General features: G+C 71.9%; 52 protein-coding genes and 2 pseudogenes (1 of these 54 only partly in view). 30 read left to right on the top strand and 24 right to left on the bottom strand.

Annotation, left to right across the window (positions count from 1 at the left end; translation table 11 throughout):
• The first annotated feature begins 72 nt into the window (after positions 1 to 72).
• From IPK37_19695 to IPK37_19640, 12 genes are all read left to right on the top strand, one after another.
• Positions 73 to 1119, top strand: coding sequence for an HAD-IIA family hydrolase (locus IPK37_19695; protein QQS00946.1), 1047 nt, complete (start codon positions 73 to 75; stop codon positions 1117 to 1119).
• Positions 1116 to 1271 (top strand): hypothetical protein, encoded by a 156-nt coding sequence (locus tag IPK37_19690; protein ID QQS00945.1) that lies wholly within the window; start codon positions 1116 to 1118, stop codon positions 1269 to 1271. Before IPK37_19695 ends, IPK37_19690 begins: the two co-directional genes overlap by 4 nt.
• Positions 1268 to 2086, top strand: a complete 819-nt coding sequence (locus IPK37_19685) for a TlyA family RNA methyltransferase (GenBank protein QQS00944.1) — start codon at positions 1268 to 1270, stop codon at positions 2084 to 2086. Before IPK37_19690 ends, IPK37_19685 begins: the two co-directional genes overlap by 4 nt.
• Positions 2086 to 3081: an NAD kinase gene (locus IPK37_19680; protein QQS00943.1), complete on the top strand. Its 996-nt coding sequence runs from the start codon at positions 2086 to 2088 to the stop codon at positions 3079 to 3081. Before IPK37_19685 ends, IPK37_19680 begins: the two co-directional genes overlap by 1 nt.
• 445 nt (positions 3082 to 3526) lie before the next feature.
• Positions 3527 to 5323, top strand: coding sequence for a DNA repair protein RecN (recN, locus tag IPK37_19675; GenBank protein ID QQS00942.1), 1797 nt, complete (start codon positions 3527 to 3529; stop codon positions 5321 to 5323).
• Positions 5324 to 5464: 141 nt separating this feature from the next.
• A complete protein-coding gene (locus IPK37_19670; protein QQS00941.1) occupies positions 5465 to 7237 on the top strand; it encodes a CTP synthase in 1773 nt (590 codons plus the stop codon).
• On the top strand, positions 7234 to 7917 hold the full coding sequence (locus tag IPK37_19665; protein QQS00940.1) for an NUDIX hydrolase: 684 nt from the start codon (positions 7234 to 7236) through the stop codon (positions 7915 to 7917). The genes IPK37_19670 and IPK37_19665 overlap by 4 nt, the downstream gene beginning before the upstream one ends.
• Before the next feature lie 26 nt (positions 7918 to 7943).
• Complete coding sequence (locus IPK37_19660) at positions 7944 to 8366, top strand: hypothetical protein (protein ID QQS03035.1); 423 nt, start codon at positions 7944 to 7946, stop codon at positions 8364 to 8366.
• Positions 8367 to 8497: 131 nt separating this feature from the next.
• Positions 8498 to 9097 (top strand): type IV toxin-antitoxin system AbiEi family antitoxin domain-containing protein, encoded by a 600-nt coding sequence (locus IPK37_19655; protein ID QQS00939.1) that lies wholly within the window; start codon positions 8498 to 8500, stop codon positions 9095 to 9097.
• Entirely contained in the window at positions 9094 to 9498 is a 405-nt protein-coding gene (locus IPK37_19650; protein ID QQS00938.1) for a nucleotidyl transferase AbiEii/AbiGii toxin family protein, read from the top strand. Before IPK37_19655 ends, IPK37_19650 begins: the two co-directional genes overlap by 4 nt.
• The gene (locus tag IPK37_19645; GenBank protein QQS00937.1) at positions 9417 to 9947 is read left to right on the top strand and encodes a nucleotidyl transferase AbiEii/AbiGii toxin family protein; all 531 of its coding nucleotides are present in this window, start codon (positions 9417 to 9419) and stop codon (positions 9945 to 9947) included. Before IPK37_19650 ends, IPK37_19645 begins: the two co-directional genes overlap by 82 nt.
• Before the next feature lie 136 nt (positions 9948 to 10083).
• On the top strand, positions 10084 to 10602 hold the full coding sequence (locus tag IPK37_19640; GenBank protein QQS00936.1) for a hypothetical protein: 519 nt from the start codon (positions 10084 to 10086) through the stop codon (positions 10600 to 10602).
• A gap of 12 nt (positions 10603 to 10614) precedes the next feature.
• Here the strand turns inward: IPK37_19640 and IPK37_19635 are convergent, their stop codons facing one another.
• Together IPK37_19635 and IPK37_19630 are read right to left on the bottom strand one after the other, a co-directional pair.
• The gene (locus IPK37_19635; GenBank protein QQS00935.1) at positions 10615 to 11004 is read right to left on the bottom strand and encodes a type II toxin-antitoxin system VapC family toxin; all 390 of its coding nucleotides are present in this window, start codon (positions 11002 to 11004) and stop codon (positions 10615 to 10617) included.
• Positions 11001 to 11270 (bottom strand): type II toxin-antitoxin system VapB family antitoxin, encoded by a 270-nt coding sequence (locus tag IPK37_19630; protein QQS00934.1) that lies wholly within the window; start codon positions 11268 to 11270, stop codon positions 11001 to 11003. The genes IPK37_19635 and IPK37_19630 overlap by 4 nt, the downstream gene beginning before the upstream one ends.
• Positions 11271 to 11402: 132 nt before the next feature.
• Between IPK37_19630 and IPK37_19625 the strand changes: the two genes are divergently transcribed.
• The 4 genes from IPK37_19625 (at position 11403) to IPK37_19610 (ending at position 14686) form a co-directional block, all read left to right on the top strand.
• Positions 11403 to 11639, top strand: a complete 237-nt coding sequence (locus tag IPK37_19625; GenBank protein ID QQS00933.1) for a hypothetical protein — start codon at positions 11403 to 11405, stop codon at positions 11637 to 11639.
• Positions 11632 to 12045 (top strand): PIN domain-containing protein, encoded by a 414-nt coding sequence (locus IPK37_19620; GenBank protein ID QQS00932.1) that lies wholly within the window; start codon positions 11632 to 11634, stop codon positions 12043 to 12045. The genes IPK37_19625 and IPK37_19620 overlap by 8 nt, the downstream gene beginning before the upstream one ends.
• A gap of 149 nt (positions 12046 to 12194) precedes the next feature.
• Complete coding sequence (aspS, locus tag IPK37_19615; protein ID QQS00931.1) at positions 12195 to 14051, top strand: aspartate--tRNA ligase; 1857 nt, start codon at positions 12195 to 12197, stop codon at positions 14049 to 14051.
• 203 nt (positions 14052 to 14254) lie between these two features.
• Positions 14255 to 14686, top strand: a complete 432-nt coding sequence (locus IPK37_19610) for an HAD-IA family hydrolase (protein QQS03034.1) — start codon at positions 14255 to 14257, stop codon at positions 14684 to 14686.
• Here the strand turns inward: IPK37_19610 and IPK37_19605 are convergent.
• Positions 14664 to 15383 carry a GNAT family N-acetyltransferase gene (locus tag IPK37_19605; protein QQS00930.1) on the bottom strand — a complete coding sequence of 240 codons (720 nt, stop codon included), beginning with the start codon at positions 15381 to 15383 and terminating at the stop codon, positions 14664 to 14666. The two genes, IPK37_19610 and IPK37_19605, sit on opposite strands and share 23 nt — an antisense overlap.
• A 50-nt stretch (positions 15384 to 15433) precedes the next feature.
• Between IPK37_19605 and IPK37_19600 the strand changes: the two genes are divergently transcribed.
• Positions 15434 to 16636: a DUF480 domain-containing protein gene (locus IPK37_19600; protein QQS00929.1), complete on the top strand. Its 1203-nt coding sequence runs from the start codon at positions 15434 to 15436 to the stop codon at positions 16634 to 16636.
• Positions 16637 to 16908: 272 nt separating this feature from the next.
• Here IPK37_19600 and IPK37_19595 read toward each other — a convergent pair whose 3' ends face one another.
• Entirely contained in the window at positions 16909 to 17808 is a 900-nt protein-coding gene (locus IPK37_19595; protein QQS00928.1) for a GNAT family N-acetyltransferase, read from the bottom strand.
• Position 17809: 1 nt separating this feature from the next.
• Positions 17810 to 20026, bottom strand: coding sequence for an MMPL family transporter (locus IPK37_19590; GenBank protein ID QQS00927.1), 2217 nt, complete (start codon positions 20024 to 20026; stop codon positions 17810 to 17812).
• 307 nt (positions 20027 to 20333) lie between these two features.
• Between IPK37_19590 and IPK37_19585 the strand changes: the two genes are divergently transcribed.
• Complete coding sequence (locus IPK37_19585; protein QQS03033.1) at positions 20334 to 21653, top strand: replication-associated recombination protein A; 1320 nt, start codon at positions 20334 to 20336, stop codon at positions 21651 to 21653.
• A gap of 260 nt (positions 21654 to 21913) precedes the next feature.
• Here the strand turns inward: IPK37_19585 and IPK37_19580 are convergent.
• The 5 genes and pseudogenes from IPK37_19580 to IPK37_19560 all read right to left on the bottom strand — a co-directional run bounded on the left by IPK37_19580 (position 21914) and on the right by IPK37_19560 (position 27881).
• Positions 21914 to 22939 (bottom strand): annotated as a pseudogene (locus tag IPK37_19580) (dipeptide ABC transporter ATP-binding protein).
• Positions 22932 to 23990 (bottom strand): ABC transporter ATP-binding protein, encoded by a 1059-nt coding sequence (locus IPK37_19575; protein ID QQS03032.1) that lies wholly within the window; start codon positions 23988 to 23990, stop codon positions 22932 to 22934. The pseudogene IPK37_19580 and the gene IPK37_19575 overlap by 8 nt, the downstream one beginning before the upstream one ends.
• 22 nt (positions 23991 to 24012) lie before the next feature.
• Positions 24013 to 24957 (bottom strand): ABC transporter permease, encoded by a 945-nt coding sequence (locus IPK37_19570; protein ID QQS00926.1) that lies wholly within the window; start codon positions 24955 to 24957, stop codon positions 24013 to 24015.
• Positions 24950 to 25876: an ABC transporter permease gene (locus IPK37_19565; protein QQS00925.1), complete on the bottom strand. Its 927-nt coding sequence runs from the start codon at positions 25874 to 25876 to the stop codon at positions 24950 to 24952. The genes IPK37_19570 and IPK37_19565 overlap by 8 nt, the downstream gene beginning before the upstream one ends.
• Before the next feature lie 364 nt (positions 25877 to 26240).
• Positions 26241 to 27881 carry an ABC transporter substrate-binding protein gene (locus IPK37_19560; protein ID QQS00924.1) on the bottom strand — a complete coding sequence of 547 codons (1641 nt, stop codon included), beginning with the start codon at positions 27879 to 27881 and terminating at the stop codon, positions 26241 to 26243.
• Positions 27882 to 28357: 476 nt separating this feature from the next.
• Between IPK37_19560 and alaS the strand changes: the two genes are divergently transcribed.
• The 7 genes from alaS (at position 28358) to IPK37_19525 (ending at position 36533) form a co-directional block, all read left to right on the top strand.
• Entirely contained in the window at positions 28358 to 31066 is a 2709-nt protein-coding gene (gene alaS / locus IPK37_19555) for an alanine--tRNA ligase (GenBank protein QQS00923.1), read from the top strand.
• A gap of 1 nt (position 31067) precedes the next feature.
• Positions 31068 to 31559, top strand: coding sequence for a Holliday junction resolvase RuvX (gene ruvX / locus IPK37_19550; GenBank protein QQS00922.1), 492 nt, complete (start codon positions 31068 to 31070; stop codon positions 31557 to 31559).
• A 10-nt stretch (positions 31560 to 31569) separates the two neighbouring features.
• Entirely contained in the window at positions 31570 to 32721 is a 1152-nt protein-coding gene (gene mltG, locus IPK37_19545; GenBank protein QQS00921.1) for an endolytic transglycosylase MltG, read from the top strand.
• A 65-nt stretch (positions 32722 to 32786) separates the two neighbouring features.
• The gene (locus IPK37_19540) at positions 32787 to 33635 is read left to right on the top strand and encodes a shikimate dehydrogenase (GenBank protein QQS00920.1); all 849 of its coding nucleotides are present in this window, start codon (positions 32787 to 32789) and stop codon (positions 33633 to 33635) included.
• 59 nt (positions 33636 to 33694) lie between these two features.
• The gene (gene aroC / locus IPK37_19535; GenBank protein ID QQS00919.1) at positions 33695 to 34927 is read left to right on the top strand and encodes a chorismate synthase; all 1233 of its coding nucleotides are present in this window, start codon (positions 33695 to 33697) and stop codon (positions 34925 to 34927) included.
• Between the two features lie 26 nt (positions 34928 to 34953).
• Positions 34954 to 35457 (top strand): ATP-binding protein, encoded by a 504-nt coding sequence (locus IPK37_19530; protein ID QQS03031.1) that lies wholly within the window; start codon positions 34954 to 34956, stop codon positions 35455 to 35457.
• 5 nt (positions 35458 to 35462) lie between these two features.
• Complete coding sequence (locus IPK37_19525) at positions 35463 to 36533, top strand: 3-dehydroquinate synthase (protein ID QQS03030.1); 1071 nt, start codon at positions 35463 to 35465, stop codon at positions 36531 to 36533.
• Positions 36534 to 36536: 3 nt separating this feature from the next.
• Here IPK37_19525 and IPK37_19520 read toward each other — a convergent pair whose 3' ends face one another.
• Entirely contained in the window at positions 36537 to 37097 is a 561-nt protein-coding gene (locus IPK37_19520; protein QQS00918.1) for a YceI family protein, read from the bottom strand.
• Positions 37098 to 37181: 84 nt separating this feature from the next.
• Between IPK37_19520 and IPK37_19515 the strand changes: the two genes are divergently transcribed.
• Positions 37182 to 37664 (top strand): MarR family transcriptional regulator, encoded by a 483-nt coding sequence (locus IPK37_19515; GenBank protein ID QQS00917.1) that lies wholly within the window; start codon positions 37182 to 37184, stop codon positions 37662 to 37664.
• A 10-nt stretch (positions 37665 to 37674) separates the two neighbouring features.
• Entirely contained in the window at positions 37675 to 39183 is a 1509-nt protein-coding gene (locus IPK37_19510; GenBank protein QQS00916.1) for a peptidase S10, read from the top strand.
• A 32-nt stretch (positions 39184 to 39215) separates the two neighbouring features.
• Here the strand turns inward: IPK37_19510 and IPK37_19505 are convergent, their stop codons facing one another.
• The 4 genes and pseudogenes from IPK37_19505 to IPK37_19490 all read right to left on the bottom strand — a co-directional run bounded on the left by IPK37_19505 (position 39216) and on the right by IPK37_19490 (position 42814).
• On the bottom strand, positions 39216 to 40460 hold the full coding sequence (locus IPK37_19505) for a sigma-70 family RNA polymerase sigma factor (protein QQS00915.1): 1245 nt from the start codon (positions 40458 to 40460) through the stop codon (positions 39216 to 39218).
• A 19-nt stretch (positions 40461 to 40479) separates the two neighbouring features.
• On the bottom strand, positions 40480 to 40842 hold the full coding sequence (locus IPK37_19500) for a hypothetical protein (protein QQS00914.1): 363 nt from the start codon (positions 40840 to 40842) through the stop codon (positions 40480 to 40482).
• Positions 40843 to 40951: 109 nt separating this feature from the next.
• Positions 40952 to 41610: pseudogene (locus IPK37_19495) on the bottom strand (response regulator transcription factor).
• Between the two features lie 70 nt (positions 41611 to 41680).
• Positions 41681 to 42814, bottom strand: coding sequence for a hypothetical protein (locus tag IPK37_19490; protein QQS00913.1), 1134 nt, complete (start codon positions 42812 to 42814; stop codon positions 41681 to 41683).
• Positions 42815 to 43025: 211 nt separating this feature from the next.
• On the opposite strand from IPK37_19490, the gene IPK37_19485 reads away from it, so the two are divergent.
• A complete protein-coding gene (locus IPK37_19485; GenBank protein ID QQS00912.1) occupies positions 43026 to 44450 on the top strand; it encodes an IS1380 family transposase in 1425 nt (474 codons plus the stop codon).
• Between the two features lie 166 nt (positions 44451 to 44616).
• On the opposite strand, the gene IPK37_19480 is transcribed toward IPK37_19485, so the two are convergent.
• Positions 44617 to 46500 (bottom strand): ABC transporter substrate-binding protein, encoded by a 1884-nt coding sequence (locus tag IPK37_19480; protein QQS00911.1) that lies wholly within the window; start codon positions 46498 to 46500, stop codon positions 44617 to 44619.
• 236 nt (positions 46501 to 46736) lie between these two features.
• On the opposite strand from IPK37_19480, the gene efp reads away from it, so the two are divergent.
• Together efp and nusB are read left to right on the top strand one after the other, a co-directional pair.
• A complete protein-coding gene (efp, locus tag IPK37_19475) occupies positions 46737 to 47297 on the top strand; it encodes an elongation factor P (protein ID QQS00910.1) in 561 nt (186 codons plus the stop codon).
• Positions 47297 to 47809, top strand: a complete 513-nt coding sequence (nusB, locus tag IPK37_19470; protein ID QQS00909.1) for a transcription antitermination factor NusB — start codon at positions 47297 to 47299, stop codon at positions 47807 to 47809. The genes efp and nusB overlap by 1 nt, the downstream gene beginning before the upstream one ends.
• Before the next feature lie 97 nt (positions 47810 to 47906).
• On the opposite strand, the gene IPK37_19465 is transcribed toward nusB, so the two are convergent.
• The 8 genes from IPK37_19465 to adhP all read right to left on the bottom strand — a co-directional run.
• Entirely contained in the window at positions 47907 to 48134 is a 228-nt protein-coding gene (locus IPK37_19465; protein ID QQS00908.1) for a sulfurtransferase TusA family protein, read from the bottom strand.
• A 92-nt stretch (positions 48135 to 48226) separates the two neighbouring features.
• Positions 48227 to 49348: a YeeE/YedE family protein gene (locus IPK37_19460; protein QQS00907.1), complete on the bottom strand. Its 1122-nt coding sequence runs from the start codon at positions 49346 to 49348 to the stop codon at positions 48227 to 48229.
• A gap of 218 nt (positions 49349 to 49566) precedes the next feature.
• Positions 49567 to 52398, bottom strand: coding sequence for a CHAT domain-containing protein (locus IPK37_19455; GenBank protein QQS00906.1), 2832 nt, complete (start codon positions 52396 to 52398; stop codon positions 49567 to 49569).
• A gap of 44 nt (positions 52399 to 52442) precedes the next feature.
• On the bottom strand, positions 52443 to 52931 hold the full coding sequence (locus tag IPK37_19450) for a hypothetical protein (protein QQS00905.1): 489 nt from the start codon (positions 52929 to 52931) through the stop codon (positions 52443 to 52445).
• Positions 52928 to 53530: a sigma-70 family RNA polymerase sigma factor gene (locus IPK37_19445; GenBank protein QQS00904.1), complete on the bottom strand. Its 603-nt coding sequence runs from the start codon at positions 53528 to 53530 to the stop codon at positions 52928 to 52930. Before IPK37_19445 ends, IPK37_19450 begins: the two co-directional genes overlap by 4 nt.
• Entirely contained in the window at positions 53530 to 53694 is a 165-nt protein-coding gene (locus IPK37_19440) for a hypothetical protein (protein QQS00903.1), read from the bottom strand. The genes IPK37_19445 and IPK37_19440 overlap by 1 nt, the downstream gene beginning before the upstream one ends.
• Positions 53695 to 53931: 237 nt before the next feature.
• Positions 53932 to 55638: a glucose-6-phosphate isomerase gene (gene pgi / locus IPK37_19435; protein QQS00902.1), complete on the bottom strand. Its 1707-nt coding sequence runs from the start codon at positions 55636 to 55638 to the stop codon at positions 53932 to 53934.
• 246 nt (positions 55639 to 55884) lie between these two features.
• On the bottom strand, positions 55885 to 56583 hold the 3' portion of the coding sequence (gene adhP / locus IPK37_19430) for an alcohol dehydrogenase AdhP (protein QQS00901.1). It continues 321 nt past the right edge of the window; the window shows 699 of its 1020 coding nt (coding positions 322–1020); the start codon falls outside the window, past its right edge; its stop codon occupies positions 55885 to 55887.

Below are 56583 nucleotides of genomic sequence, written 5' to 3'. Positions count from 1 at the left end.
ATCGGGTCCGGCGGCGCCGTACGATTCCGTGCCCGACCGTCCGGAGCCCGACCGCCCGGAGGGCGACACCCCGTGAGTTCCACCGAACCCGCACCGCTCCTGGCGGGCTTTCGCGGCCTCGTGTGCGACCTGGATGGGGTGGTGTACGCGGGACCAGCGGCCATCCCCCATGCCGTGCCGGCCCTGGAGCGGGCCCGGGAGACCGGTGCGGGGATCGTCTACGCCACCAACAACGGGTCTCGGCCGCCGCAGGACGTGGCCGACCACCTGACCGAACTTGGGCTCACCGTCACGCTGCAGTCGATCGTCATCAGCGCGCAGGCGGCCGCGGCACACCTGCGCGAGCGCCTGGGGGAGGGCGCCGCGGTGCTGGGGGTCGGCGGGCCCGGGGTGGCCGTCGCGCTCGCCGGGGCCGGCCTGCGCCTGGTCACGACCGCGGAGTCGGCCCAGGGCGAGCCCGTGGCCGGAGTGCTGCAGAGCTACGGCAGGGACGTGGCGTGGAGCGACCTGGCAGAGATCTCGTACGTCGTGAACGGCGGGGCCCTCTGGGTCGCCTCCAACGACGATCTGACGCTGCCCACCGCCCGCGGCGTCGCCCCGGGCAACGGTTCCCTCGTGCGGGTCGTGCGGGCCGCCGTCGCGGTCGACCCCGTGGTCGTGGGCAAGCCCCACACCCCGCTGTACGACCTGAGTGCAGCCGTGCTCGGCACGCCCAAGGACCAGACGCTGGCGATCGGCGACCGGTTGGACACCGATATCGAGGGGGCCAATCGTGCCGGCATCCCGGCCCTGCTGGTCCTCACCGGGGTCAACGACCTCGCCGACGTCGCGCTGGCGCCGGCCGTGCGACGCCCCGCCTTCCTCGCCCGAGACCTTCGGGCGTTGGCTGAGCCGTACGTCGCCGCGGAGGTCGCGCCCGCGGACCGGGGCCACGCCGCCCGCTGCGGCGGAGTCGAGGCACGGCTGACCGATGAGGGACCCGTGTTCTCGGGCGACGGCTCGGTCGACGAGCGGGCCCGCGCGCTCGTCGCCGCATGCTGGGCTGCCGTCGACGCCGGCTCGCCACCCAGTCCCGACGCCCTTCGTGCGGCGGACCCGACGAAGGACGGCAGCCCATGAGCGACACCGAGATCCCCGCCCCGGGAGACCCCGACATCGACGCGGCGCTGGCCGCCCTGGAGAGCGCTGACGCGGACCATCTGGACGGGCAGATCGACGCCGCCGACCGGCTGCACGCCCTGCTCACCGAGCGCCTGTCCGGGGAGGCATGAGCGACCAGCGGCTCGACGTGGCCCTGGTGGCTCGCGGCCTGGCCAGATCCCGCGGCGCCGCCGCTGACCTGGTCAAGAGGGGCGCGGTGCTCGTCAACGACGCGGCCGTGCGCCGACCCGCCCACCCGGTGCGTCCGGGCGACGAGTTGCGCGTCGAGAGCGCCGGGCCCGAATGGGTCGGGCGCGCCGCCCGCAAGCTCGTGGCGGCCTTCGACGCCTTCGGTGGCGTCGAGCCGGAGCCGTGGTCGGTCGGCGGGCAGCGGTGCGTGGATGTCGGCGCCTCCACCGGCGGGTTCACCCAGGTGCTCCTCGACCGCGGCGCGGCCAGTGTGGTCGCGCTCGACGTGGGACGCGACCAGCTGGCCGGCGCGCTCCGGTCGGATCCCCGCGTGATCGAGATGTCGGGACGGTCCGTGCGGGGCATCGTCCCCAGCGAGGTCGGGGGCCCGTTCGGAGTCCTCGTCGCCGACCTCAGCTTCATCTCCCTGCGCCTCGTCGCCACCGACCTGGCCGGACTCGTCGCGCCGGGCGGCCAGGGGGTGCTGCTGGTCAAACCCCAGTTCGAGGTGGGCCGGGCCCGCCTCGGCAAGAGCGGCGTCGTACGCCGTGCCGCGGAGCGCATCGACGCGGTCGCCGGGGTCCTGGAGGCCTATCGTGCCGCGGGCCTCTTCCCCCGGGCGGTGACGCCGACACGCGTGCCCGGGGGCAGCGGCAACCACGAGTACCTAGTGTGGGTCACAACACGGGCGGAGTTCGCCCTGCCCGACGACACGGCGGCCGCAGCGCACGCCGTACGAAGCTTTGAAGGACGATGATGACCCGGAGGATCCTGCTCGTCACCAACGTCACCCGACTTGGCCTGCGTCGGCACACGAGGGACTTGGCGGAGCTGTTCGGTCGAGCCGGGCTGCAGGCAGCCATGCTGCCGGAGGACATCGAGGCGCTGGGCGCGAGCGCCCTGGACGGCGTCGTGGCCGCAGACCCGGCGCGACCGGCCGACGGCGCGGAGCTCGTCTGCGTGCTCGGCGGGGACGGCACGATCCTGCGCGCGGCCGACATGGTGCGCGGGTCGGGGGTTCCCCTGCTCGGGATCAACTTCGGGCACGTGGGTTTCCTGGCGCAGGCCGAGAAGGACGCCCTGGCGGTGACCGCGCAACAGATCCTCGACGCGGACTACGCCGTGGAGGAGCGGGTGGCGCTCGACGTGGTCGCCCGCGACGCCGAGCGGGAGATCGCCCGACGGTGGGCACTCAACGAGGTCACGGTCGAGAAGGCGGCCCGCGAGCGCATGTTGGAGATCATCCTCGAGATCGACGATCGTCCGCTGTCCAGCTGGGGCGGCGACGGCGTCATCGTGGCGACGCCGACGGGGAGCACGGCGTACGCGTTCTCGGCCGGCGGCCCGGTCGTCTGGCCGGACGTCGAGGCGTTGCTGCTGGTGCCGATCTCGGCCCACGCGTTGTTCGCCCGGCCGGTGGTCGTCAGCCCGGACTCGCGGATCGCCGTCGAGATCGTGCCCGGCACGGACGGTCGGGGCGTCATGTGGTGCGACGGGCAGCGGCCCGTGGATCTGCCCGGCTCCGCGCGCATCGAGGTCACCCGCAGCCGCACGCCGGTGCTGCTCGCCCGCCTGGAGTCCGCGCCGTTCACGGATCGCCTGGTCAGCAAGTTCGCCCTGCCGGTGCACGGCTGGCGCGGTCGTCCCGGGGAGGCGAGCGAACTGCCCGACACCGGCGCGGACGCCGACGCGCACCGGCCCTTCGATCGGGGCTCCGCCGACCTCGATGGCCGCGTCGGCCACATGGGGTAGGGCCGCGTCGGCCCATGGGATGGGTCTGGCCACCCACAAATGTGGTAGATATCTCAAGCGATCAGGTCAGCCAACGGTCAAGCGTCGGTGAAACTGGAGTAAAGCGGTAACGACGCCGCGGGCACCGGAGCCGGTTCCCGCGGCTTTTCATGTCGTGGGGCGCGCCGGCTGGGCTGGTCGGCAAACGAGGGGTGTGGGGTGAGGACCGTGGGACGGGGTTGTCGGTACCGGACATCGGGGCGGGTGGTGCGACCCGGTGTCCCGGTCGTCGCCGGTGAGGCGGCCGCTGGGGGCGTCGGGCTGCGGCGCCGCCCCGGGCGTCCCTGCGAGGCCCCGCGCGTGTCCGGTCTCGGCCGCGCGACCTGGGTGATTCACCGGTTGGCGGCGGTGCCGACACCGCGCTGCGCGCACGAGCGTTGTCGGGGCGCCCGCCTACGCTGAGCTCATGCTCCGCCAGATCCGGATTCAGGGCTTGGGTGTCATCGACGACGCCGTCCTGGACCTCTCGGAGGGGTTGAACGTCCTCACGGGCGAGACCGGCGCTGGCAAGACGATGATCGTGTCCGGGCTCGGGTTGCTGCTCGGCGCGCGCGGGGACGCCGCCATGGTGCGGCACGGTGTGGGCCAGGCCGTCGTGGAAGGGGTGGTGGAGCTTCCCGCCGACCACGCGGCGCGGACGCGGGCGCAGGCTGCGGGCGCCGACGTGACCGAGGACCTGATCCTGGTGCGGACCGTCTCCGACCAGGGCCGCAGCCGGGCGCACGTGGGCGGCCGCCAGGCGCCGATCGGGGTCCTGAGCGAGCTGGGCGAATCGCTCGTGGCCGTGCACGGGCAGGCCGATCAATGGCGATTGCGCCGCCCCGATCAGCATCGGGTGGTGCTGGACGACTACGGGGGCGGGCCGGTCGCCGACGCGCTGGCGGCGTACGAGGCCGCCTATCGCGCACTGGGGCACACGCAGGCCGAACTGCGGCGGGTCACCGAGCTGGCCCGCGACCGGGCCGTGGAGATGGAGGTGCTCCGCAGCGGCCTCGAGGAACTGGAGCGGCTGGACCCGCGCCCCGGCGAGGACGATGCCCTGCGCGCGGAGGACGAACGGCTCTCGCACATCGACGCCCTGCGCGCCGCCTCCGGCGGCGCCTACGACGCGCTGATGGGCACGGACGAACCGGGGTCGCCCGGGGGCGCCGCGGCCCTCCTGACCGCCGCTCGGACGGTGCTGCTCGCGGAGGCCGGACACGACGGCGATCTCGCCGACCTGGCCCGGCGCGCGGGCGAACTGGCCTACCTCGCGGGGGACCTGGGTGCCGACCTCGCCGCCTATCTCGATGGGATCGACGCGGACCCGGCCCGGCTGGCCGTGGTGCAGGACCGGCGGGCGGCCCTGTCCCGGTTGACGAGGACCTACGGCGACACGATCGACGACGTGTTGCAGTGGGGGAGCCGCGCGGCGGCGCGGCTGGACGAGTTGGCCGGCGCGCACGACCGGGCCACCGCGCTGCGCGAGGACGCCGTGCGGCTGCAGGGCGTCCTCGTGGAGGCCGCGCTGGTGCTGAGCCGAGCCCGCGTCAAGGCCGCCACGGGGTTGTCGAAGGCCGTCACCGCCGAGTTGGCGCACCTCGCCATGGGTCGGGCCCGGGTGGAGGTGGCCGTGGAGCGCCAGGAGGACCCCGAGGGCCTGCCGCTGCCCGACGGCACGCGGGTGCGCTTCGGCCCGTGGGGGATCGACGCCGTCGAGATTCGGCTGGCCGCCAACCCGGGCACCCCGCCGCGCAGCGTCGCCAAGGCGGCCAGCGGCGGCGAACTGTCCCGGGTGATGCTCGCCCTGGAGGTGGTGACCGGCGGCGGCGATGTGCCGACGTTCGTCTTCGACGAGGTGGACTCGGGGGTCGGCGGCAAGGCCGCACTGGACGTCGGGGCGCGGCTCGCCCGTTTGGCCCGCCACGCCCAGGTTCTCGTCGTGACGCACCTGCCACAGGTGGCCGCCTACGCCGACCGGCACCTGGTCATCCACAAGAGCAGCTCGGGACAGGTGACGACGAGCGGGGTGAGCGTCCTCGAGGGCGACGACCGCCTGGCCGAGCTGGCGCGCATGATGGCGGGCGCCACCAGCGACGTGGCCATCGAACACGCCCGCGAGCTCCTGGCCCAGGCCAGCGCCCAAGCCCAAGCGCAGGCCGAGGCGCAGGCCCAAACGCCGGCCCAAACGCAGGCCCAGGCCCAGGCTCAACCGCGGCCGTAGCCGCCTTGGGCTGAATCGAGTGCTGACCCGGCTTGCCACGCCGTGCATCCCGGCGCGCCACGCCGTACGGTCCAGCGCGCCACGCCGTACCGTCCGGACCCTGGCCAGCGCCTCCGGAACCGTCACGTAGACTGGGGGTCCGTGGCGCAGACGAAGCACATTTTCGTGACCGGAGGCGTAGCCTCATCGCTCGGCAAGGGCCTGACGGCCTCCAGCCTCGGCTTCCTGCTCCGCCAGCGCGGACTGCGGGTGACGATGCAGAAGCTGGACCCGTATCTCAACGTGGACCCCGGCACCATGAACCCGTTCCAGCACGGCGAGGTCTTCGTGACCGACGACGGCGCCGAAACGGACCTCGACATCGGCCACTACGAGCGCTTCCTCGACGTGCCGCTGTCTCAGGCGGCAAACGTGACGACCGGCCAGGTCTACAGCCGGGTGATCGCCAAGGAGCGGCGCGGGGAGTACCTGGGCGACACGGTCCAGGTCATCCCGCACATCACCAACGAGATCAAGGAGCGGATGCGGGAGCAGGCCAACTCCAGCAAGCCCCCGCAGGTCATCATCACCGAGATCGGCGGCACGGTCGGCGACATCGAGTCGCTGCCGTTCCTCGAGGCGGCCCGGCAGGTGCGCCACGATCTCGGCCGCGACAACTGCTTCTTCCTGCACGTCAGCCTCGTGCCCTATCTCGCCCCCAGCGGCGAGCTCAAGACCAAGCCGACCCAGCACTCGGTCGCCGCGATGCGCCAGCTGGGCCTGCAGCCCGACGCGATCGTCCTGCGCGCCGACCGGGAGATCCCCTCGGGGCTCAAGCGCAAGATCGCGCTGGCCTGCGACGTCGACCAGGACGGCACGATCGCCTGCCAGGACGCGCCCTCGATCTACGACATCCCGAAGGTGTTGCACAGCGAGGGGCTGGACGCGTACGTCGTACGCCGGCTCGGCCTGCCGTTCCGGGACGTGGACTGGACCGACTGGGACCGGCTGCTGCGCCGCGTGCACGCCCCCGCCCACGAGGTCGAGGTGGCGCTGGTCGGCAAGTACATCGACCTGCCGGACGCGTACCTGTCCGTGACGGAGGCGCTGCGTGCCGGCGGCTTCCACCACGACGCCAAGGTCAAGATCCGATGGGTGACCTCGGACGACTGCGACACCCTGCGCGGCGCCCAGGAGGTGCTCGGCGGGGTCGACGCGGTGTTGGTGCCCGGCGGCTTCGGGGTGCGCGGCATCGAGGGCAAGGTCGGCGCGCTGCGCTGGGCCCGCGAGGCCGGGGTCCCGACGCTCGGGATCTGCCTGGGGCTGCAGTGCATGGTGATCGAGTACGCCCGCAACGTCGCCGGGATTGAGGGCGCCAGCAGCAGCGAGTTCGATCCCGCGTCGGCCGCCCCCGTGATCGCCACGATGGCCGAGCAGAAGGACTACGTGGAGGGCGCCGGCGGCGACATGGGCGGCACGATGCGCCTGGGCAGCTACCCGGCCCGGCTGGCGTCGGGCTCCGTCGTGGCTACGACGTACGGGACCACGAAGGCCGACGAGCGGCACCGGCACCGCTACGAGGTCAACAACGACTACCGCGGGGCGTTGGAGGACGCGGGGATGCTCTTCTCCGGGACCAGCCCCGACGGCCGCCTGGTGGAGTTCGTCGAGCTCCCGCCGCAGACCCACCCCTACTACGTGGCCACCCAGGCCCACCCCGAGTTCCTGTCGCGGCCGAACCGGGCCCACCCCCTGTTCGCGGGCCTGATCGGCGCCGCGCTGCGGCGGCAGCAGGAGGGCCGGCTGGTCGAGGTGCCGCTACGTGACGACGCCGCCGTGCCCCCGCGCGCGGACGAGCCTACGGCACCGCGCGAGGAGCGGGACGCCCACGCCGATCACGGCGAGGCCGGAGCGCCCGTCGGGACCCGACCGTGACGCTGTCCGCGCCCGTCGTCGGCCCCGAGGGGCTGGGCGACGACTACACCAGCAAGCAGGTGCTGTCCGCGGAGACCGTGTATCGCGGGATGGTCTGGGACCTGCGCAAGGACCGCGTCGACCTGGGCGCGGCGGGTCAGGTGAGCCGCGAGTACATCGAGCATCCCGGCGCCGTCAGCGTGGTGGCCCTGCGCCGCCACGAAGGTCGCGACGAGCTGGTGCTGATCAAGCAGTATCGGCATCCGGTCCAGGCCACCGAATGGGAGCTGCCCGCGGGGCTGCTCGACGTCCATGGCGAGCCGCCGCACGTCGCGGCCGCCCGGGAGTTGGCGGAGGAGACCGACCTGACGGCCGCCACCTGGCACGTGCTGACCGACCTGTTCCCCTCGCCGGGCGGCATCGGCGAGGCGATCCGGGTCTTCCTGGCGCGCGACCTGGGCGAGGTCGCGGCGGCCGAGCGGCACGATCGGTCCGGCGAAGAGCTCGGCATGCCCACCGTGTGGATCGCCCTCGAAGACGCGGTGACCGCCGTGCTGACCGGCCGCATCACCAATGGCGTCGCCCAGCTCGGCATCCTCGGGGCGTACGCCGCGCGCGAGCGCGGGTGGGAGACGCTGCGCGCTCCCGACATACCGTTTCCGGCGCACCCTGGCCTGCGCGGCGTGGCGGGATCCTCGTGACCCGCGGTACCGGTGACGCGTTCGGGATGGCGCGGGCCGCCACCGACGGCGCGTGCCCGTGCGGCGGTCATCCCGCGCCCGGCACGGCCTACGCCGCATGCTGTGGCCGCTTGCACGACGGCGGCCAGGTCGCGGAGACGGCGGAGGCGCTGATGCGATCGCGCTACTGCGCGTTCGCCGTGGGCGACGAGGACTACCTGCTGCGCACCTGGCACCCGAAGACCCGACCGGCGTCCCTGCAGCTCGACCCGCGGCACGCCTGGGTGGGCCTGGAGGTCTTGGGGGTGACGGGCGGCGGCGCTGCGGACACGGCGGGGCAGGTGGTCTACCGGGCCCGGTCGCGCGGTCGGGACGGCAGCGCCCACGTGCTGATCGAGGACAGCCGGTTCGAGCGGCGCGGCGGCCGCTGGGTGTACGTCGACGGCGCGGTGGACCCGGCCAGCAGCTGAACCAACCACCAGACGCGGGGTGCTTTCGGCGCGCGCTCATGTCAGATGCTCAACCATGTTTTGAGTTTGACGCGACTCGTCCGCGCGGAAATACACTTTTCTTTTAGTTGGAAAGTCCCTAGGCTGAAGTGGTGCCCGGGAACCGTCACGACCCTCGACGCGCACTGCACCGCGTGGCCTTCGCCCAGGCCGGCTACTTCACGGCAGCCCAGGCTCGGTCCGTGGGGTACAGCTATCAAGCGCAGAAGTACCACGTGGACCACGGCAATTGGGAGCGGGTCGATCGAGGGCTGTTCCGGCTGCCCGAATGGCCGGCCGCTCCGACCGACGATTATGTGCGCTGGACGCTGTGGAGCGGCGGCCGTGGGGTGGTCTCCCACGAGAGCGCCCTGGCCTTTCACGACCTTTCGGACGCCAATCCCGCCCGATTGCACCTCAGTGTCCCTGCGGGTTTCCGCGCGCGAGACGACCATGTGCACACCTATCCCGCAACCCTCGATTCCCACGACATCGAAGCTCACTTGGGATTCTCAGTGACGACCGTGGAGCGCACCCTGCTCGACGTCGCCGGTGTCGGGGCTGCGCAGGACTTGGTCGATGCCGCCGTCGCGGACGCCGTGTCGGGGGGGCGCAGCACCAAGCGTCGGCTTCGTCGCCGAGCCGCCAACGCGACGGACCGTGCGGCGCTGGGCATCGAGCGCGCCCTCAGCCGCCTCAGCGAGGATAGATGACCTCGGAGAGCGACCGCGCGCGATCACTCCATCACCGCCTCGCCAACACCGCTCGCGCCACCTCGATCGACCTCCAGCGGCTGCGCAGACAGCTCGCCTTCCATCGGCTCCTCGCACGCGTGGCAGACGCCGGCTGGGTACTCAAAGGCGGCTATTGCCTCGAGGCGCGCCTGTCGGGACAGGCGCGCGCAACCAAAGACATCGACTTCGTTCGACGCACAACCTCCTCCGGCGATGACCTACTCGATGAACTGGACACCCTCTTCGCCGAGTCACCGTCGATGACGGCTTCACGTTCGAAGCGCTGGCGGCCAAACTCATGCGCGGCCTGGACGACCCAGCGCCCGCGTGGCGGGTCAGCGTCGGCTGCTCAGTTGACGGCAGGCGCTTCGACCGGCTGAAGCTTGACGTCGTCGCGCAGTTCGCTGAGGTCGCCGAGGCGCTTGAGCCGTTGGTCATCGCCTCACCTGTGCCCTTCGCGGGCTTCGCGCCAGTGACCGTCGCGGCCGTCGACGTCTATCAGCACGCCGCGGAGAAGCTGCACGCCATGTCACGGGTCTATGCTCACGACCTTCCGTCCTCTCGGGTCAAGGATCTCGTCGACCTGGCGTTGCTGATTGAGGCAGGACTGCTCGTCAACGAGCGAGCATTGCGCCGACGGCTCATCGTGGTGCACGAGCACCGGGACGGCTCGCTGCCACCAGAAGATCTGCCCGACCCACCCGCGGCGTGGTCAGCCGGTTACGACCGGCTCGTCGAAGACCTCGACCTCAGTGTTCGCACCGCAGGCGACGCCTTCGCCCGCGTGCGCGCGCTGTACCTTTCCGCCCTCTCGGAGGGACGAGCCTGACAGCCCGGTCGCGGCTGAAGTCGGAGAACGCACCGCGCGAGGGTGGGCGACGGCCGTACCCTGGCCAGGGGCGGCGCGTCTTGGGGAGGGCGCGCGCGGGAGCCGGGGAGCAATGGGGGGAATCGTGGGGGAGAGCGTGGGAGCATGCCGTGGCGGCCTGCCGCCGGAGCGGGTCGGGCTGGGCCTGGCCGCCGCCGGAGTGGCCGTGGGTGCGGCCGTGGTCCTCGCGGCCGGCCTGTCCGGGATGGGATGGATCGCTGCCGCGGCGACGGTGCCGATGGCGGCCGTGGCGGCGCAGGCGTACGCCGTAGCCTCCGGCGGGCGGCTGCAGCGAGGGGTCGCGCCGCTGGTTATGCTGCTGGTGAGCGGGTCGTTGGCGTGCGTGATCCTGCTGGTGTTCATCGACGCCTGGCACGCGTACGACCTCTTCGGGCCGGACCTGCTGCGCGTGAGCCGACCGGACTTTCTGCGCTGGGCGCTCACCAGCCCCGCCGTACTGGCTGACTATCGCGGCAGCGCCGCGCTCGCCGCTGCGGGTACCGTCCTCGGGGCCCTCACCGCCCTCCCGCGGATCCGCGCCACGCTGGCCGCGCCGAACGACGTGCCCCGCGAGGCGACTCATCTCGGCCCGTCCCGGGAACCGGTGGCACCCTGAGCGGGCCCGCGCTCAGGCTGGCAACGCCGACGTAATGTCGGTGTGGGTGAAGTCGTCGCCGACGAAGAGCAGGGGCTGCCCGGTGTCCTTGGCCAGGGCGTAGGAGAAGGTGTCGCCGAGATTCAGCCGCGCGGGCGAGCCGGAACCCTTGCCGTACTCGCGATAGGCCTGGGCCGCGAGCCGGGCCTGGTCGACCGTGACCGGTACGGGGGTGACGTCAAGGGCGTCAAGGAGGCGGTCGACCATCGGGATCGAATGATCGGGCCAGAGGACGATTGTCAGCTCGACATATGACGCCGCCGACATGAGCGAGTCCCTGTGGCTCAGGAGGATTCGCTTCAGGTGCTGTGAGGTGCCCTCCTCCCGAGCGACGGCCACGACCGCCGACGTATCCACGATCACTTCGGAAGACCCATGTCGTCGTAGAGGTCATCGTCGGTGAGCCACGTCTCGGGGTGCGAGTTCTTACGGAATTCTGCGAGAACGCGTTCCAGGCGTGCCTCACGTGCGGCCTGGGCTTCCGGGGAGGGGTCGTGGCGCTCCCGATCGAGCTCAGTGAGTCGGCGGTTGACCGCGTCGTCGATCGCCTCGGTGAGGCCAGTCCCGGTGCGCGCCGCGAGACGGCGTACGGCGTCTTCGGTCGCCTTGTTGCGGATGCTCAGCGCCATGGCAACTAGACTACCCGACCGCATATACAAGGTGTGTATACGACAGGGTTCGGTGGTCCAGGTTGAGGGAGTAGATGCCGTCGACATCTCGTGTAGCACGAGTGCCGTGTAACACGAATGCTAGGGTGAGGCATGACCAACCTGACGATCAGCGTGGATCCGGACGTCTTGCGTCGGGCACGGATCCGGGCGCTGCAGCGGAACGAGTCGGTCAATGCCTACCTGGCTGAGGTGTTGCGGCAATACGCCGACGCCCCTGCGGCCGCGACGGTCTTCGAGGCCGCCGCGCAGATCGCCGAGTCTGGCGCTGCGCACACGCCGCGACAGCCCGTCCGAGCCTGGACCCGCGACGAGCTGCACCGTGGCTAGGGTCTTCCTGGATACGAACCTGCTGGTCGGTCGGATCGATCCCGGGGATCCGGACAAGCGGGCCCGAGTCGGCGCCGTGCTGGACGATCCGGGGCACACGTTCGTGGTGAGCACGCAGGTGCTCCTGGAGCTGTACGCCGTCGCGACCCGCAAGCTGGTCCCGCCGCTGGCTCCCGCGTCCGCCCGGGAACTGGTCGGACAGATCGCGCTGCTCGACGTGGTGCCTGCTGATGCGTCCTTGGTGCTGGGGGCGCTGGCGACCGCCGAGGCATGCCAGCTCTCCGGCTGGGACGCGATGATCCTGGAGGCTGCGGCGCAGTCCGGCTGCACGGAGCTGTGGGCCGAGGACTTGGCGACGGGGGCCACGCTGCGCGGCGTACGGATCGTCAACCCCCTCGCGGACTGAGGCGCGGTCCGACGCGTCGCACGGCTCGTCCTGGGGCCCGGTCGGAGGAAACCGACTTCGGGCGGCCACCGCCCACCACGTACAGTGAAGGCGCACCGAATCGCCGCGCCCCGCACCGTCTATGCGGGGGCATCAGAAAGGAACAGCGCATGCTGCGCACGCACACCGCCGGATCCCTGCGCGCCGCGGACGTGACCACTCCGCCGACGGCCGTCACGCTGACCGGCTGGGTCGCCAGCAGGCGCGACCACGGCGGCGTCGAGTTCATCGACCTGCGCGACGCCAGCGGCATCGTGCAGGTCGTCGCCCGCGACGAGGTGCTCTCCGGCGCCGCACACGGGCTGCGCAACGAGTTCTGTGTGCGCGTCACCGGCGAGGTCACCCGGCGCGGCGCGGAGAACGTCAACCCCGACCTGCCCACCGGCGAGATCGAGGTGGTCGCGCGCGAGATCGAGGTGCTCTCCGAGGCCGCGCCGCTGCCGTTCCAGATCGACGAGCGCACGACCGTCGGCGAGGAGGCGCGGCTGCGCTACCGCTATCTCGACCTGCGGCGGCCCGGCGCGCACAACGCCGGCCACGCGATCCGACTGCGCTCCAAGGTTTCTCAGGCCGCCCGGCGGGTCCTCGACGCCCGCGACTTCGTCGAGATCGAGACGCCGACCCTGACACGCTCGACCCCGGAAGGCGCGCGCGACTTCCTGGTGCCCGCGCGGCTGTCGCCCGGGAGCTGGTATGCGCTGCCGCAGAGCCCGCAGCTGTTCAAGCAGCTGCTGATGGTGGCGGGGATGGAGCGGTACTACCAGATCGCGCGCTGCTACCGCGACGAGGACTTCCGCGCCGACCGGCAGCCCGAGTTCACCCAGCTCGACATCGAGATGAGCTTCGTGACCGAGGACGACGTCGTCGAGGTGGGCGAGGCCGTCGTGCGCGAGATCTGGCAGCTGATTGGGGTGGAGCTGGAGACGCCGTTCCCGCGGATGGCGTACGCCGAGGCGATGGCGCGTTTCGGCACCGACAAGCCCGACCTGCGGTTCGGCCAGGAACTGGTCGACTGCACGGAGCTCTTTGCCGGCACCAGTTTCCGGGTTTTTCAGGCCGACTACGTCGGCGCGGTCGTCATGCCCGGCGGCGGAAGCCAGCCGCGGCGGACCTTCGACGCCTGGCAGGAGTGGGCCAAGCAGCGCGGGGCGAAGGGCCTAGCGTACATCACCATCGCCGACGACGGCACGCTGGCCGGGCCGGTGGCCAAGAACCTGTCGGAGGCCGAGCTCGCGGCGCTGCCCGGGCACACCGGCGCCCAGCCCGGCGACTGCATCTTCTTCGCCGCCGGCGCCCCCAAGCCGAGCCGCGCGCTGCTCGGCGCCGCCCGTCTGGAGATCGGCAAGCGGTGTGGCCTGATCGACGAGTCCGCCTGGAGCTTCCTGTGGGTCAACGACGCCCCGCTGTTCGAGCCCACGTCAGACGCCGTCGCCGCGGGTGACGTGGCGGTCGGCGGGGGTGCCTGGACGGCGGTGCACCACGCGTTCACCTCGCCCAAGGCCGAGTACCTCGACACCTTCGACACCGACCCCGGACCGGCCCTGGCGTATGCCTACGACATGGTCTGCAATGGCAACGAGATCGGCGGCGGCTCGATCCGTATCCACCGTCGCGACGTGCAGGAACGCGTCTTCAAGGTGATGGGGCTCACGCAGGAGCAGGCGCAGGAGAAGTTCGGCTTCCTGCTCGACGCGTTCGCCTTCGGGGCCCCGCCGCACGGCGGCATCGCGTTCGGCTGGGACCGGATCGTCATGCTGCTCGGCGGGTACGACTCGATCCGCGACGTCATCGCCTTCCCCAAGTCCGGCGGCGGATTCGACCCGCTGACGGAGGCGCCGGCGCCGATCACCCCGGAGCAGCGCAAGGAGGCCGGAGTGGACGCCAAGCCGCAACCCAAGGGCGGCAAGGGCGAGGGCGACGGCCCCGCGCCGCAGGGCGCACCCGAGGTCAACCCCAAGCAGTCATGACCTCGACGGAACAAGGGGACCGGGCGCGCTTGCTGCAGCAAGCGCGCCCGGTCGCGGTGCTCATCGACGCCGACGGGGTGCTGCAGCGGACGCCGGAGGACTGGTACGTCGTGCTGCACGCCCTCGGCGGCGACGGCTTTCCGGAGGCCTGCTTCGAGATCGAGCGGCCGTCGCTGCGGGGCGAGGGCAACTTCCGCGAGCACATGCAGGCGTACCTCGACGAGCACGGTTTGACCTGCACGGTCGACGACGTGCTCAACCCGTGGTTGCGGATCGAGCTGGACGAGGGCGCGCTGGCGGTGGTCGCCGACGTGCGGGCCGGGGGCACGGCCTGCTACCTCGCGACCAACCAGCAGTCCGTGCGGGCGGCGCACATGCGCGAGGTGCTGCGCTACGAGGAGGTGCTCGACGGCTGCTTCTACAGCTACGAGCTGGGCGCGGCCAAGCCGGACCCGGCGTACTTCTCGGCCATCGTGGACCGTCTCGGGCTGGCTGCGGACCGGTTGCTCTTTGTCGACGATCGCGAGGACAACGTCGCGGGCGCCCGGTCGGTGGGCCTGCGCGCCGAGGTGGTGCCGCAGCACGACCACGGGGCGACGCTGCGCCGCATCTTCACGACGTACGGCCTGCTGTAGTCCCGACCGGGGCCTCTCGGCAGGCCAGGGGCGCCGACTGGCGGCCGTGCTCGTCGAGTCCCGCGAGCCAGGATTCGTACGCCGGGCGGAGGCGCGCCCAGTCGTCGTCGGTCATGGCGTACCACGCGGTGTCCCGGTTGCGCCCCTTGTAGGCGAGGGCCTTGCGCCACACCCCCTCGAATGTGAAACCCAGCCGCTCCGCCGCGGCCCGGGAGCCGGCGTTGAGGGCATCGCACTTCCACTCGTACCGGCGGTAGCCCAGGTCGTCGAAGACGTGCCGGGCCAGCAGATACATCGCCTCGGTCGCCGGGGCGGCCCGGCGCGCGCCCGCGCCGTACATGATGTGGCCGACCTCGATCGTGCCGCCCGGGGGATTGATGCGCAGGTAACTGGCCGTCCCGATCGGCGCGCCCGAGCGGTCCCGGATGACGAACGGGACGACGTCGCCGTCCTGGACGAGTCCGCGGATGACCGTCTCCTCCTCGGCTACGGTGCGGCAGGGACCGTAGGACATGTAGGTCCACTGCTCATCGCCCGCGCCGGCCTGCAGGTCGGCCAACAACCCGGCCGCGTCCTCGGCGCGCAACGGGTCGAGACGGCAGGTGCGACCGGCGAGGGACGTCGGCTCGGGACGCCGGGCCGTGATGTCGCCCGTCGGGTCGCCGATCGGTTGGCCGAATTCGTTCCGCCGCGTCATAGGTTCAGTCTCGCTGGTCGCCGAGGGTGCGACGACGTTAATTTGGGCCCATGGTGGACCTGGAGTTGAGCCCCATGGAGCAACGGATCCTCGGCGCGCTGATGGAGAAGCAGGTCACGGTGCCCACGACGTACCCGCTCTCACTCAACGCCCTGCGCACGGCCTGCAACCAGTCCTCCAGTCGGGACCCCGTCACGACGTACGAGGACCGTGAACTGGAAGCCTGCGCAAGGGAACTCAAGCATCGCGAGCTGATCCGGGTGGTCGTCGCCGACCGGGGGCAGCGGACGCTGAAGTACCACCAACGCCTCGACGAACAGCTCGAGCTTGCCGGCGACGAACGGGCGCTGCTGACCGTCCTGCTCCTGCGCGGGCCCAACGCGCCGGGGGAGTTGAAGACCCGCACCGAACGGCTGCACCCTTTCGCCGACCGCGCCGAGGTCGAAGAGGTGCTGACCCGACTGGCGGAGCGCGGGCTCGTGCGGGAGCTGCCGCGGCTGCCCGGCCAGCACGATCACCGCTGGGTGCATCTGCTCGGGCCGGTGGAATCGGAGCAGGTGGCGGCGGCTGACGCGGTGCCGGCCGTCGACCGGGAGAGCGTCCTCGCGGACGGCGCGGCGGCGCGGGATGCGCGGGTGCGGGTGGGGTACGACGCGGCGGCGGCGGGGTACGCCGAGGGCCGGGAGGAGATCTGGGCGGAACGGGCGTTCGACCGGTGGCTGGTGGACCGCGTCGCGGAGCTGGCCGAGGGGCCCGTCGCCGACGTGGGCTGCGGTCCCGGTGTCGTGACCGCGCACCTGGCGGCATGGGATGCCGAGGTGGTCGGCTACGACCTGTCGCCGGCCATGGTCGAGCAGGCCCGGCAGCGCAACCCCGAGTTGACGTTCGAGGTCGGGGACCTACGCCGGCTGCTGCGGCCGCCGACCGCGTCGGGCTGGGGAGCGATCGTGGCCTGGTACTCCCTGGTCTACCTGGCGCCGTCCGAGCTGGCGGAGACGTTCGCCGCGCTCGCTCGCGTGCTGGTCCCGGGCGGCACGCTGGCGCTGGCCCTGCACGTGGGGGACGACGTGGCGCACGAGTCCGAGATTGCCGGCGCGGAGGTCGACCTGGACCTGGTCCTGCACGACGCGGGGCAGGTGCGCGAGGCCATTACGCAAGCCGGTCTGAGCGTGGCGGAGTGGTACGTCCGCGGAGCCACCCCGGGGGAGTACCCCACCGACCGCCTGTACGTCCTCGCCCGCACCGCCGGATGAACTCTCGTCAGCCGAGCCCATGTGCCTCTGGTGAGCCTCAGGGCCCGCATCGGACACGTGGCACGGGTCGAGCGTCGCCGTCGCCGGCCGCATGGTGTCCGCCCCGAGGTTCCCAGCGACCGTTGACCTGCGCAAAGAGTGCCATGACACCTAAACCGCAGGTCGTGAGCGGTCGGCCTGTGGACAACGGGGCGGGGTGACCGTTCGTGACCTGCGCAAAGGGTGCCATGGCACCAAAACCGCAGGTCGTGAGCGGTCGGTGTGGTGGGCGATCAGTGCGTCAGGCGGCGGCTCGACGCCGCGGCGGTGCGACCACGAGGCGGTTCGGCCAGGCGGCGGCTCGACCAGGCGTGCGCGGTCACGTAACCAAGGGAGTGGTACAGGCCGCGCGCCACGTCGTTATCGGCGTACATCCCCAGCGTGCACACCCCCTCGGCACGCACGCTCTCGCGGGTGAGCGCGCCGGTGATCGCGCGGCCGTAGCCCCGACCGCGGACGGCGGTGGCCACCAGGATCCCCGACAGGTGCGGCGCGCCGGCGCGCGTGCGGTGCCGCGCCCCGCACGCGACTACGCGGCCCGTTGGATCGCGCACCCCCAGCCAACGCTCGCTGCGGCCCGTCCCTGGCTCGCCCTCGAACAGCGGGTTCTCCGCCGCCGCGAGCGCCGCGATCTCGTCGGCGTCCGCGACGTCGGACAGCTCGACGAGCGCGTCCTCCAGCCCGTACGCCGGGGGCTCCCACCGCGTCCACATCCACTCCCAGTCCCCGCCGCCGCCGGTGCGCGCGTGGCGCTCCAGCACGTGGGCACTCCCCAGCGGCACGCTCACGCCGGCCACCCCGCGCTCCGCCCCGCCCCGACCGAGCAGCGCCGCGAGCAGGGCGTCGAGGCGCTGCTCGCCGGCGGCGTCGAGGAGCGCCCCGGCGCGGTAGTCGTCCGGGGGTCGCACCCAGGCGCTGATGCCGCGCTGACCCCGATGGCCGATCCGCGTGACCGCCACGGCGTCGCCCAGCGCCCAGGCGCGCTCCGGGCGCGGCAGCACGTCGTACCGCAGGAACGGGTCGTCCCCCACCATGGCCAGCAGCTCCGCCCGGGTCGCCACCGCGCGCAACCCGCCGCGCCTCGATCCGGCGGATGTCACGCCCGCGCGGTCGCCGAAGTCTGACGAGGTCACCTCAGTGCGCGATCCCGTGGCGTTCGTACCAGCGCTTCATCGGCGCCGGCGCCCACCAGTTCCAGCGGCCGAGCAGGTGCATCGTGGCGGGCACGAGCAGCATCCGCACCAACGTGGCGTCCAGCAGCACCGAGATCGCGAGCCCGATGCCGATCTGCTGCACGATCAGCATCTTCGCGAACGCCAGCCCGCCGAGCACGATGAGGATGAGCAGCGCCGCCGAGGTGATGATCTTCCCCGAGCGCTGCAGCCCGAGCTCGACGGCCCGCGCGTCGTCGTACCCCTTCTCGTGCAACTCGACGATCCGCGACAGCAGGAACAACTCGTAGTCCATCGCCAGGCCGAACCCGAACGCCAGCATGATCACCGGCGTCACCGATTCGACGCCGCCCGTCGAGGTGAAGCCCAGCACGCCCTGAAGGTGCCCCTCCTGGAAGATCCAGGTCAGCACGCCCAGGCTCGCTCCGAGGGAGAGCACGTTGAAGAGCAGCGCCTTGGTCGGCAGCGCCAGCGAGCCGGTCATCAGGAACATCAGCACCACCGTCGCGAGCGCGACGATGCCGATGGCCCACGGCGCCCGCGCCCCGATCGCGTCGAGGTAGTCCGCCAGGCGGGCGTCGGAGCCGGTGACCCAGGTCTGGTACGCCGGGCGGTGCGCGCGCAGGTCGTCGACGATGCGACGCCCGACGTCATTGCCCGGCGCGGCGGTCTCGGCGCGCACCCCCATCGCCACGTGCTCGGCGTCCACCCGCCGGACGGGGTCCACGCCGCTCACCCCCGGCAGACCCGCGGCGACGTCGCGACCGTACGCCGTGAGCTCGGCCTCACTCGCGCGGGCGACCACGATCGCGGTCGGCTCCGTGGTCAGCGGGAAGTCCCGCCGGGCCCCTTCGAGGAACTGTCGCTGCGCGTTCGCCGCCGGCAGCAGTTCGGTGCTCGAGGACACCTGCCGCATGGACAGCGACGGCCAGGCCAGCGCCACGAGCAGCGCCGCGCTGAGCAGCACCACCGGGAGGTAGGCGCGCGCCACGAACCGCGCCAGCCGCGCGAACAGTCCCTCGTCGGGGGAGTCGTCGCTGCGTAGCCGGACGATGCGGCGGCCGCCGAGGGTGCACAGCGCAGGGACCAGCGTGAGCGCCACGAGCAGCGCGACCAGCACCACGGTCACTCCGGCCAGGCCGACCGCACGGATCACCGGCGCCGGGAAGACCGTCAGACCGGCGAGCGAGATCGCGACGATCACCGCGGAGAAGAACACCGTGCGGCCCGCCGTGGCCACCGTGTGCGCCGTGGCCTCGATGAGGTGATCCCGGTCCAGCTCGTCCCGGCTCAGGTGCGGCGCCACCCGGCGGACCTCCTCGCGGAACCGACTCACGATGAGCAGCCCGTAGTCGATGCACAGCGCCAACCCGAGCAGGGTCGTGATGTTCACGACGGTGGCGTCCAGCTCCGTCACGAACGAGAACCCCCACAGGCTCGCCAGCCCGCCGGCGATCGCCGCGACCGCCCCAACGATGGGCAGGCCCGCCGCAAGGAAGCCGCCGAAGACGAACACCATGACCACCAGCGACAGCGGCAGGGCCAGGCCCTCGCCGCGAGCCAGGTCGGCCTGGATCTGGCCGGTCATGTCGTGCAGGAAGGTCACCCCGCCGCCGGCGCTCACCCGGGCCGCGGGGCCCGTGCCGATGCCGGTGAACGCGTCCTTGGCCTGCCGTTCCAGGTCTTGGGCGAGCTCGTAGCGTCGGGTCTGGGACAGGTCCTTGTCCAGGACGGCGACCACCATGAACGACGTACCGTCCTTGGCGAACAGCGGCGCCGTCTGCGGCGTCTTGGCGCCACCGGGCACGACGAAGGGCGAGCGCACCGACGTGACGCTCGCCGTTTGCGCCATGCGCCGCTGCAGGTCGGCTCCGGCCCTCGCCACCGCCGGGTCGGTGCTGGGGGCGCCGTCGACCCGGATCAGGACGCTCGGCCCCGCGTCGGCGGCGCCGGTCAGGAGGTCGGTTCCCTCGTGGGATTCGCTGGGCACGTAGGGCTCCGCCTGGTGCAGGCGGGAGAACAACGACGGTACGCCGAGCGCCCCCGTGGCTCCGGCGTAACACAGGGCCGTGATGATGATCCAGGCCACGACGACGAGCTTGGCGTGCCGCGCCAGCGCGGCGCCGACCGCCTGCAGGACGGGCGTCCGTGCAGGTCGAGACGGGTGTTCGGCGGTCACGGTCCTACTGTCTCACCAGCTGGGCCGCGGTGTCGCAGGAAGCGCACCGGGGACGCCCGTCCTCCCGCTGAGCGGTGCGGATAGCGCTCACGGTGGTGGTTATCACCGCAACCGTGAGCGCTCAGCGCAACCGCCAGCGCTCAGCGCAACTGTGAGCGCTAACCGCAACCGCCAGCGCGCGGGGCACCGTGAGCATCCAGGGCGGGCGCGGGGGGCCGTCGGTGGGCAGTGCCAGACTGGCCGGGTGGACACCCCAGACCTGTTCGCCAGCCCCGCGGACCCCGGCGCCGAGTCACCGGCGGAGCTGATGGCGCCGCTGGCGGTGCGGATGCGGCCCCGGACGCTCGACGAGGTGCAGGGGCAGGGTTCGGTGTTGCGGCCGGGCAGCCCGTTGCGTCGGCTCATCGAGGGGCACGGCGGCGCGGCGGGCCCACTGAGCGCCATCCTCTGGGGCCCGCCGGGGACGGGAAAGACCACGCTGGCGCATCTCGTGGCGCGGGCCGCGGGCCGCGAGTTCGTGCAGCTCTCGGCCGTGACCGCCGGCGTGAAGGACGTCCGCACCGTGATGGACGGGGCCCGCCGGACCCGAGACCTGTACGGCCGGCAGACCGTGCTCTTCCTCGACGAGATCCACCGGTTCAGCAAGGCGCAGCAGGACGCGCTGCTGCCCGGCGTCGAGGACCGGACGGTCATCCTCGTGGCCGCCACCACGGAGAACCCCTCGTTCTCGGTGATCTCACCCCTGCTCTCGCGCTCGATGCTGATCCGGCTGGAGTCGCTCACCGACGACGAGGTGGGCGCGGTCGTCGACGCGGCGCTGGCGGACGAGCGGGGGCTGGGCGGCGCCTACGAGTTGGCGCCGGAGGCGCGGGCGCACGTCGTACGGATGAGCGGCGGCGACGCGCGCCGCTCGCTGACCTTCCTGGAGGCGGCCGCCGGCGTGGCCCTCGACGCCCGGCGGGCGGGGCGCGGACTGCCCGACCCGAGCGACCCTGCCCCGATCAGCCTGGCGCACGTCGAGCAGGCCGTCGAGCACGCCGCGGTCCGCTACGACCGCGCGGGCGACCAGCATTACGACGTGGCCAGCGCGTTCATCAAGTCGATGCGCGGCAGCGATGTGGACGCGGCGCTGCACTACCTGGCGCGGATGTTGGAGGCGGGGGAGGACCCGCGGTTCATCGCCCGGCGCATCGTGATCTCGGCCAGCGAGGAGATCGCGATGGCGGACCCGACGGCGCTGCAGACCGCCGTCGCCGCGATGCACGCGGTCGCGCAGATAGGGATGCCCGAGGCGCGGCTCATCCTGGCGCAGGCCGTCGTGCACAACTGCCTCGCGCCCAAGTCGAACGCGGTCTACACCGCGATCGGCGCCGCCATCGCCGACGTCAAGGCCGGCAAGGGCGGCGCGGTGCCGGCGCACCTGCGGGGGAGCGGGTACGCCGGGGCGGAGCGGCTGGGCCATGGCGCCGGCTACAGATACGCCCACGACGAGCCCGACTCGGTGGCCACCCAGCAGTACCTGCCCGACGACCTGGCCGCCGCGGCCGACTATTACCACCCCAAGGACCGCGGTTTCGAGGCCCGGATGATCGAGCGGTGGGCCTGGCTGCGCGACCGACTGCGCTAACCGCCCATCCGCTCGCCGGGCTATTCGGAGCTGCCCGAGTCGGTGATCAACCCGCTGCGGGTGGGCTCCTGGCCCGTGGGATGCGGCGACTCGCCCCCGACGTACCCGCCCGCCTCGTTAGCCACCCGCTCGTCGGCGTTCGTCGCGGCGAGCGGGTCGAGCTTGTCGATCGCGGTGTCGCTGATCGTGCCGTCCGCGGCGAGGTCGTCGCTGATGATTGTGCCGGTGGGGGCGTCGATGTGGCTCACGTCCACGGTTTCGACGACCTTGCGCGGCTCGGCGAAGTGGCACGCGGACTGGTGTTCGCCCATCCCGTCGGGGCGCATGATCAGCTGCGGCTCCTCGGACTTGCACCGCTCCTGCACCTTCCAGCAGCGGGTGTGGAAGCGGCAGCCGCTGGGCGGATTAGCGGGCGAGGGGACGTCCCCGCTGAGGACGATCTGTTCGCGCTTGCCGCGCAGCGAGGGGTCCGGCACGGGCACCGCCGACAGCAACGCCTGGGTGTAGGGGTGGGTCGGGTGCCCGTAGATCTGGTCCTCCTCGCCCAGCTCGGCCATCTTGCCCAGGTACATGACGCCGACCCGGTCGGAGATGTGCCGGACCACGGACAGGTCGTGGGCGATGAAGAGGTAGCTGAGCCCAAGGTCGTGCTGCAGCCGGCCCATCAGGTTGACGACCTGGGCCTGGACCGAGACGTCCAGCGCGGACACCGGCTCGTCGCAGATCAGCACCTTCGGGTTGAGCGCGATGCCGCGGGCGATGCCGATGCGCTGCCGCTGGCCGCCGGAGAACTGGTGCGGATAGCGGTTGATGTGTTCGGGGTTGAGGCCGACCACGTCGAGCAGGTTGCGGACGGCCTTGTCGTAGCCGCCCTTCGGCACCGCGTCCCGGTGGATCTTGAACGGTTCGCCGATGATGTCGCCGACCGTCTTGCGGGGGTTCAGCGAGGTGTAGGGGTCCTGGAAGACGATCTGGATGTCGCGGCGCAGCCGCCGCATCGCCGAGCCCTTCTGGGCATACATGTCGACGCCGTTGAACGTCACCTTGCCGCTGGTGGGTTCCTCCAGCCGCATCAAGAGCCGCCCGAGCGTCGACTTCCCACAACCGGATTCGCCGACGATGCCGAGCGTCTCGCCCTTGTGCAGGGTGAAGCTCACGCCGTCGACGGCCTTGACGGCCCCGACCGTACGCCGTAGCACGCCGCCCTTGATCGGGTAGTGCTTGACCAGGTCCTCGGCGACGAGGATGGGCTCGCCCTGCCGGGTCTGCGCAGAGTTCTCAGCCACCGTAGACCTCCTCGGCGAAGTGGCAGGCCGAGCGGCGGCCTGGGACGATCTCGCGCAGCTCGGGCAGGTCCTGGCGGCAGACCTCCTGGACGTACCGGCAGCGCGGATTGAACGGGCAGCCCGTCGGCATCCGCAGCAAGTTCGGCGGCAACCCGCCGATGGCAGCCAGCGTTTGGCCCTTCTGGTCCAGGCGCGGGATCGAGTCGAGCAGCCCCTTGGTGTAAGGGTGCGCCGGGCGGCGATACAGCTCGTAGACGTCGGCGGTCTCCATGAGGCGCCCGGCGTACATGACCGCGATCCGGTCGGCGACGTCCGCGACGACGCCGAGGTCGTGCGTGATCAGGATGAGCCCCATCTGGCGCTCCTCCTGCAGATCCTCCAGCAGCTTCATGATCTGCGCCTGGACGGTCACGTCGAGGGCCGTGGTCGGCTCGTCGGCGATGAGCACCGCGGGGTCGAGCGCGATCGCCATCGCGATCATGATGCGCTGCCGCATCCCGCCGGAGAACTGGTGCGGGTAGGCCTTGACGCGCTGCCGCGCCGCCGGGATCTGGACCCGCTCCATGAGCCGCACGGCCTGGGCGTAGGCGTCCGACTTGTTCACGCCCCGGTGCTGCCGGAACATCTCCGCGATCTGCCAGCCGACGGGGAAGACAGGGTTCAGCGAGCTCAGCGCGTCCTGGAAGATCATCGAGATCTCCGGGCCACGGATTTTGCGGCGCTTGTCCTCGTCCATGGTGAGCAGCTCGTGGCCGTTGTACTTCACGGACCCGCTCGGGATCTTCGCCGGCGGCATGTCGAGGATGCCCATGATCGCCTGGGCGGTCACCGACTTGCCGGAGCCGGACTCGCCGAGAATCGCCAGGGACTCCCCGGGCTGGAGCTGGAAGCTCACGCCGTTGATCGCGTGGGCGACGCCGTCGTCGGTGTGGAAGTCGACGTACAAGTCCCGTACGTCGAGCAAGGGGGCGTCCCCGACCCGTGCGAACTCGGTGCTGGTCGCCGCGGCAGGCCTCTTCGCGCTCGCGCCGCTGCCGCCACTGGTGTGCATCGTCGTCATCGTTGTGCCCTCGTCATCGCTGCTTGGGGTCGAAGGCGTCGCGCACGACGTCGCCGAGGGTCATGAAGGCCAGGACGCACAGGCTCAGGAACAGCGAGGGGAAGAGCAGGTTGTGCGGGAAGGCCTGGTACCAGGGCAGCGAGTCGTTGATCGCCGTGCCCCAGGACGTGGCCGGATAGGTGAGGCCGATGCCGAGGAAGGACAGCGTCGCCTCCGCCGCGATGTAGGACCCCAGGTGGATCGTCGCCACGACGATCACGGGGGCCATCGCGTTGGGCAGGATGTGCTGGGTGATGACCCGGAAGGGGGAGGCCCCCAGCGCGCGGGCCGCCAGCACGTATTCGTTCTGCTTGATCTGCAGCACCGAGCTGCGCATCAGCCGCGCGATGCCCGGCCAGCCGAACAGCATGAGCACGAGCACGACCTTGAGCACGATGATGAAGTAGGGGTCGTTGGGCCGGCTGGGCCACGTCGACATGAAGAGGATCCCGCCGAGCAGCATGGGGATCGCGAAGACCATGTCGGTGATCCGAGACAACAGCGCGTCGAGCCAGCCGCCGTAGAAGCCGGCGAGGACGCCGAGGAGGCTGCCGAGGGTGGCCGTGGCGATCGTGGTGAGGACGCCGACCATCATCGAGGCCCGGGCGCCGTAGACGGCGCGGGCGTAGACGTCGCGGCCGAGGTGGTCGAAGCCGAAGATCGCCCCGTCGGTGCCCGGGGTCTTGTTGAACCGGTCGAGCGTGCCCTTCTCGGGGTTGACGGACGTGAACAGCTGCGGCGCGACGGCCATCGTCACGAACACGACGATGAGCACGGCGGACACCCAGAACAACGGGCGCCGGCGGAGCTGCCGCCAGGCGTCCTGGGACAGGGACCGGCCTGGTGCGGCCTCGCCGCCCTCGACGGTGTGCTGGGTCTGCGGGTCCTGCGCAGCCGCGATGGCGGGCGCGTCAGTCATGGCTGATCCTGGGGTCGAGCACGCCGTACAGCAGGTCGACGAGCAGGTTGACGAAGAGGAAGACGAAGACCAGGACCGTCACGGCACCGACGACGGACAGGCCGTCGCGGTTGGCGATGCCGGTGAAGATCATCGTGCCGACGCCCTGGATGTTGAAGATGCGCTCGGTGACGATGGCGCCGCCCAGCAGGCTGCCGAAGTCGGCGCCGATGTAGGTGACGACCGGGATCAGCGAGTTGCGCAGCGTGTGGACCCCGACGGCGCGGCGCCGGGTGAGGCCCTTGGCGATGGCCGTGCGGGTGTAGTCGGCGCGCAGGTTCTCCACCAGGTTGGTGCGGGTGAGGCGAGCGACGTAGGCGATCGAGAGGGTGGCGAGCACCAGTCCCGGCAGCAGCAGCTCGTTCCACGGCGTCTCGTAGGACACGGTGGGGCGGAACCAGCCGAGCTTGATCGCGAACACGATCTGCGCGACGGGCCCGATGACGATGATGGGGATCGAGATGAAGACCAGGGTCGCCAACATCACCCCCGTGTCGATGAGGCCGCCCTTGCGGGTGCCGGCCAGGACGCCCACGCCGATCCCGATGAGGATCTCGAAACCAATGGCGACCGCGGCGAGCTTGGCCGTGTTCGGATAACGCTGCAGCAGCTCGTCGCTCACCTTGTTGTTGAAGTAGTTGGTGCCCAGGTCGCCCTGCGCGAGCTTGCCGAGGTACTTGCCGTACTGAACCACCAGCGGGTCGTCCAGGTTGTGGTCGGCCCGATACTTCGCGATGTACTCCGGTGAACAGGGCCGCTCCCCGCACTTGCCGTCGGTGGGATCGCCGGGAAGGGCGAACACCATCGCGAAGATCAGGAACGTCGCGCCGAGGACCACGGGGATCATCTGCAAGAGGCGCCTGATCACGTATTTGCCCACGACACCTCCTTCAAGGTCTGTGGCGGCAGATCCGCTGTGCGGCGCCGCTGCCGGGTCGCGGCCGAGAATGGGCTGGCGGGGTGGACGCGGTGGGCTGCCAGATGGGGCAATCGGACCGATTCCGGTGAATTTCTGCGACCATACCGCCGGGTCCGGACGACGCGCAGCGGATCCGCCGGGAAGTCGCACATTTCATGAAACGCAACGCGATCCGGACTCGAGTATCGCTCGGCGTCGCGCCACCGCCGCATGGGGGACGGCCCGCGTGCATGACATCGGCCCGCGCGCACCACGGTCCGCGCAGGCCGAAACAGGATGCCTGCATGGACCCGGCCGCAGACCGGCCGGGTCCATGCAGCCGCGGTCACTTCAGCTTGACGTTGCGGTAGTCGGGGCGGCCGAACGCGTCGATCTTCACGTTGGTCACCTTGTTCGACCACCCGGCGCGAGCGGAGGCGCCCCACAGCGGCACGACCGGCATGTTCTCGGCCAGTAGCTTCTCGGCGTCGAAGTAGAGCTTGGCGCCGTCAGCGGCCGACTTGGCCTGCGCCGCCTCCTCCAGCTTCTTGTCGAAGGCGGGGTTGTCGTAGTCGTTGTAGTTGCTGCCGTCCGCGATGGCCTTCTTGCTGTAGATCGGGCCCAGGAAGTTCTCCGGCAGCGGGTAGTCCATCTGCCATCCGTAGCGGTAGAGGCCCTTCGTCTCGCGCTTCTTCAGGGCGTTGAGGAACGTCTTGAAGTCGACCGCGGGGGCGCCCTGGCAGGGGATGTTGAGCGTGTTGGTGATCGACTGGCAGGTCGCCTCCACCCACTGCTTGTGGCCCGAGTCCGCGTTGTACGAGATCGTCAGCGTGCCCGTGTAGCCGCCCGCCTCCTTGAGCTTGGCCTGCGCCTTGTCCTTGTCGTAGACGCAGTACTCGCCGCAGGCGTTCTCCTGGTAATCACCGACCGCCTTCGCGGCAACCCAGCCCGCCAGCGGCTTGCGCTCGCCGTTGAAGACCGTGTCGATGATCTGCTGGCGGTTGATGGCCATCGAGATGGCCTGCTTAAGCTTGGGGTTCTGGATCGCGGGGTCGGCCTTCGGCGAGGCGAAGCCCACGAACTGCACCACGCCGGCGTCCGTGCGCAGCGCCCACCGGTCCGGCAGGTCGGTCTTGTACCGGCCGCCGACGATGGCCTCGGACGGGTAGTCGTTGGTCACGTCCAGGTTGTTGGCCTGCACGTCCTTATAGGCGGCGCCGGAGTCCTGGTAGATCTTGTAGGTGATCTTGTCGGCCTGGCCACCGAACTTGCCGGAGTAGTCCTTGTTCTTCTCCATCACGATCTGGGCGTTGGCGTCCCATTGGGTCACCTTGTAGGGACCCGCCCCGATCGGCTTCTTGCCGAAGTCACCCTTCGGGTTGCTCAGGAACGCGTCCGGCATCGGCGCGAAGGCCGTGTAGCCCAGGCGACCGGCGAAGTCCGACAACGGCGACTTGAGCGTGATGTCGAAGCTGTAGTCGTCGGCGCCCTTCTTGAGCCCCTTCATCTCCTTGACGGTCGCGGTCTTGGTGGAGACCTCGTCGTAACCGTCGATCGGCTCCATGAAGGACCCGGAGCTCTGCGCGTTGGGGCCGTAGGCGGCGTAGTTCCAGGCGTCGATGAAGTTCTTCGCCTTGACCTCGGTGCCGTCGGAGAACTTGTAGCCCTTCTTCAGCGTGACCTTGAAGGTCTTGCTGTCGGTGGTGTCGATCTTCTCCGCGATGTCGTTCTCTGCCTTGCCGGACTCCGGCGTGTAGTAGACGAGCTTCGACGTGGTGAGGTCGAGGACGTCGCCGCCACAGGTCTCGCTGGTGTTGGCGGGGATGAGGTCGTTCTGCGGGTTGCAGCCGCGGATCTTGATCTCGCCGCCGCCCTTTCCGCCGGAGGCGGTGTCCGCGGGAGCGCTTCCGCCGCCACCACAGGACGCCGCAACAAGCGCGGTCGAAGCCAGGCCGACCACGACGGCCGCGCGGGTCTTTCCTCGCATGAATGAACCTCCTACACGGGTCCGCGCCCGGGTGACGCGGACTGCTGGGGGGTAGCGATCCCACAGGGTCGGGACCGCCTTGTCCACGACCTCCATCCGCGATCCGTTGCGCGGCCCGCGGATTGGAGGACTCTGGGACAACATAGAGCGAGTTTGCACAGCTCGTAGGCTAACGAGACAGAATCGTGACCAGTCGCCGGGAGAATGTGGCGGCCAACGGACCCCTCGGGACCGATCCGGTGTGTTTGCCCCTCGCGGGCCCGGCCGGGCCGGGTATCCTGCGCGTTCGACTGCCCTGTGGGCGTGACCCGCGCGCCGTACGGTCCGTGCGGGCGGCGCCCCGATACGCGCCCCGATACGCGCCCGGTGGGCTCGGTCGGCCTGGGGAGGGCCCAGTAGTGTGGGGCGAGTCGCGCGTTCGGGTCCCCGGGCGTGCGCACGTCGTCTCCCCGCCGTCTGCCTGCAAGGACTCACCGATGGAAACCGCCGAGATCAGGCGCCGCTGGCTCGCGTTCTTCGAGAAGAACGGGCACACCGTCGTCCCGAGCACCCCGCTGCTCTACGACGACCCCAACCTGTTGTTCGTCAACGCGGGGATGGTGCCCTTCAAGCCGTACTTCCTCGGCCACGAGACGCCGCCGTACGCCCGCGCCACCTCCGTGCAGAAGTGCGTGCGGACCGGGGACATCGAGGAGGTCGGCAAGACCACCCGGCACGGCACGTTCTTCCAGATGAACGGCAACTTCTCGTTCGGCGACTACTTCAAGGAAGGCGCCATCCGCTACGCCTGGGACCTCGTCACCGGCTCCCAGGCCTCCGGATGCTACGGCTTCGACGCAGACAAGGTCTGGGTCACCGTGCTGGGCGCCGGGCATCACCCGGACTATCCGGACGGCGACGTCGAGGCGATCGAGCTGTGGCGCAGCGTCGGCGTACCGCCCGAGCGCATCCAGGGCCGCAGCCTTAAGGACAACTACTGGCACATGGGCGTCGCGGGTCCGGGCGGTCCGTGCTCCGAGATCTACATCGACCGGGGCGCGGAGTTCGGGGCGGACGGCGGACCGGAGGCGGACGAGGACCGCTTCCTGGAGATCTGGAACCTCGTCTTCCAGACCGAGGAGATCGCCGACGTGGTGGCGAAGGACGACTTCAAGGTGGTCGGGCCGCTGCCCGCCAAGAACATCGACACCGGGTTGGGCCTGGAGCGCACGGCGTACCTGCTGCAGGGCGTGGACAACCTCTACGAGATCGACGAGGTCTACCCGGTCATCGAGCGGGCCGAGCAGATCGCCGGGCGGACCTACGGGACGAACCCCGGCGACGACGTACGGTTCCGGGTCGTCGCCGACCACGTGCGCTCCTCGATGATGCTGATCGGCGACGGGGTGACCCCCGGCAACGAGGGCCGCGGCTACGTGCTGCGCCGCCTCATCCGCCGCGCCGTACGGTCCATGCGCCTGCTCGGCGTCCACGACCCGGCGCTGCCCGAGTTGCTGCCCGTCTCGATGGCGCGGATGAGCAAGTCCTACCCGGAGCTCAAGCGGGACTTCGGGCGGATCAGCCAGATCGCGTACGCCGAGGAGGAGGCCTTCCGGCGAACCCTGACCTCCGGCACGACGATCCTCGACACGGCCGTGACCAAGACGAAGGCCTCGGGCGGGCAGCGTCTCTCCGGCGACGACGCCTTCAAGCTGCACGACACCTACGGCTTCCCCATCGACCTGACCCTGGAGATGGCGGCGGAGCAGGGCCTGGCGGTTGACGAGGACGGCTTCAGGCGGCTCATGACCGAGCAGCGGCAGCGCGCCAAGGCCGACTTCCAGGCCAAGAAGCAGGGCCACGGCGACCAGCACGCCTACCGCGAGATCGCGGACCGGCTCGGGCGGGCGGTGGAGTTCACCGGGTACGCCGAGGTGGTCTCCGAGGCGACCGTCGCCGGCGTGGTGGTCGGCGGGGAGGGTGCCGCGGCCGCTCGCGAGGGCGAGGAGGTCGAGCTGGTCCTCGACCGTACGCCGTTCTACGCCGAGGGCGGCGGCCAGCTCGCCGACGGCGGCCTCATCAAGCTGGCCGGCGGCGCGCTGGTCGAGGTCGACGACGTGCAGTCCCCGATCACCGGGCTGGTCGTGCACCGGGCGCGGGTGCTCACCGGCGAGGTCAGCGTGGGCGAGGCCGCGGTCGGCCAGGTCGACATCCAACGGCGCCGGGGCATCTCCCGGGCGCACACCGCCACCCACATGGTGCACAAGGCGATGCGCGAGGCGCTCGGCGAGACCGCCACGCAGGCGGGCTCCCTGAACCGCCCGGGCAGCTTCCGGTTTGACTTCAACGCGGGCGCCCCCGTGCCAGCGACCGTGCTGCGCGACGTCGAGGCCGAGGTCAACGCGAAGCTCCTGGACGACCTGCCGGTCTACGCCGAGGTCATGACCCAGCAGGAGGCGGTCGACTCGGGCGCGATGGCGCTGTTCGGGGAGAAGTACGGCGCCGAGGTCCGGGTGGTGTCGGTCGGGGAGTGGGCGCGCGAGCTGTGCGGTGGCACGCACGCGCAGCGCTCCGGCCAGCTGGGCGTGGTGAAGCTGCTCTCGGAGGCGTCGATCGCCTCCGGCGTACGGCGGGTGGAGGCGCTGGTCGGTGCCGACGCCTACACCTACCTGGCGCGGGAGAGCGTCATCGTCGGCCAGCTCACCGAGGCGATGAAGGCGCGCCCCGAGGAGCTGCCCGAGCGCATCGACTCGATCCTGGCCAAGCTGCGCGACGCCGAGAAGGAGATCGCGACGATGCGCCAGCAGCAGGTGCTGGCGCAGGCCGGCGCGCTGATCGAGCAGGCCAAGGACGTCTTCGGTGTCACCGTGCTGACCCACGACGCCGGAGCGGGCGTCGGCGGCGACGACCTGCGCGGCCTGGTGCTGGACCTGCGCGGCCGGCTCGGCAGCCAGGGGGACCGGCCCGTGGTCGTGGCGGCCGCCTCGGTGGTCAAGGACCGGCCGCTGGTCGTCGTCGCGACCAACGACAAGGCCCGCGAGTGGCGCGTCAAGGCCGGCGAACTCGTCAAGGTCGCCGCGCAGGTGCTCGGCGGCGGCGGCGGCGGCAAGGACGACGTCGCGCAGGGCGGCGGCACCGACGCGACGAAGGTGGCCGAGGCGCTGCGCCAGATCGAACACGCCGTCGGGCAGAAGGTGACCGGCTGACGTGCGGCCGGGACGCCGGCTCGGCGTGGACGTCGGGGAGGCCCGGGTGGGCGTCGCCGTCAGTGACCCCGACGGCCTGCTCGCGACGCCGGTGGAGTCCGTGCCCCGGGATCGGGGCGGCTCCGCCGACCTCCTCACGATCGCCGCGCTCGCGGTGGACTATGCGGTGGTTGAGATCGTCGTGGGGTTGCCCCGCAACATGTCCGGCGCGGAGACGGCGGCGGCCGCCAAGGCGCGCGAGTATGCCCGCGCCCTGGCCAAGCGGGTGCGCCCGATCGGCGTACGGCTCGTCGACGAGCGCCTCAGCACCGTCGCCGCCCACCGCGCCCTGCACGAGGCGGGCCGTGCCGGACGCACCCATCGGGCGGTCGTGGACCAGCAGGCGGCGGTCACCATCCTCCAAGCCGCCCTCGACACCGAACGGGCGACGGGCTCACCAGCGGGGGAGCAGGTAGACTCCCGCAAGCCGCGGACCGCGCGGTCGACGACGTAGGAAACGAGACATGCCGGCGCCACTCGACGAGCACATCTTCGGCCGCCCGGCCGATGCCAGCGCGCATCACCCGCGGCGCGGATCCCACCCCCGGTCCCCGCGCAAGCGTCGGCGGGGACCGGTGATCCTCGTGCTGCTCCTCGCCCTCCTCGTCGCGGGGGCGGTGTTCGCGGTCACGGTCTTCAAGCCGATCTACGAGCGCTGGGCCGCGCCGAAGGACTACCAGGGCGAGGGCACCGGGTCGGTCACGGTCGTCGTCAAGCCCGGCGACACCGGCGCAGCGATCGCCAAGACGCTGGTCGATTCGGGCGTGATCATGACGTCGCAGGCCTTCACCGACGCCCTGGCCAGCACCAAGGGCGACGAGATCCAGCCCGGCACCTACCAGCTCAAGAAGGAGATGCGCGCGAGCTCTGCGCTCTCGATGCTGCGCGGCGGCAACCGCGACGTCTGGAAGGTCACGATCCGCGAGGGGTTGTGGAAGAGCGAGGTGTATGACGCCCTCGCCCAGGCCACCGGGATCGCGCGCGCGGACTACGAGGCCGTCGAGAAGCAGGCCGTGGCCAATCCCGCCGTCCTCGGGCTCCCGCCGGCCACCAAGGGCAACCCGGAGGGGTGGCTGTTCCCCGCGACGTACACCTTCGACAAGGCCAAGAAGCCCGTGGACCAGCTCAAGGACATGGTGGCCAAGACGCAAGAGCGGCTCACCGATCTCGGGGTCGGATCCAACCAGGCCGAGCGCGTCCTCACGATCGCGAGCCTGGTCGAGGCCGAGGCCCGCCGGGACGAGGACCGGCCCAAGGTCGCCCGGGTTCTGGAGAACCGCCTGGCGGCCAACCCGCCGATGCCGCTGCAGCTCGACTCGACCGCGGCGTACGGCGTGCAGGAGCGGCCCGGCAAGGTCTTCACCTCCGACGAGATGCGCGGCAACCGCAACCCCTACAACACCTACGTGATCCCCGGGCTGCCGGCCGCGCCGATCGGGGCCCCCGGCGACGCCGCGATCAAGGCCGCCGCGCGGCCGGCGGACGGGAGCTGGCTCTACTTCGTCACGATCGACCCCGACTCCGGCGAGACCGTCTTCACCAACACCCTCGCCGAGCACGAGACCCAGGTGGAGCGGTTGCGCACCTGGTGCGGCCAGCACCCGGGGAAGTGCTGAGCGCCCGGCAACTCCGGTGAGGGGCGGGGCCGGGCGAGCATCCGCCGTCGACTAGGGTGACGCGAATGGGTAGGGGACGGCGGGCGGCGGTGCTGGGTTCGCCCGTGGCGCATAGCCTTTCGCCGGTCCTGCATGAGGCCGCGTACGCCGCGCTCGGGCTGTCCGACTGGCACTACGAGCGCATCGCTGCCGGGGGGGCCGGCGAGCCGACCGTAGCCGAGGTTCTGGCGGGGCTGGGACCCGAGTGGGTCGGGCTGTCGCTCACGATGCCCAACAAGGAGGCCGCCCTCGCGGTGGCGGCGGGGGCGACGGAGCGGGCCCGGCTGGTCGGAGCCGCCAATACCCTCTTGCGCCGCGGGACGGGCTGGCTGGCCGATAGCACGGACGCGTACGGCCTGATGCGGGCCCTCCGCGAGGCGGGCGCGCCGGCGGCCGGGGAGGCGCTGGTGCTGGGGTCGGGCGCTACGGCACGGTCGGCGTGCGCGGCGCTCGCCGAGCTGGGGGTGGGCGCGGTCGCGTTCGGCGTCCGCGCGCAGGCGCGGCCGGAGACCGTAGCGGTCGCCCGGAGCGCCGGGCTGGCGACGCGAGAGCTGCCCCTGGCCGACCTTCCGTCGTACGGCCGAGACTTCGAACTCGTCGTCAGCACCCTGCCCACCGGCACCGATCTCGGCCTGCCCGCGGGGGGCGCCGGCGCACCCGGGCCGGGGGCGTTGGTCATGGACGTGGTGTACGGCGGGTGGCCCACGGCCCTGGCGACCTGGGCGCAGGCCGGTGGCGCCCGGGTGCTGTCGGGCCTCGACATGCTGCTGCACCAGGCCGCCGAGCAGGTGTGGTTGATGACCGAGGCGTACCCGCCCGTGCCGGCGATGCGGGCGGCCCTGGAACGGGCCACCGGAATCGAGCTCTTGCACTGAGCCCCCGTTGCGACGGACGGATTGCGGGGGTCGTTCGGCGTTCTGGCAGCATGGCGCGCATGGTGCGTTGGTTGACCGCGGGGGAGTCGCACGGCCCCTCGCTCGTGGCCGTGATCGAGGGACTGCCGGCCGGAATCCAGGTGACAAGCAAGGACATCGAGGCCGCGCTGGCCCGGCGTCGGCTGGGCTACGGCCGCGGCGCCCGGCAGAAGTTCGAGCAGGACGCGCTGGAGATCCTGGGTGGGGTTCGGCACGGGGTCACGATCGGCTCGCCGATCGCCCTGGAGATCGGCAACAGCGAGTGGCCCAAGTGGTCCACCGTGATGAGCCCGGACCCGGTCGAAGCCGCGGCCTTCGCCGCCGCCGACGACGTCAACGCCCCGCAGGAGATCGCCCGCAACCGCCCGCTGACCCGGCCGCGGCCCGGGCACGCGGACCTGGTGGGAATGCAGAAGTACGGATTCGACGACGCCCGGCCCGTGTTGGAGCGGGCCTCGGCGCGGGAGACGGCCGCACGGGTGGCCCTCGGGGCGATCGCCGCCGCCTACCTTCAGCAGACCTGCGGCATCCGGCTCGTGGCGCACACCGTGGCCATCGGGACTGCAGGTCAGCTCGACACCGACCAGACGGCGGCGCTGCCGACCCCGGACGACGTACCGGCCCTCGACGCCGACCCCGTCCGCGCGTACGACCCGGCCGCCTCCGCCGCGATGGTCGCCGAGATCGACGCCGCGCACGGCGACGGCGACACCCTCGGCGGGGTGGTCGAGGTCCTGGCCTACGGCTGCCCGCCCGGCCTCGGCAGTCACGTGCACTGGGACCGGCGCCTCGACGCGCGCCTCGCGGCCGCGCTGATGAGCATCCAGGCCATCAAGGGCGTCGAGGTCGGCGACGGCTTCCGCAGCGCGGCCCGGCGCGGGAGCGCCGCCCACGACGAGATGGCCCGCGACGACGCCGGGACGATCCGGCGTCGGACCGGCCGCGCGGGGGGCACGGAGGGCGGCATGAGCACCGGCGAGGTGCTGCGGGTGCGGGCCGCGATGAAGCCGATCAGCACGGTGCCCCGCGCGCTCGCCACGATCGACGTGACCGGCGACGACCCGGCTACTGCGATCCACCAGCGTTCGGACACGTGCGCGGTCCCGGCCGCGGGGGTCGTGGCCGAGGCCATGGTCGCGCTGGTCCTGGCCGAAGCGGTCGCCGAGAAGTTCGGCGGGGACCACCTGGCGCAGACCCGCGCGGCGTACGAGGCGTATCTCGCCGGCATCCCCGAGGGGATGCGCTCGTGGTGACCGCCACCGGCCCGCTGGTCGTCCTGATGGGGCCGCCGGGGGCCGGAAAGTCCACGGTCGCCGCCGAACTGGCTCAGCTCCTCGGAGCCTCGACCGCGGACACGGACGCGCTGATCGAAGCGCGCGAAGGCCGCTCGATCCCCGACATCTTCGTCGAGCAGGGCGAGGAGCACTTCCGTGCCGTGGAGGCGAGCGTGGTCGCCGACGCGCTGGCGTCGTACGGCGGCGTCCTCGCCCTCGGCGGCGGCGCCGTCCTCGCGGAGGCGACCCAGGCGGCGCTCGCTGGGCAGCGGGTCGTCTTCCTCGATGTGGGGCTGAAGGAGGCGGTCCGACGTACCGGCCTCGACCACGGCCGGCCGCTGCTGGCCCTCAACCCACGCGGTGCCTGGCTTCGGCTCATGGAGGCCCGCCGTCCGATCTATGAGCGACTGGCCAGCCTGCGCATCGACACCAGCGAGCTCACGCCCCGCGAGGTGGCGGAGGAGATCGTGACGCGGCTGGGTCTGGCGGCGCGAGAGGGGTCGGCATGACCACGATGCACGCGATCCGGGTGGGCGGCGCGGGCGGGTACGACGTGCTCGTCGGCTCGGGTCTGATGGGCGCGCTCCCGGCCCTGCTGGGGCCTGCCGTACGCCGGGTACTGGTGCTGCGCCCCGCCTGTCTGACACACCCGGGGGACGAGGCCCGCATGACCCTGGCCGAGGCCGGCTACGAGGTCTATGTCGAGGACCTGCCCGACGCGGAGGCGGCCAAGACCAGCGCGGTCGCCGCCGAGCTGTGGGGTGTGCTGGGCCGCGCGGCATTCACGCGCACCGATGCGGTGGTCGCGGTCGGCGGCGGCTCGGTCACCGATCTCGGCGGATTCGTCGCGGCGACGTGGCTGCGTGGGGTGCGGGTCGTCCACGTCCCGACGACCCTGCTCGGCATGGTCGACGCGGCCGTGGGCGGCAAGACCGGCATCAACACGCCAGAGGGCAAGAACCTGGTCGGCTCGTTCCACCCGCCGGCCGGGGTGCTGGCGGACCTGGACCACCTGGTGAGTCTGCCGCGGGCGGACCTGGCCGCCGGGATGGCTGAGGTTGTCAAGGGCGGCTTCATCGCCGACCCGGTCATCCTAGACCTGGTCGAGGCCGACCCGGCCGCAGCGCTCGACCCGGCCGGGCCGGTGCTGGCGGAGCTGGTCCGCCGGAAGATCCAGGTGAAGGCCGACGTCGTCACGGCCGACCTGAAGGAGTCCTCGCTGCGCGAGATCCTGAACTACGGGCACACCTTCGGCCATGCCATCGAGCAGGTCGAGGGCTACACCTGGCGGCACGGCGACGCCGTGGCGGTCGGGATGGTCTACGCCGCCGAGTTGGCCCGTCTCGCCGGCCGGCTCGACGAGGTGGACGTGGCGCGGCACCGGCGCGTGATCGGCTCGCTGGGCCTGCCCACGACGTACGCACCGGGTCGCTGGGACGCGCTCCTGACCGCGATGACCCGGGACAAGAAGACCCGCGGGGCCACGCTGCGGTTCGTCGTGCTCGACGGCATCGGCCACCCGGGGCGGCTGGAGGGGCCGAGCGAGGAGCTGCTGCGCGCGGCGTACGACGCCGTCTGCGCCTGAGATTCAGGCCTTGATCGCGGAGATCTCGAACTCCAGCGTGATCTTGTCGGAGACGAGCACCCCGCCGGTCTCCAGCGCGGCGTTCCAGGTCAGGCCGAAGTCCTTGCGGCTGATGGTGGTCGAGCCGTCGAAGCCGATCCGGTGGTTGCCGAACGGGTCCGTGGCCGAGCCGGCGTACGCGAAGTCGATGGTGACCGCGCGGGTCTGCTCCTTGATCGTGAGGTCGCCGGTGACGCGCAGGACCTCGTCGTCGACCGCGGTCACCGCCGTGGAGACGAAGGTCATGGTCGGGTAGGCCTCGACGTCGAAGAAGTCGCCGCCGCGCAGGTGTGCGTCGCGGTCGCCCTGGCGGGTGTCGACGCTCGCCGTCTGAATGGTGACCGCGATGGCGGCGTCGGCCAGCCCGGGCTGCGTGCTCGCGGTCCCGCTGAACTCGTCGAAGGAGCCGCGCACCTTGGTGACCATGGCGTGCCGCGCGACGAAGCCGAGGCGGCTGTGCGCGGGGTCGATGGCGTAGCTGCCGGCGAGCTCGGCAAGTGGCGTGAGATGGGTGAGAGTGTTCATGAGGGACTCCTTCGTGGGTCGTTGATGTGTCAACTACATTACCCCGGGCGTGATGACGTGTCAACTAACGCCTATTCTGGAGGCATGACCACGGGGAACGGCTGGCTGGACGACAACGAACAACGGATCTGGCGGCAGTGGCTGGACGTCGCCACCGCCCTGCCCGCCGCGCTCGGCGCCGACCTCGCCGCGCACGGCCTGTCGCTGCCGGACTACGGCGTCCTCGTGGCGCTCTCGGAGTCGCCCGACCACGCCCAGCGCGTCCTCGCGCTCGCGGAGCGGCTGGGCTGGGAGCGCAGCCGCGCCAGCCACCACCTGACCCGGATGGAGAAGCGGGACCTGGTCCGGCGGACCTGTTGCCCGGACGACGCGCGCGGGCAACTCGTGACGGCGACCCCGGAGGGCCTGGACCGGCTGCGAGCGGCGGCCCCCGACCACGTGGCGGGGGTGCGACGCTACCTGTTCGACGGCCTGGACGCCGCGGACGTGGCCGCCCTCGACCGGATCACGGCCGGGATCATCGCCCGCCTCGCGGACCGGCGATCGGCGGGCGGGGCGCCGAACTAACCTGCTCGGTATGGCCGCCGCGATCCCCCCGACCGCCGACACCTCGTCCTCGTCGCCCCCTGCGCCCCCTCTGACCGAGCCGGTCGATCGGCTCATCACCACCCGGCACACGCTGGCCACCGGGGCGGGCGAGCTGCGCTACACCGCCCGGACCGGCCGGATCGTGCTGCGCGAGGAAGACCTCGACGGCGGCGTCTTCCGCGGCTGGCGGGCGCGCGGGCAGCTCGCGGTCACGGCGTACACGCTCGACGACGCCGACCCGGCCACCCGCCCGCTGACGTTCGTCTTCAACGGCGGACCCGGCTCCGCCTCGGTGTGGCTGCACCTCGGCCTCGCCGGGCCGCGGCGCGTCGAGATGGGCGAGCCGGGCGCGACGCTGCCGCCGCCGTACGCGCTTGTCGACAACCCCGACACCCTGCTGCACGCCACCGACTTGGTCTTCATCGATCCGATGTCCACCGGGCAGTCCCGCGCCGTGGAGGGCGGCAGGCCGGGGGAGTTCCACGGCTTCGCCAAGGACGTCGAGCAGATCGCCGAGCTCATCCGGCTGTGGTGCACCCGCGAGGACCGGTGGATGTCCCCGAAGTTCCTGCTCGGCGAGAGCTACGGCACGCTGCGCGCGGTCGCGGTGGCCGAACGGCTCAGCAGCGCGCACCGGCTTGCCCTCAACGGGCTGGTCCTGGTGTCCAGCGTGCTCAGCTACGCCAACCAGGACTTCGAGTCCGCGCGCTGGGACGAGGCGTGTGTGCACTTCCTCCCGACGTACGCCGCGGTCGCGCACTACCACGGCGTGGGCGCGCCGGGACCGCTGCCGGAGGTGCTGGCGGAAGCCGAGGCATTCGCGGACGGCGAGTACGCCGCCGCGCTGCGGGCGGGGCGCCGCCTCGATCCGGCGCGGCGGGCGGCGGTGGTCGCCGAGGTCGTGCGGCTCACTGGGCTGTCGGAGGGGTACGTCGACCGGGCGGACCTGCGCATCGAGCACATGCGGTTCTGTGCGGAGGTGCTGCGGGACCGGGGGCTCGTGGTCGGCCGGATCGACGGCCGGTTCACGGGACCCGCTCGCTCCCGGGTGGCCGAGCTGCCCGACGCCGATCCGTCGATGGACGCGCTCGAAGGACCGTACGCCGCGGCCATCCACCACTACCTGCGCGCCGAGCTGGGCTCGGACCTGGACCTGCCGTTCGCCGTGTACGCGGCGGCCGCGGGGGAGGAATGGTCGTATGCCGAGTTCGACGGCCGGGCCGTGGACGTCACCGACCGGCTGGAGCGCGTGCTGCGCGCCAATCCGCACCTGCGGGTCCGGGTCGAATACGGGCGGTACGACCTGGCCACGCCGTACCACGCGGCCGAGGACACGCTGGCGCACCTGCGCCTCGACGACGCCGCGTGGGACCGGCTGGAGCACGCGTACTTCGACGCTGGGCACATGCCCTACCTCGACGCGGCCTGCCGGGCAGCGGAGTCGGCGGGGATCGTCGACTTCATCCGCCGCGCCTGTCCGGCCGCTAACCCGAGCTAGCACGCGCGGAGAACCAGCGCGAGCTCCCGGACTCAGCCGAGCTCGCGCAGGCGGCGGCGCAGGTAGGCATCCTGGGGGCCGTTGCGGTTCAGGGCGATGGCGGCGCGGTACGCCGTCGCGGCCTCCGCCGTCCGCCCCGCCCGGCGCAGCAGCTCGGCGCGCACGGCAGGCAGGTAGGGATAGCGCGCCAGCGCGGGATGGTCGGCGAAGGTGGCCAGCTCGTCGAGCACCGCGAGCGGGTCCGCGCCGGGCAGCATGCTGACCGCGACCAGCCGGTTCACCGCGACGACCGGGTTCGGCCACCGCGCGAGGAGGCCGTCGTACATGGTGACGACGGCCGCCCAGTCGGTGGCGGCCAGGGACGGCGCCTGGGCGTGCAGCCCGGCGATGGCGGCCTGCAGGGCGTATCGCCCCGTGCCGCTTCGCAGTGCGGCGGTCGCGGCGGCCAACCCCGCGGCGAGGAGGTCGCGGTCCCAGCCAGACCGGTCCTGCTCGGCCAGCACCGCGAGCGCCCCGGCCCCATCGGTCCGGGCCGGCAGACGCGCGTCGTCGAGGAGGCACAGCGCGAGCAGGCCCCGGACCTCGCTGTCGCGCGGCAGCAGGCGAGCCAGCATGCCGACCAGGTCGCGGGCGGTGCCGGCCAGGTCGGGCCGGGTCAGGGTCGCGCCCTCGGCGGCCGTGTGCCCCGCCGTGTGGATGAGGTGGATGACGTCGAGCACCGCGTCGAGGCGCTCGGGCAGGTCCGCGGCGGCCGGCACCCGGAACGGGATCCCGGCGGCCGCGATCTTCTGCTTGGCCCGGGTGATCCGGGCGGCGACGGTCGCCTCCTTGAGCAGCAGGCCGGCGGCGATCTCGGGCACCGTCAGCCCGCCCAGCAGCCGCAGCGTCAGGGCGACCTGTCCGGAGGAGGCCAGCGCGGGGTGGCAGCACAGGAAGACGAGGCTGAGCAGGTCGTGGTTCTCCAGCGGATCATCGGGGTCGACGCCGGGGTACTGGCGAGCATCCGGGCCCGACTCGGGGACCACAAGGAGCGGCAGCTTGGCCCGCAGTCGACCCTCCCGGCGGATCCGGTCCACGGCCAGGTGCCGCGCGGTCGTCGTCAGCCACGCCGCCGGGTTGCGCGGCGGATCCTGGTCCCAGCTCTGCAACGCCCGCAGCATCGCGTCCTGGACGCAGTCCTCGGCCAGGTCGATGTCCCGGGTGAGGCGTACCGTCGCGGCCAGCACCTGCGGCCGGCAGCGACGGTACGCCTCGGCGACCGGGTCGGAAGTGGTCATCTCCGCGCCGGGGTCGGCCTCAGGAGGGGTTCTCGGCGCCCGGGAGCACCATCAGCGGGCGCACCTCGACGTGGGCCGAGGGGCAGATCTGCGCGAGCTTGACGGCGGCGTCTAGGTCCGGGGCCTCGATGAGGTAGTAGCCGCCGATGACCTCCTTGGCCTCGATGAAGGGGCCGTCGGTGATGCTGATCTGGCCGTCGCCGCGGTGCACGGTCGTCGCCGTCGCCTGCGGCTGCAGCACCGCCCCGCCGGTGATCTGGCATCCCGCGGCCGCGACGGCGGCGGCGAAGTCCTCGTGCAGCTTCATCTCCGCCGCGAACTCCTCGGCGTTGGCGTCGTACCAGGCCTCGGTGTCGATCAGGCTGAGCATGTAGGTGGTCATGATCGTCCTTCCAGAGTGATTCGGTGGTGACGCCTCTCGACGTACGGGGGAGGCCGGAATCGACAACGCCGCGCTGAGCCGACCCGATTTTTTCCGCTCAAGCCAGCGCTCAGGACAACCCGGCGTCGTGCACGAGCAGCGCGACCTGGACCCGGTTGTCGACCCCCAGCTTCTCGAAGAGGTGCCCCACGTGGCCCTTCACGGTGGCCACGCTCATGAACAGCGTCTCGGCGATCTCCGCGTTGGCCAGGCCGCGGCCGACGGCGCAAGCCACCTCTCGCTCCCGGTCGGTGAGGGTGGCGATGGCGGCACCGTCCTGGGCGCTCGCCGTGGCCGCGGCGATGACCTGGGCCATGACCGTGGGGGAGAGGGTGTGCTCGCCGCGGCGTACCGCCCGGATCGCGGCGATCATGTCCCTGGGGTGGGTGTCCTTGAGCAGGAACCCCGAGGCGCCGGCCGCCCGCGCCTGAGCACGAGTTCGTCGGCGTCGAACGTGGTCAGCACGATCACCTTGGGTGCCCCCGGGCGGGCGAGCAGCTCGCGGGTGGCGGTCAGGCCGTCCTTGCGGGGCATTCGCACGTCCATCAGGACAATGTCCGGGCGCAGCCGGTCGGCCTCGGCCAGCCCGGCGACGCCGTCCCCGGCCTCGCCGACGACCTCCAGGTCCGGGCTCCCGCCGAGGATCAGCCGGAGCCCCGCGCGCACCAGCGCGTCGTCGTCGACCAGCAGCAGCCGGATCGTGGGCTCGGCAGCGGGGGGATCGGTCATCGCTGCTCCTCTGTCGGCCAAGGTAGTTCGGCGCAAACCCGGAACCGGCCGCCCCCCGTGGGACCGGCCGTCAGGCGACCGCCGACGAGTTCGGCGCGCTCGGCGAGGCCGACGAGGCCCAGCCCGGCGCCGGGGGCGGCGGGTACGGCGGGTGGATTGGGCGCGGCGGCGTACGCCGGGTCAGGTTGACCACCTCGACGACGAGGTCGCCGCCGGGGGCTCCGGACAGACCGATCCAGATCGGCGCCCCCGGGGCGTGCTTGCGAGCATTGGTGCACGCCTCCTGCAGGATCCGGTAGCCGTGCCGCGCGACCAGCGGGGGTGGGCTCACCCCCGAGCTGCGCTCGTCCTGCACGTGAACAGTGCTGCCGGCGCTCCGCAGCTCCGCGACGAGGTCATCCAGGTCAGCCGGCGTCGGCTGGGGGCGAGCCGGCAGGCCGGCTGCGTCGAGCACCGCCCCGGAGCGCAGTACGCCGAGGACGCCCCGCAGCTCCACCAGCGCCTGGTGCGCGGTGCGTTGGATGGTCTCGGCGGCGTCGCGGGTCTGCTCGGGGGTCAGGTCGTCCCGATAGGCCAGCGCGCCCGCGTGCATGGCGACCTGGGAGATCCGGTGGGCCAGCACGTCGTGCATCTCGCGGGCGATCGCCGCCCGCTCGGCCGTGCGTGCCTGCAGGACTCGGGCGCTCTGCTCCCGCTCGGCCGTCTCCGCCCGCTCCCACAGCGAGGTCACGAGGTCCCGGCGCGCGCCGGTGTAGGCGCCCAGGGCGATGATGACGATCGCCGAGAGGAGCGTCATCAGCATCGTCAGACCGTGATCCGTGCCCGGGTCGGGATACAACGCGGACACCGTCGACTGGGCCGCCATCGTCAGGGCCAGGATGGGCAGGATCTCCCACCAGCGGCGCCGCGTGGCCAGTGACGCCACGGCGACCGTCCACGGCCCGGTCGAGGAAACGGACACGGCGCCGGCGGCGGTGATCGCCGCCGCGACCGCCAGGGGCCAGCGGCGGCGCCAGCCGAGGAGCACGAGCGAAGCCACCCCCAGCAGCAGGTCCAACCCGACCAGGCCGTGGGTGTTGCGCGCGTAGTCCGGCGCCGCGCTGCCGACGGTGCCCACGCCGAGGACCGCGATGCCGACCGCGACGGCGTACCGCCACGCCTGCGACCACCACCGCAACGGTGCGGCGGTCGGGGCGCTCGACATGCGGTCAGCCTAAATCCGCGCGGTGGCCAGCGGACAGCGTCGATCGTCGGGGCCGCAGCGGTCCCTTCGCCTGTCCGCAGCCGACTTAACCTCGATCCACCGATCGACTTTGAGGTGTTGAGCGTGCCGTTACGCGAAGAAGCCCTTCTGGGCTGGGAGTTTGGGACTTGCGACGGAACCAAACCACCCCGCTCAGGAGGGCATCTTCAAGATGCGACTCTCTCACACCGTTGGTCGAACCTCGGTGGCGTTCGACGATCCGAATCTCGTGTCGGCCGGCGGGCTGGTCCCGGTCATGGCGTTGGCCGATCGTGCTGGGCTGCGTGACCTGGCTGATGAACACCTCACGGTGCCAACCGACAAGGGCGCGAACGCCGGCCTGAAGGTCGCCTCGCTGGTGGCCGGGATGGTCGCCGGTGCGGACTCAATCGACGATATGGCGCTGCTGCGCCACGGTGGGATGAGCCGGCTCTTCGCGAAGGCGTATGCGCCCTCCACGCTGGGCTCGTTCCTGCGCTCATTCACCTTCGGCCACGTCCGCCAGCTCGACGCCGTCGCCTCCCGGTTCCTCATCGCGATCGCTGGGCTCACCGGCCTGCTGGGAGCGGCCACCACGGTCGAGTCCGACACGTTGGGATACGCGCTGCTCGATGTCGACGACACGATCATCGAGGTCCACGGCTACGCCAAGCAGGGCGCCGGGTTCGGCTACTCCGGTGTCCGCGGGCTCAACGCACTGCTCGCCACGCTCGCGACGCCAGCCACGGCGCCGGTGATCGTGGCCCAGCGGCTGCGCAAGGGCTCGGCCGGGTCACCTCGTGGTGCGAAGCGACTGGTCGGTGACGCGGTTCGGACGACCCGGCGGCTGCTCGGCAAGGCCCGGCCAGTGCTGGTGCGGATGGACTCGGCGTTCTACGGCCGCGGGCCGGTCCACGCCGCCCTCAACGGCGGCGCCGCGGTTTCGGTGACCGTACGGATGAATCCCACCGTCAAGAAGGCGATAGCCAGCATCGATGACCACGCCTGGACGGCGATTGAGTACACCGACGCCATCTTCGACGAAGAGACAGGCAAGTGGATCTCTCGGGCAGAGGTCGCCGAAGTGCCGTTCACCGCGTTCACCTCGGCCAAGAAGGCCGAGCGGGTGCCGGGCCGCCTGATCGTGCGCCGGATCCCGGACTTCAACGCCGAGAAGAACAAGGCAGCCGGTCAGGACACGCTGTTCGACACCTGGCGCTTCCACGCGTTCTTCACCACCGCCGACCCTGCTGTCCTCGACACCGTCACCGCGGACAAGACCCACCGCCATCACGCGGTCATCGAACAGGTCCACGCCGACCTGAAGCACTCAGCGCTGGCACACCTGCCGTCCGGGGTCTTCAACGCCAACGCCGCATGGCTTGTGCTCGCGGTCATCGCGTTCAACCTCACCCGCGCCGCCGGCACCCTTGCAGCACCCGACCTCGCACGCGCGACCACCAAGACCCTGCGCCGCAAGCTGATCAACGTCCCAGCCCGAATCGCGTCCTCAGCCCGACGCGTCACCCTGCACCTACCCCGGTCCTGGCCCTGGGAGGCCGCCTGGACCACGCTGTTCGACCGAGTCAGCGATCCGCCGTCCGCCCTCGCGGCCTGACCACCCAGCAGCCACCGCTGCGCGACCCGAAGACCACCGTGGAACACCCCGGACACCCAGGTCCGGAAGACCGTCGCGTCCCAGCACCCTCGCCCCCACGACGACCACGATGACTCACCCCATCCCGGCCATCGGTGGATCGAGGCTTAAGGAGGGGCCGACGCGGTTAGGAGCGGTTGAGTTCGGTGTAGATCGGCACCCCGAACACGTCGATTCTCACCTGCTGCATGTGAGCCGCCGCCCCGGTGGTGGCGTTGACATACCAGAGCGGGATCTCGGGGAGGTCGGCCAGGATGGCCTTCTCGGCGTCGCGGTAGACGGCCATCCGAGCGTCCCCGTCCGTGGTCGCCGCAGCCTTGGCCAGCAGGGCCTGGGCCGCGGCGCCGGCGTACCCGCTGGGGTTCTCCGTGCTGCCGGCGAGGAACCGGGGGGACAGGAAGCCTCCGAGGTCGGGCCGCGCCATCCGGTGGGTCGAGAGCATGGGGATCGTCAGTTCGTGCCGCGCGGCGGCGGTGGCCAGGGTGGCGCCGGTCGCGGGATCGCGCGGTACGGCGTGCGGGCTGCAGCTGATCCGCAGCGCGCTGGTGATCGCTCCGCAGAGCGCCTGCACGGCCGGCAGGCCGCCCTCCTCGGGGCTGTAGGCGATCTCCAGCGGCGGCACGGGCGAGGCCGGGGGCAACAGCTCCGCGGCGGCCTTCGGGTCGTGGCTGCAGTAGTCCCCGCACAGGTCGGGCGCGTAGCCGGAGACCCCGGGGGCGGCCAGGTCACCGGCGGGGGTGCGGGTGCCGGCGTACAGACCCTCGGCCAGCCCCTTGCGGTCGATGGCCCGGGAGATGGCCCGACGCAGCTGGAGCCCCTCGCGCGTGGCCCAGCCCGGCGCGGCCATCGGAAACACCAGGCTCGACGCGGCGCCGATGGGCTGGTTCGCGGCCCGGAACCCCAGGTCGGACTTGTAGCGGCCGAGCGCCGTGAGAGGCGTGTCGTCGAGCACCTCGAGTTGGCCGCGCTGGAGCGCCTGATAGGACATCGCGGGGTCGGGGAAGAACCGGAACGTGACGCCGCCGTTGTGCGCCGGATCGCTGCCGGAGTAGGAGGCGTTGGGGATCAGCCGGAGCTCTCGACCGTCGGACCACCCGCCGGCCAACTGGTAGGGGCCGTTGCCGATCGGCGCCGTCGCCGCCGAGGCCGGGTCGGCCAGGGCGACGCGGGGCAGCGGCGCATAGGCCAGCGTGGCGAGCCGGTCGCGGAACGTCGCGTCGGGTTGGGCGAGGCGCACGGTGAATTCGAGGTCGTCGACGACCCGCAGCCCGGCCAGCTGCCGACGGGCGGTCGGTCCGCAGGGGGTGTCCGGCACATCGGGCAAGCTCGGGGCGGGGGCGGCCACGGGCGCCGTGGGGGAGCCGCTCGCGCTCGGCGTGCCGCTCACGGTCGGACCCGGCTCGGCACCTGTGGGCGACGCGCTGGGGGCGGTCGTGGAACCGGCGGTGGGCTGGGCGGTGCCGGTGGGTGTGGCGGTCGGTGGCTCGGGCAGGCCACGCAGCGCACGGAAGCCCGCGATCGGGGCGAACGCCGCGGCGTTCAGTTGTCTGCAGGCGGGGGAGGCCGCGAAGTTCCAGGCATCGACGAAGGACGCGGCCGTGACCGGTTCGCCGTTGCCGAAGAACCAGCCCTTGCGCACCCGCACCCGGTAGAGCGTGGGCCCCTCCGCGGCGATGTCCTCGGCCACCTCGTTGACCAGGCGACCCTTCGCGTCGTACCGGAGCAGGCCCCGGTAGATGAGCGAGCCGACCCGCTGGCCGTATTCGTCACTGATGGTCGCGGGGAGCAGGGCGCGCGCCGGTTCGACGGCGTTGACGAGGATCGGGGCCTTGCCCCCCGAGGTGGGGGTGCTGGTGACCGCCGCGGGCGCCTGCGGGACCGACGGCGGCGACGGAGCCGGGGGCGGCGGTTCGTCGCGGCTGCACGCGGCCAGCCCCGTGCCCGCCAGGGCAGCGACCATGCCAGCGGCCAGCGCGGTCTGCGCCCTGCGGGGGCGGCGCTGGCGGGACATGGGCGGCTCCCAACGGGCGGGCCCAGACGCTGCGCGCGTCGGCCCGGATTGACCAAGCGGGCACCCTCGACCCTACGCGATGCGCGCCGGGCGAGGCGCCTCGCCCGCGGGTCGAGCCACCCGAGGGCAAGGGGCGTGCCGCGTCGGCGGCGACCGGGCCCGGAGGCCGTTCGGCCCCCACGGGCCGGCCGGTAGAATCGCCCCCGGATCAAGACCATCGAGCAGAGAGAAACCCCGTGGCGACCACGAACGACCTCAAGAACGGCCTCGTGCTCAACCTGGACGGCCAGCTCTGGACCGTCATCGAGTTCCAGCACGTCAAGCCCGGCAAGGGCGGCGCCTTCGTGCGCACCAAGCTCAAGAACGTCCTCTCGGGCAAGGTCGTCGACAAGACGTTCAACGCCGGCACCAAGGTCGAGACGAGCAATGTCGACAAGCGGACGATGCAATACCTGTACAAGGACGGCGACGACTTCGTCTTCATGGACGGCAAGACCTACGACCAGCTCCACGTGAGCAGCGCGGTGGTGGGCGACGCCGAGCGATTCCTCCTGGAGAACCAGGAGGCGATCGTCGCCACCCACGAGGGCGCCCCGCTGTTCGTCGAACTCCCCGCCTCGGTCGAGCTCGTCATCACCTACACCGAGCCCGGCGTACAGGGGGACCGCGCCACCGGCGGCACCAAGCCCGCCACCCTGGAGACCGGCGCGGAGATCGCGGTGCCGCTCTTCCTGGAGCAGGGCACGAAGGTCAAGGTCGACACCCGGGACGGCAGCTACCTCGGTCGCGTCAACTGATGCCGTCGTCCTCCGGAGCTGAGTCCACCGGCGGACGGCTCACCGGTGGGGCCGGTCCGGGTGGCCGGAAGGGCACCGAACGGGCGCCCCTGACCGGGTCGCGGACCAAGGCTCGTCGGGCCGCACTGGACCTGTTGTTCGAGGCCGACCAGCGCGGCGTGAACGCGGCGGACCTCGTCACGCAACGGATCGCCGCCCCCGTGACGGAGGCTCCGCTGCGCGACTACAGCGTGCAGATCGTGCGGGGGGTCGTCGAGCATTGGCGCGTGATCGATGAGGCGCTCGGCACCTACAGCCAAGGCTGGTCGGTGGAGCGGATGCCCGCGGTCGACCGGGCCCTGCTCCGCGTCGGCACCTGGGAGATCCTCTACAACGACGACGTTCCGGATGCGGTCGCGACCCAGCAGGCCGTCGAGCTGGCGACGGCGTTGTCCACGGACGAGTCGCCGAGCTTCGTGAACGGCTTGCTCTCGCGCATCGCCGAGGTGAAGGCGACGCTGGATCTCGGCTGAGGACGACGTGACACGCCGACGGGCGGCCCCTGAGCATCGATGATGCCCGGGGGCCGCCCGCGTTCGTCTCCAAGGTGGCGGCCGGAGGCCGCCACGGTCAGGGCTTCTGCACGGTGATCGTCCAGCTGGCGTCGCCGGTCCGGTCGAAGTGGGTCACCGGGTAGCCCTCCCCGGCGGCCCAGGCCGGGATGGCCTCGGTCGCCTGGGTGCAGTCGAAGTCGATCACCAGTTCGTCGCCGCTGGCCAGTTCGACCATGGCCTGCTTGGCCTCGACGAGGGGGAACGGGCAGACCTCGCCCGCGGTGTCCAGGGTGTACGTCGCCATCTCGGCGTCTCCTTCTCGCGTTGTCTGGGTTGGTCTCGGGCGCGCAGCTCGGACGCGTCGTCGCGGACTGCGCGGGTACGGCGGGTGGGGTCTCAGACCCGGGTGAGAACCGCGCGGCGGCTCGGCGTACCGTCGCCACTCGCGACGTCGGCGCCGACCGCGGCCTGCGGGGCCGACGCGGCCACGGGGCCGCCCGAGCGGCGGTGACCCATGATGTAGACGCGCGCCGCCAGGCCGGTGCCCAGCAGGAACGCGGCGAAGCTGATCCAGCCCTGCCAGGTGAACTGCGCCGTCTCGACCATCGCGTTGCCGATCGTGCAGCCGCCCGCCAGGGAAGCGCCGACGCCCATGAGCACCCCGCCGATCGTGGAGCGGACCGCGATGGTGGCGTCGGGGACGCGAACCCGGAACTCGCCCGCCGCCTTCGCGGCGATGAACGAGCCGGCGAGGATGCCGACGACCAGCATGACGCCCCAGTCGAGGTACTTGGGCTGCGCGGTGGCGAGGTAGCTTGTGAGGTTGGCGCTGGGAGTGGTGATGCCGAGGCCGCCGTTGCGCCCGGCCGCGGTGGACAGCGGCCACGCCGCAATGGCGATGAGCCCGATCACGACCGCCGTGGCGAACGGGTGCCAACGGCGCTCGAGCAGGAGGTGCATGGCACCGGACCGCCGCGGGGGAAGCGTGGCGAGGGTGACCGCCGGCTTGCGCAGGTGATGGCGGACCGCGAGGCCCACCCCCACGACGAGGGCCACGAGGAGCGGCCACATGGCGATGCCCAGCGTCCCGTGGATCGTCGTGGCCGGCACCGTGATGCCGCGCAGCCCGTCGTTGACCGGCTTCAGCACGCCGTACTTCATCGCGGCGCTCGTGCCGGCGTATCCGATGAGGGCCAGCCAGCTCCCGACGAGGCCCTCGCCGGCGCGGTAGTACGTGCCGGTCGCGCAACCGCCGGCCATCACGATGGCGTAGCCGAAGATCAGTCCGCCGATGACCACCCCGAGTAGCGGCAGCGGCGCCACCTTGGGGGTGACGACGCCGGTGGCGGTCAGGATCGCCAGGCCGACGGCCTGGACGGCGATCACGAGGAGAAACGCGGTGAGCCAGAGGGTGTTTCGGGTGACGAAGACGTCGCGGAAGGCGCCCGTGACGCAGAACCGGCCACGTTGCAGAACGAAGCCGAGGAGTGCGCCGAGCAGGAGTCCGGTGATGATCACATTGATGCTCCGGGGGATAGGGCAAATCGGGCTGAGGTCGACCCACCGTAGCTCTCACACCAAACGTGACCAACTGTATTCCATAATTTGGACTTATGATCCGGCGGCCCGGGTGGGTCGCCCAGCCCATTCCGCGGCGGGCGGGGTCAGACCTACGGTGAGCTCGTCGAAGCAACCCACCGGGATGTCCCCAGGGCCACATCTCCGGCAGGGATGTATCAGGGGGACGACTGGGTGCTCTGGTCAGGTGGGGACCCATCGCCACCTAGCGTCGCCTTGGCTTCCCAGGGAGCCCCGAAACACACGAACGGCGTGCCGGTCGGACCGGCCGCAGCAGCCAACGCGGCGTCGGCCGGCAGACCGGCGGCCAAGCCACGATGCAGCTGCGACATCACCGCGTAGGTCTCGTCGTCGCGGACCGCCACCAGCGGGGCGACAACGGTGCGTACGCCGAGGGCGAGGAGGGCCGACGGCCACCCCAACGCCTCCTCGCCCGGCCGTGCGGTGCCGCGCCCGGCATCGCACGCGGACAGCACGACCAGGGACGCGGCCGGGGGAAGCGTCTGCAGCTCGTGCGCGAAGACCAGCCCATCGACCAACCGGAGGGAGCTGAAGAGGGGGCTCTCCGGCTGGTGGTCGCCGTGCGCGGCGACATGCACGAGGTCCGCCGAGGTCAGGGCGTCCAGCAGGTCGGTGCGGGAGGCACAGGGGGCCTCCCGCACCGACCTCCCCGGGTCGGCCACCCGGGCCGCCGCCTCGGCCGACCACGCGCCCAGCACGCTCGCCACCTCGGCGGCGCCGTGTGCCACCCCGGGTCCGGCGAGCGCGGCCACGCGCGGAATCGGGGGTGGCCCCACCCGGCCGGGTGGTCGGCCGGGCGCACCACTCACAGACATGTCGGCCGGCGGGTCGAGCGCCGCCTCCCCGCCGGCCGGCAGGACGACATCGGCCGTGGGCCCGGTGGCCCCCATGGCCCCCGTTCCCCCACCAGCCGTGGCGGCCGACGCAGGCCCCGCTGGTCCGTCCCGCCCTGGTTCCGCGAAGGCCGCCCAGGCCAGCAGCGAGGGGGCCAACGTGGTGGGCAGGCCCCGCCGGCTGGGCAGCAGGCCCCAGGGGATCGCGCCGAACAGCTCGCCCGCAAGGACCACCGCCGGTGAACCCTCCGCGTCCGCCAGCGCCGGGCGCAGCGCGCGGTCCAGGGCGCCGACCGACTCCTGCGCGGCGGCGGCGATCATCGGCCCGAGGCGCGGTTCGCCGGCGGCTCGCGCGGCCGAGTCCACGTCGGCCACGACCCGATCGATCAACCGCCACAACGCGGTCGACGGCCCCAGATCCACGATCGTCGCGCGAGCCCCGGGCGTGGCGACCACCGCTCGCACGGCGCCGCCCATGACGACCAGCCCCAGCACGGCGGCGCCGATCCCGTCAGCGGTCGACAGCGCCGCCCTGACCTGGGCATAGGTGGGCGGTGAGCCGGCATGCGCGGGGGCCGTGATCGCGGCCCGCCACCGAGCGGCGGAGGTGGCCCGCTCCAGCCGGCGTACGTTGCTGCGCAGCTCACCGAGCCCTCCCGGTGCGCCCTGGGAGAGCGCCTCCCGGGCGCGCCCGAGCTGGGCGAGCAGCAGCGCCTCGTCGGGGTCCGCCGACGGACTGAGTGGCGTCAGGGGGGTGACCGCGCGCCGCCACCGCTCCATCCGGTGCAGGACGGCGACCGGGTCGCCGCGCCGCAAGGCCAGATCGACGTCGAGGTCCGCCAGGCGACGGGCGTGCACGGCAAGGGCCGTGCGCGCGTCGAGACCGGCGGTACGCCGTTGCGCGCCGGCCAGGTCCTCGGCGGCTCGGGCCAGGCGCGCCGCGGTGGCGCTTTCGCTGCCGATGGCGAGGTCGATCCTCGCGCGGGCGTGGGAGTAGCCGAGCCGGGAGGCGAGGTGCGGCGATCGGGCGAGCCCCTGGGCCTGGACCAGCAGGGCGCGCGCGTCGGCGAGAGCCTCGACCGAGGCGAGGTCGCACAGAGCCAGGGCGAGTTCCACGCGCACCAGGTTGGTGGTGGCCACGTCGCCGCGTCCGGCGACGGCTCCGAGCAGGTCGCGGGCCTGCTGGATGCGGTCCGCGGGCGCCGGGGCGCCGGCGAGGCCGAGTGCGGTGATCTGCACGAGGCGCGCCCGGTGCTCCCAATAGGGTTCGCCGCGGTCGTGGAACACGGCGGCCGCGTGCCGGGCGCGCTCGGCGGCGGAGGTCACCTCCCCGATCAACAGCTCGCATCGGGCCAGATCGACGTGGATCTCGCTCACGTCGCGCAGCAGCCCCGCGTCGGCGTACCGCGTCGCTGCCTCGAGCAACGCGGAGCGCGCCTCGCGGAGCAGTCCGGCCTCGACCAGCACGCGCGCGCGGTCGACCAGGGTCAAGCCGGTGTTCATGGCGCCGGTGTGGGCCGCCGCCGCGTGCATCAGCGCGAGCGCCGCAGGAATGTTGCCGCGGTAGAACTCCGCACACCCCTGGTTGTGCAAGGCCTTGAACCGCAGGGGAGCCAGGTCGGGGCCGACGGCGGTCGACGCGGCCTCTGCCAGGTCGGCGCGCGCGGCGTCCAGGTCCAGGGTCTGGATGGCGAGGGCCCCCCGGTTGAGCAGGATCCGCACCTGGTCATCGGGCGTCAGGGCGTGCCGATGCCGCTCGGCCCGGTGCAGCGCGGCCAAGGCGGTGGTCAGGTCGCCGGACCGCATGCGCAGGGTGGCCTGCTGTGCGTCGCACAGCGCGATGAGCGCCGGCAGGTCCGCCCGCTCGCTGGCCTGGCGGACGTCCTGGAGCTCGGCCTCGGCCGTCTCGAGTCCGTGGCGCTCGAAGGTGAGCCAGGTGCGGGTGATGCCCAGCCGGATCCCGACGTGCGCCGGCAGGTCGGCGACGGCCTCGGCCGCCCGCGATGCGGCGTCGAGGTGCGCGGCGCCGTCGTCGTTCCGATACTGCGCGAAGGCCATCCGCGCCGCGTCGAGCAGGCGGCCCACCTCCGCGGCCTGCACCTCCGCGGTCCCCATCCCGTGGTCCAGGCCGGCCATCGGTGGCGATCACCGATCGGCGCGGGTCGAACCCCGTCGCGCACTCAGAGCTGCACCACCGGGGTCGCGATCGGCGGACCGAAGATCGGCCGCACGATCAGCCGCACGGCCCCCGGCGCGATCCCGGCGAACTCCACCCGGCCATGGTCATCGGCGGCGGCGGAGGCCACCAGCACCCCGTTCGACCACACCTCGACGCCGGCGCCGGGCTCGCTGGCCCAGCATTCCAGGGCGAGCCGCGATGTGGCGTCCGCCCCGGCGTCGGGCCGGCGGATCCGGACCATGAGGCTGGCCGAGCTGCCGCGGAACGTCAGGGTGTCCGCCACCGCCAGGCCGTCACTGCGGACCTGGGCCAGATCGCCGGCCTCCAGCTCGGCGATCTCGGCCCGCAGCACGGCCAGGCTCATCTCGAACTGGATGCGCTCGATCATGCCGGTCGGGACGGGATCGGCCGCCTCGCAGGCCGCGCGCAGGGCCGTCAGGATCTCGGCGTCTACGTCGTCGAGATGATCGAGGTCGCCGAAGTCGGTCATGAAGCGCTCCACGTCGGGTCGGCGAGCAGGGCCGCTCGCAGGGTGGCAAGGCAGCGGCCCCGGGTGGGGCCGATCGAGCCGATCGGCATGTCGAGGGCCGCCGAGATGGCGGCGTAGTCGGGGCGCTGCGCGAAGGAGATCGCGCGAAGCAGCGTCTGGCATCGGGGGCTGAGGGCGTGCACGTGGTGCCACAGGAGGCGGTCCTGCTCCGAATCGAGGGCCATGTCGGCGGGGTCAACGGGGGCGCTGCCCGCCACCGCCGTTCGCGGGTCGTCGAAGACGGCATCGTCACCGCTGGTCAGCGTGCGGCGGGACGCACCGGACGCGCGCCAGGACTGCCGGCGTACGGTCGTGGCGAGCCACCCCACCACCGCCTCGGGCTGCTCGAGCTCGTCGAGGTTTTCCAGCAGCTTCAGCCAGGCCTGCTGGACCGTGTCCTCAGCGCTCTGGTGGTCCAGGCCCGCCGAGCGGGCGACCTGCCACAGCAGCGGGGTCAGCAGCTCCACGAGGTCCGCCAGGCGTTGGGCGTCGCCCGCGCGGGCGTCGCGCACTGCGGCGCCCGCGCGTTCACCGAGCGACAGCGTGGCGGGGGGCGACATCAGGGCGCCCCGTCGCTCGTCGCGTCGCCGGCGAGTGGCTCGGTCAAGGGCTCGTACCCGATCTGTGGCTTCGCGTCGGGATCGCGCGGGGGTCGCTTGCCGCCCGCGAGGTCGTCCCTGGCGTCGTCGGTCTGGTCCGGGCGCTGGCCTGGCGTCGTTGACATGGCTGCTGCCTTCCATCGGGAGGGGTGCGGTCATGGAGAGAGAGCAGCGCGCTGCTGCGGTGATACATGTTCCGCGCAAAATCCTTCCCTGAGAAGGGAATTAAGGTTCACCGGGCGGTCTGCGCGGGACATAGTGCTCGAGCCCGACGAAGTGGACGCGCCGAACGGCCGGCCCCCGCTGGGGAGCCGGCCGTTCGGGTCAAGGGTGGTGCGTCGTCCGACGTACGTCGTGGTCGTTCAGAACGTTCGGTGGGCCCGGTAGTAGCGCACGAGCCCCTGCGTCGAGGCGTCCTGGTCGGCCAGAGCGGCCTCGTCGCCGCCGACCGCCGGGGTGACCTGCTTGGCGAGCTGCTTGCCCAGCTCGACACCCCACTGGTCGAAGCTGTCGATGCCCCAGACGATGCCCTGGACGAACGTGATGTGCTCGTAGAGGGCGATGAGCTGGCCGAGCACGCTGGGGGTGAGCGCCGGCGCCATGATCGACGTGGTCGGCCGGTTGCCCGCGAACACCCGCGCGGGGACGATCGCCTCGGCGGTGCCCTCGGCGCGCACCTCGTCCGCCGTCTTGCCGAAGGCCAGCGCCGCGGTCTGGGCGAAGAAGTTCGCAAGGAACAGCTCGTGCACGTCGGCGTCCTCGTCGACGTCGCGCAGCGGGTGGGCCGGGTTGGCGAACGCAATGAAGTCGGCCGGGATGAGCCGGGTGCCCTGGTGGATGAGCTGGTAGAAGGCGTGCTGCCCGTTGGTGCCCGGTTCACCCCAGAACACCTCGCCAGTGTCGCAGGTCACCGGCGTCCCGTCCCAACGGACGGACTTGCCGTTGGACTCCATGGTCAACTGCTGCAGGTACGCCGGGAACCGGTGCAGGTATTGGCTGTAGGGCAGCACGGCATGGGTGTGGGCGCCCAGGAAGTCGACGTACCAGACGTTGAGCAGGCCCATCAGCAGCGGAACGTTCTCCTGCGGCTCGGCCGTGGCGAAGTGCGCGTCCATCGCGTGGAAGCCGGCCAGCAGGTCGGCGAAGCCGTCCGGGCCGATGGCGATGACCAGGGCGGTGCCGACGGCGGAGTCCATCGAATAGCGGCCGCCGACCCAGTCCCAGAAGCCGAAGGCGTTCTGCGGGTCGATGCCGAACGCCGCGACCTTGTCCAGCGCCGTGGAGACCGCGACGAAGTGCTTGGCGATGGCGTCGGCCTCGGTGCGGCCGGACCCGGCGGCGTCGTCCAGCGCCCCGGCGTCCCGCAGCGCCCGCAGCAGCCACGCCTTGACGAGCCGGGCGTTGGTCAGGGTCTCCAGGGTGGTGAAGGTCTTGCTCGCGACGATGACCAGCGTTGTCTCGGGGTCGAGGTCCTTGGTCTTTTCCGCGGCGTCCGTCGGGTCGATGTTGGAGATGAAGCGGCACTCCAGGCCGGCTTGGACGTAGGGCTGCAGGGCCTCGTACGCCATCACCGGGCCGAGGTCGCTGCCGCCGATGCCGATGTTGACGACGGTACGGATTGGCTTGCCGGTCACGCCCTTCCATTCGCCGCTGCGGACCTGCTCGGCGAAGGCGTAGACCTTGGCCAGGACGGCGTGGACGTCCTCGTCGACGTTCTGGCCGTCGACGACGAGCTGATCGGGGGCGCCCGCGGCGGTCTTCGGGCGGCGCAGCGCGGTGTGCAGGACGGCGCGGTCCTCGGTGATGTTGATGTGTTCGCCGGTGTACATCGCCTCGCGGCGCTCGGCCACGCCGACCTCGGCTTGGAGTTCGAGTAGCGCGTCGCGGATCGCGTCCGTGAGCAGGTTCTTCGACAGGTCGACGAACAGGTCGCCGGCCTCGTAGGCGTAGCGGGTGGCTCGCTGCGGGTCGGTGTCGAACTCCTGGCGCAGGTTCGGGATGCCGTCGGCCGCGAGCGTCGTCAGCTTCGCCCAGGCCTTCGTGGTCGTCGGGTCGATGGGAGCTCGCATGTGCGTCGCCTCTCTGCTCGGAACACCGGTGCTCTGCTGGGCGTCTCGGCACCTCAAGCCGATCCGGCTTGCGGCTGCCTTCCGGCGCCAGCCTAGCCAGCGGATGATCCCGGGGGAGCTTCAGGGAAAGGATCGGCAGGCATCGGTCGGGCCCGGGACTGGCGCCACGGTTCAGAGGTCGGCGCCAGTCCCGGTGCTCCTTGTGACGAGCGGGGGATGCTCTGGTCAGCAGCCCCGTCGCTGCCCTCAATACTCGATGACTATCCGGCCGTCGATGTGCCCGGCCCGCATCTCCTCGAAGATGTCGTTGATGTCGCCGAGACGGCGCGGGTGAATGCGGGGGCGCACCTTCCCCCGGGTGTAGAAGTCGATGGCCTCGACCATGTCCTGACGCGTGCCGACGATCGAGCCGCGCACCGTGATGGCCTTCAGCACGATCTCGAAGATCGGCGCGGGGAAACCACCCGGGGGCAGACCGTTGAAGACGATCGTGCCGCCGCGTCGGACCATCCCGATGGCCTGCCCGAAGGCGGAGGGGTGGACGGCCGTGACCAGTACGCCGTGAGCCCCACCGGTCTGCGCCTGGATCGCCGCCACCGGGTCCTCCACGGTGGCGTTGACCGCGACCTCCGCGCCGTACGATCTGGCCAGGTTCAGTTTTTCGTCGGCGACGTCGACGGCGGCCACCCGAAGTCCCATGGCGACGGCGTACTGGACCGCGACATGCCCGAGACCGCCGATGCCGGAGATGACGACCCATTGACCGGGGCGCGTGTCGGTCACCTTGAGACCCTTGTAGACGGTGACCCCCGCGCAGAGGATGGGCGCCACCTCGATGGGGTCGCAGCCCTCCGGTAGGAGGGCGGCGTACCGGTGGTCGACGAGCATGTACTGCCCGAACGATCCATCGATGGTGTAACCGCCGTTCTGTTGGGCTTCGCAGAG

The sequence above is a fragment of the Austwickia sp. genome (assembly GCA_016699675.1).
In the GTDB taxonomy this organism is placed as follows: Bacteria; Actinomycetota; Actinomycetes; order Actinomycetales; family Dermatophilaceae; genus Austwickia.
Note: the sequence above shows the minus strand (reverse complement) of the source record. Positions and strands in the feature narration are given on the sequence as shown.

What these genes read in the sequence shown, in the direction of transcription:
- nusB (QQS00909.1), top strand. Translation starts at nt 47,297, where the DNA reads ATGCCGTCGTCCTCCGGAGCTGAGTCCACCGGCGGACGGCTCACCGGT.
- IPK37_19465 (QQS00908.1), bottom strand. Translation starts at nt 48,134, where the DNA reads ATGGCGACGTACACCCTGGACACCGCGGGCGAGGTCTGCCCGTTCCCC.
- IPK37_19525 (QQS03030.1), top strand. Translation starts at nt 35,463, where the DNA reads ATGCACGCGATCCGGGTGGGCGGCGCGGGCGGGTACGACGTGCTCGTC.
- aroC (QQS00919.1), top strand. Translation starts at nt 33,695, where the DNA reads ATGGTGCGTTGGTTGACCGCGGGGGAGTCGCACGGCCCCTCGCTCGTG.
- IPK37_19520 (QQS00918.1), bottom strand. Translation starts at nt 37,097, where the DNA reads ATGAACACTCTCACCCATCTCACGCCACTTGCCGAGCTCGCCGGCAGC.
- IPK37_19660 (QQS03035.1), top strand. Translation starts at nt 7,944, where the DNA reads ATGGCGCGGGCCGCCACCGACGGCGCGTGCCCGTGCGGCGGTCATCCC.
- IPK37_19540 (QQS00920.1), top strand. Translation starts at nt 32,787, where the DNA reads ATGGGTAGGGGACGGCGGGCGGCGGTGCTGGGTTCGCCCGTGGCGCAT.
- IPK37_19570 (QQS00926.1), bottom strand. Translation starts at nt 24,957, where the DNA reads ATGACTGACGCGCCCGCCATCGCGGCTGCGCAGGACCCGCAGACCCAG.
- IPK37_19490 (QQS00913.1), bottom strand. Translation starts at nt 42,814, where the DNA reads ATGTCGAGCGCCCCGACCGCCGCACCGTTGCGGTGGTGGTCGCAGGCG.
- IPK37_19585 (QQS03033.1), top strand. Translation starts at nt 20,334, where the DNA reads ATGGCGCCGCTGGCGGTGCGGATGCGGCCCCGGACGCTCGACGAGGTG.
- IPK37_19605 (QQS00930.1), bottom strand. Translation starts at nt 15,383, where the DNA reads ATGACGCGGCGGAACGAATTCGGCCAACCGATCGGCGACCCGACGGGC.
- IPK37_19575 (QQS03032.1), bottom strand. Translation starts at nt 23,990, where the DNA reads ATGCACACCAGTGGCGGCAGCGGCGCGAGCGCGAAGAGGCCTGCCGCG.
- pgi (QQS00902.1), bottom strand. Translation starts at nt 55,638, where the DNA reads ATGCGAGCTCCCATCGACCCGACGACCACGAAGGCCTGGGCGAAGCTG.
- IPK37_19530 (QQS03031.1), top strand. Translation starts at nt 34,954, where the DNA reads ATGGGGCCGCCGGGGGCCGGAAAGTCCACGGTCGCCGCCGAACTGGCT.
- IPK37_19645 (QQS00937.1), top strand. Translation starts at nt 9,417, where the DNA reads ATGCGCGGCCTGGACGACCCAGCGCCCGCGTGGCGGGTCAGCGTCGGC.
- IPK37_19445 (QQS00904.1), bottom strand. Translation starts at nt 53,530, where the DNA reads ATGTCGCCCCCCGCCACGCTGTCGCTCGGTGAACGCGCGGGCGCCGCA.
- IPK37_19480 (QQS00911.1), bottom strand. Translation starts at nt 46,500, where the DNA reads ATGTCCCGCCAGCGCCGCCCCCGCAGGGCGCAGACCGCGCTGGCCGCT.
- IPK37_19515 (QQS00917.1), top strand. Translation starts at nt 37,182, where the DNA reads ATGACCACGGGGAACGGCTGGCTGGACGACAACGAACAACGGATCTGG.
- aspS (QQS00931.1), top strand. Translation starts at nt 12,195, where the DNA reads ATGCTGCGCACGCACACCGCCGGATCCCTGCGCGCCGCGGACGTGACC.
- IPK37_19485 (QQS00912.1), top strand. Translation starts at nt 43,026, where the DNA reads ATGCGACTCTCTCACACCGTTGGTCGAACCTCGGTGGCGTTCGACGAT.
- IPK37_19650 (QQS00938.1), top strand. Translation starts at nt 9,094, where the DNA reads ATGACCTCGGAGAGCGACCGCGCGCGATCACTCCATCACCGCCTCGCC.
- IPK37_19455 (QQS00906.1), bottom strand. Translation starts at nt 52,398, where the DNA reads ATGGCCGGCCTGGACCACGGGATGGGGACCGCGGAGGTGCAGGCCGCG.
- IPK37_19450 (QQS00905.1), bottom strand. Translation starts at nt 52,931, where the DNA reads ATGACCGACTTCGGCGACCTCGATCATCTCGACGACGTAGACGCCGAG.
- IPK37_19505 (QQS00915.1), bottom strand. Translation starts at nt 40,460, where the DNA reads ATGACCACTTCCGACCCGGTCGCCGAGGCGTACCGTCGCTGCCGGCCG.
- IPK37_19560 (QQS00924.1), bottom strand. Translation starts at nt 27,881, where the DNA reads ATGCGAGGAAAGACCCGCGCGGCCGTCGTGGTCGGCCTGGCTTCGACC.
- IPK37_19500 (QQS00914.1), bottom strand. Translation starts at nt 40,842, where the DNA reads ATGACCACCTACATGCTCAGCCTGATCGACACCGAGGCCTGGTACGAC.
- IPK37_19600 (QQS00929.1), top strand. Translation starts at nt 15,434, where the DNA reads ATGGTGGACCTGGAGTTGAGCCCCATGGAGCAACGGATCCTCGGCGCG.
- IPK37_19690 (QQS00945.1), top strand. Translation starts at nt 1,116, where the DNA reads ATGAGCGACACCGAGATCCCCGCCCCGGGAGACCCCGACATCGACGCG.
- alaS (QQS00923.1), top strand. Translation starts at nt 28,358, where the DNA reads ATGGAAACCGCCGAGATCAGGCGCCGCTGGCTCGCGTTCTTCGAGAAG.
- IPK37_19625 (QQS00933.1), top strand. Translation starts at nt 11,403, where the DNA reads ATGACCAACCTGACGATCAGCGTGGATCCGGACGTCTTGCGTCGGGCA.
- IPK37_19510 (QQS00916.1), top strand. Translation starts at nt 37,675, where the DNA reads ATGGCCGCCGCGATCCCCCCGACCGCCGACACCTCGTCCTCGTCGCCC.
- IPK37_19630 (QQS00934.1), bottom strand. Translation starts at nt 11,270, where the DNA reads ATGGCGCTGAGCATCCGCAACAAGGCGACCGAAGACGCCGTACGCCGT.
- IPK37_19685 (QQS00944.1), top strand. Translation starts at nt 1,268, where the DNA reads ATGAGCGACCAGCGGCTCGACGTGGCCCTGGTGGCTCGCGGCCTGGCC.
- recN (QQS00942.1), top strand. Translation starts at nt 3,527, where the DNA reads ATGCTCCGCCAGATCCGGATTCAGGGCTTGGGTGTCATCGACGACGCC.
- IPK37_19440 (QQS00903.1), bottom strand. Translation starts at nt 53,694, where the DNA reads ATGTCAACGACGCCAGGCCAGCGCCCGGACCAGACCGACGACGCCAGG.
- IPK37_19610 (QQS03034.1), top strand. Translation starts at nt 14,255, where the DNA reads ATGCAGGCGTACCTCGACGAGCACGGTTTGACCTGCACGGTCGACGAC.
- IPK37_19680 (QQS00943.1), top strand. Translation starts at nt 2,086, where the DNA reads ATGACCCGGAGGATCCTGCTCGTCACCAACGTCACCCGACTTGGCCTG.
- mltG (QQS00921.1), top strand. Translation starts at nt 31,570, where the DNA reads ATGCCGGCGCCACTCGACGAGCACATCTTCGGCCGCCCGGCCGATGCC.